Here is a 55,209-nt window from a genome sequence, read left to right on the forward strand (position 1 = left end):
CAGCATCGCGAAGTGCGGCATCACCGAGCGGGCGGTGGGGCCGACCCCGGCGTTGTCCGGGTCGGTCGGCACGTCGCGCCAGCCCAGGACCTCCAGGCCCTCCTCGGCGGCGATCCGCTCGGCCAGCTCGACGGCCTTGGCGCGCTCGTCGTCGGCGGCGGGCAGGAACGCGATGCCGGCCGCGTAGCCGCCCGCGGCGGGCAGCTCGAAGTCGAGCACCTCGCGCAGGAACGCGTCGGGCAGCTGGAGCAGGATGCCCGCGCCGTCGCCGCTGGTGGGCTCTGCGCCCGCGGCGCCGCGGTGTTCGAGGTTGGCCAGCGCGGTGAGCGCGTCGACGACGATGTCGTGCGAACGCCGGCCTCGGGTGTCGGCGACCATCGCCACGCCGCAGGCGTCACGCTCCGCAGCGGGGTCGTAGAGCCCCTGCGGGGACGGGATGGCGGAGAAGATCACTGCGCAGACCTCCTTCGTCGTCCTGCTAGAGAACGAGTCCTCGTGTCCAGTTCCTGGAATCCGGCTGCTGGGCACGGGACGACGATGGCCCGCGTGTTGACGCGACTTTAACAGTCGCGAAACCGAACCACACCATCCTCCGGGTGATCTCGGCCGCTGACGTGTAACGATTCGACCCCCTGGAGCGATTACTAGGGTCGGTGTTGTTACGCGTTGTTAAGCATAACCGACCGACAACCGGGTCGCGCGGTGGTGAGAGCTGCACGACACGGGCTGGTCGGGCCGCGGTCGTCCGGTGTCCGGACGCCCCTGACGATCACTCGGCGCACGCGCCGAGGCCGTCGCCCTTGCCTCTTCCGCACCAATGGATACCCCAGCCCGCGCCGCCGGACCCGCAGCGGTGACCCGGGTCACAGCGTCTCGAATGACGGGGCCCCGGCGCTCTCGGGAGCGCCGGGGCCTCGTGCGGGGGTCGGTGTCAGCGCGCGCCCGCGCCGGCGGGCCGCTTCTCCTCGACGTCGTCGTCGCCGTGCTGCCGGTCCATCAGGGCGTCCACGTCGACCGCGGACGGGTCGTCCAGGACCTCCTTGAGCCGCTCCCGGTCCAGCTGGCCCTGCCAGCGCGCCACGACGAGGGTGCCCACGCCGTTGCCGATGACGTTGGTGATGGCCCGCGCCTCGGACATGAACCGGTCGATGCCCACGATCAGCGCGATGCCGACCGCCGGGATGGCGCTGTTCGCCTCGAACGCGCTCAGCGACGCCGCCAGGGTGACCAGGCCCGCGCCGGTGACGCCCGCCGCGCCCTTGCTGGCCAGCAGCATGAACAGCAGCAGGCCGATCTGGGTGCCGAGGCCGACCTCCGTGCCGGTGGCCTGGGCGATGAAGATCGCGCCCATGGTCAGGTAGATGCACGTGCCGTCGAGGTTGAACGAGTAGCCGGTCGGGATGGTCAGGCCGACCACCGACTTGTCCGCGCCCGCGGCCTCCATCTTGACCAGCATCCGGGGCAGCACCGACTCGCTGGACGACGTGCCGAGCACGATCAGCAGCTCGTCCTTGATGTAGCGGAGGAACTTGAAGATCGAGAACCCGGCGTACAGCGACACCCCGCCGAGCACGACCAGGACGAACAGCAGGCACGTGGCGTAGAACGAGCCCATCAGCCAGGCGAGCTTGCCCAGGATCGTGCCGCCGAACTTGCCGATCGTGTAGGCGATGCCGCCGAACGCGCCGATCGGGGCCGCGTACATGACGATCTTGATGACGCCGAACATGACCTTGGCGACGGTGTCCAGCGACCGCACGACCTTCTCGCCGGCCTTGCCCATGCCCGCCACGGCCACCGCGACCAGGACCGCGACCACCAGGACCTGGATGAGCTGGCCGTCGGTGAACGCGCCGAAGAACGACTTCGGCACCAGGCTGAGGATGAACCCGGTGACGCCGGTCTCGGCGGTCTTGGCGTCCGCGAGGGTCTTCTCCGCCGCGTCGTCGTTGATCGGGATGGCCGGGCCGTGGTGGCCCGGCTGCACGATGTTCACCACGAGCAGACCGATCGCCAGCGCGACCGTGGTCATGGCGGTGAAGTACAGGATGGTGCGCAGCGCCAGGCCGCCCGCCTTGGCGAGGTTGCCCAGGCCCGCGATGCCCACCACGATCGTGCAGAAGATCGTCGGGGCGATGACGACCTTCACCAGCGCGACGAAGAAGTCGGCGAGCCACTTCATGCCCGACGCCTGCGCGGGGAAGGCGTAGCCGACGATGACGCCGAGCACGATCGACACCAGCACCCAGAAGTACAGGTGTTTCCAGATCGGTTTGCGCGTCTCGGTCTTCGCGACCACGACTCCTCCAGGGCTTCATCGCGACGGTGGGGTTGGGTGGTGATCCTGAGCACAGGCCGACTTCCCGTAAAGGAGGTGCGGGGAAACTTCAGGTCCCTCTGACGTAACGCCCCGTTCACCCGCGACCGGGGTTAACCTGCACCTCGTGCACGTCTCCCGGCGCTCGGTGCTGCTCGCCGCCCTCGCCGCGGGCGTCGGCGCGCCCGCCTGCACGGCCGCCGAGCCGCCCGCCCCCGGCGAGCTGGTGCTCGCCACCGGACCGGACGGCGCGGTGTTCCAGGCGGTCGGCGGCGCGCTCGCGGCGGCCCTCGCCGACCGGCTCCCGAACACCCGCGTCACCGCCCGGCCGACCGGCGCCTCGGTGGAGAACGTGCGGCTGCTCCGCGAAGGGCAGGTCCACCTGGGACTGTCCTCCTTGGACCCGGTGGACGGCGCGCCGCTCAGCGCCGACGACCCGGGCGGCATCAGCGCCGTCGGCCGGCTGTACGACAGCTTCATGCAGGTCGTCGTGCCCGCCGCCGCCCCGGTCCAGCGGCTGGCCGACCTCGCGGGCCGCTCGGTGTCCTTCGGGCCGGTCGAGTCGGGCTCCCAGTTCACCGCCACCCGCCTGCTGGACCTGCTCGGGGTGCGGGTGGACGCGCGGAACATGGCCCACGACGAGGCCGCGCGCCGGCTGGTCGCGGGCGAGCTGGACGCGCTGCTCGCGCTGACCGGCATCCCGACCCCCGCGATCAGCGGCATCCTCGACGGCTTCCCGCTGCGCCTGCTCAACCTCGCCGAGGAGGCCGAGCTGCTCGCCGACACCTACCGCGGCCCGTACGTGCCCGCGACGATCCCGGCGACGACCTACGGCGACCTCGGCCCGTGCCGCACGTTCGCCGTCCCCAACCTCCTGCTGGCCCGCAGCTCGCTGTCCCCCGACCTGGTCGAGGTCGTGACGAGGACCGTCTACACCGAGTCCGCGCGCATCGCGGCGGGCCACCCGGAGGCCGGGCGGATCAACGTGCGCACCGGCATCGCCACCGGCCGGGTGCCGCTGCACCGCGGCGCCGAGCGCTGGTTCCGGGCGAACAAGCGCTGACCGCCGAGCGCCGCCGAGCGCCGCCGTCAGCCGGTCAGCCCGTCAGCCGGTCAGCCGGTCGAGCGCCGCCCGCAGGAACGCGTCGCGGCGGCGCGCCAGCACGTCCGCCGTCAGGTCGGTGCGGCCCTGGTCGTGGATCGCGGGCAGCCAGGCCGCCACGTCGCCCGGGGTGCTCAGCGCGGCCTCCGCGTCCCACCGGGCGACCTCCGGCGCCGGTCCGCCCACCGCCGCGCACCACCCGTCGAGCACCAGGTCCGGGGCGTCCCCGCCGAGCAGCATCGCCGCGTCGCAGCGCAGGTTCCCGAGGTCGAGGCCGGGCGCGCCGACACCCGCGTACTCCCAGTCGACGACCCCCGTCACCTCGTCGCCCACCCACAGCACGTTGCCCTGCCACAGGTCGGCGTGGACGAGCACCGTCGGCCCGACCGGCGCGGGCAGCCGGTCCACCAGCGCCACGGCCTCGGCCACCAGCGACGACCCCGCCGCGTCCCGGGCGAACCCGCCGCCCACCCCGTCCAGCGGCCACCGTCGCCGCGGCAGCCCCGGCATGGGGTCCGCGACGACCTCCCGGAGGGCCGCCGCGACGGCGCCCAGCGCCCTGAGCCGGGCCGGGGACGGGGTGGGCGGCATCGCGCTGCCACCGGGCAGCGCCGTCGTGAGCAGCACCGGGAAACCGGCCTCCGCGCCGTCCACGTCGGCCGCGAGCACCCTCGGCGTCGGCAGGGCGTGCCGCTCCGCGAGCCGCAGCGCCGCGACCTCGGTGACGAGCCGCGCGCGACCGCCCGGGTCGTCGCGGCCGACCCGCAGCACGGCCCGCTCAGCCCCGTCGAGGTCGAGCGACCAGGGCGAACCTCCCTCGCGCAGCCCCCGTGCCCCCACCACCCGCGCGGCGTGGCGTTCGACCCAGCGCAGCACGCCTTCACCCGGACCGGTCATGGCGGCACGCTACCGGTGCCGCGCGCCGAGCAGCACCACCGCGTCCAGGCCGTGCGGTTCGGCGGCGCGCAGCGCCAGCGCGCCCCCCGCCGACTCGATCAGCTCCGCGCAGATCGCCAGGCCCAGGCCCGTGCCCGCCGTGTTCTGGTGGCGCGGGGCGCGCCAGAAGCGGCGCAGGGCGTCGGCCCGCTCCTGCTCGGTCAGGCCCTCGCCGTCGTCGGTGACGTGCAGCTCCACCCGCCCGTCGGCGGCGCGGCCCCAGACGCGCACGCGCGTGCCGCCGGACAGCCGGACCGCGTTGCCGACCAGCTCGTCCAGCACGCTGCCGAGCCCGCCGGGCGGTTCCAGCGCGCGCAGGCCCGGCGGCACGTCGACGTCGAGGCCCACCCCGGCCGCCGACGCCAGCGCGCGCCAGCCCGGCACGTGCGTGGCGAGCAGGCCGTCGACCTCGACCGGTTCGGCGGCCGAGGCGCTGTCCAGGCGGGTCGCGGCCAGCAGGGTGTCCAGCACGCGCCCCATCTCCTCGGCCTCGTCCACCGCGATGCGGTGCGCCTCGCGGGCCGCCTCGCCGTGCAGGTGCGGCTCCAGGTTGTCCACCGCGAGGCGCAGGCTGGCCAGCGGGTTGCGCAGCTGGTGGGAGGCGTCCGAGACGAACGCCCGCTGCCGGCGCAGCGCCCGGCCGACCACGCCGACCATGGCGTTGAAGCTCGCCGCGAGCCTGCGCAGCTCCGGCGGCCCGCCCACCTCGTCGGCGCGGGCGTCCAGCTCGCCGCCCGCGACCGCCGCGGTGGCCTCGTCCAGCTTGCGGACCGGCCGCAGCACCCACCGCGACAGCGGCCACGCCACCGCCGCCACCGCGAGCATCGGCACCAGGCCGACGAGGGCCAGCAGGCCCCACTGGCGCAGGACCGCCGCGCGCAGGCCGTCGGTGGGCGAGATCGTCACCACGGCGGCGACCACCTCGCTGTCGCGGCCCACCGGTTCGACGACGACCAGGTCCACGTCCTCCCACGGCCACACCGACCGGTCCGCCTCGCCCCGGTAGCCGCTGAACGCCGCGTCCAGCCCCGCGTCCACGGTCGGGTCGCCCAGGTCGAACGGCTCCCGCGACGCCGCCACCACCGCGCGGTCCGTGCCGATCAGGGCCGCCCGGATGCCGTAGAGCCGGTCGTAGCGGACCAGCTCGTCGCGCAGCGCCGTGAGGCGGCCCGACGCCAGGGCGTTCTCGGCGAGCGAGGCGAACCGGCTCGCGTCGCCCAGGCGGTCCAGGTGGACCTCCTGGCTCTCCCGCTGCACCAGCGCGAACGCGAGCGGCACGCCCAGCGCGGCTACCAGGGCGACCAGCAGCGGCACGATCAGGGCCAACAGGCGGCGGAGCACGGCCGTGCAACCTCCCCGCGGTGACGCGCGTCATCCCCGTCGAGGGCCGCGGTGGCCCTGACGAGGGGGAGTGGGAATGGTACGCAGGAGTGCGCTGCTGCTGGTCGCGGCACTGGGGTTGGCCCTCGCCGTGCCGGGCGCGGCGATCGCGGCGAACGCGTGCGCGCCGGTCGACTGGGGCTCGGGCGCCAAGCACGCCCCGTCCGGCAGCCAGGGCGCCCTGACCGACATCAGGTCCGGGCAGCACGAGTGCTTCGACCGGCTCGTGCTCGACTTCGGCGGGGTGAACGAGGGGTACTCCGCGGAGTACGTGGACGAGGTGGCGCACGAGGGGTCGGGCAAGGTGGTCCCCCTGCGCGGCGGCGGGAAGCTCCGGGTCTCCGTCTCCTCGCCCGCCCACGACGGGGCGGGCGAGGAGACGTACTCGCCGGCGAACCGGTCCGAGCTGGTCGACGTGACCGGCTACGCCACGTTCCGGCAGGCCGCGTGGGCCGGGTCGTTCGAGGGCCGGTCGACGATCGGCCTGGGCACCCGCGCCCTGCTGCCGTTCCGGGTGTTCACCCTGCCGGGGCGGGTCGTCGTGGACGTCGCGCACACCTGGTGAGCTACGGGGTGTGGGCCGCCACGCGGTAGCCCACACCCCGGACCGTCTCGATGCGCAGGGCGTCGCCGAGCTTGCCGCGCAGCGCCGCGATGTGGGTGTCGAGGGTGCGCGACGGCGCCTCCCAGTGCGCCTGCCACACCTGGTCCACGATCAGGTCGCGGCTGACCACCGTGCCCGCGCGGCCGACGAGCAGCGCGAGCAGGTCGAACTCCTTGCGGGTCAGGGGCACCGGCTCGCCGTCGACCCTGGCCTCCCGGCTCGCCGGGTCCAGGGTCAGCGGGCCCAGGGTGACCTCGTGCTCGCGCTCGGCGGCCCGGGCCGACCGGGTGCGGCGCAGCACCGCCTCGACGCGGGCCAGCAGCTCGGCCGTGCCGAACGGTTTCACCACGTAGTCGTCGGCGCCCAGGCGCAGGCCCAGGACCCGTTCGCGCTCCTCGCCGCGGGCGGTGACGGTGATGATCGCCGTGCCCGTGCGGTGGCGCAGCTCGCGCAGCACGTCCAGGCCGTCGCCGTCGGGCAGGCCCAGGTCGAGCAGCACCACGTCCGCCGCCGGCGCGGTCAGCGCCGCCGCCGCCGTGCCCACCCGGTGGACCTCGTAGCCCGCGTGCTTGAGGGCGGTGAGCAGGCCGCGCGCCACCCGGTCGTCGTCCTCGACGACGAGGATGCGCACGCCGCCCTACCGCTCCGGCCCGTCGCCGCCGCCCGCGGGCCCGTTGTCGGCGGGCCCGTCGTCCGGCACCGTCTTCTTCCCCGGCTCCGGCGCGCCGGCCGGCTCGTGCGCCACGTCGTCCTCGGGCCCGTCCCCGGCCGCGCCGGCGGACCCCTCGGCGGGCTTGCCGGCGGCCGTCGCACCGCCCCCGGCCTCGGTGCCCTCGGCGTCCGGGTCGGGCCGCACGACGACCTCCCGGTCGCCCCGCTTCGCGGCCAGCACGAAGTAGACGACCGCGCCGACGAACACCACGACCGACGTGATCACGTTGATGCGCAGGCCGAAGACCTCGGTCGCCGGGTCGGTCCGCATCAGCTCGATCCAGAACCGGCCCGCCGTGTAGCCCGCGACGTAGAGCGCGAACACCCGGCCGTGGCCGAGGCGGAACCTGCGGTCGGCCCACACGATCAGCAGCGCGACGCCGAGGTTCCACAGCAGCTCGTAGAGGAACGTCGGGTGCACGACCTCGATCGGCGTGTGGTCCAGCGCGACGCCGGCCAGGTCGTCCTTGAAGCCGGTGTCCGGGTTGACCCGCTCGTAGATCTCCAGGCCCCACGGCAGCGTGGTGGGACCGCCGTACAGCTCCTGGTTGAAGTAGTTGCCGAGGCGGCCGATGGCCTGCGCGACCACGATGCCGGGCGCCAGCGCGTCCGCCATCGCGGGCAGCGGGATGCCCTTGCGGCGGCACGCGATCCACGCGCCCACGCCGCCCAGCGCGATGGCGCCCCAGATGCCCAGGCCGCCGTTCCAGATGGCCAGCGCGTCCAGCGGGTTGCGGCCCTCGCCGAAGTACTTGTGGTAGTCCGTCGCCACGTGGTAGAGCCGGCCGCCGACCAGGCCGAACGGCACCGCGAACACCGCGATGTCCGTGACCTCGCCCTTCAGCCCGCCGCGGGCCACCCACCGGCGCTCGCCCCACCAGATCGCCACCACGATGCCGGCGATGATGCAGAGGGCGTAGGCGCGGAGCGGGATCGGTCCGAGCTGCCACACGCCCTGGTCGGGGCTCGGGATCGTCGCGAGGTAAGTCGTCACCACGCCGACCACCGTAGTGGGTGGCCGGGGGTGCTCTGCGCCGACAGCTCGATTGTTACCGGGAAGGGTCGTTCGAGCCGGAGCACGCCGTCCTGGCCGCGCGCCGCCTCGACGTGCTCGACGCCGTCCGGCGTCCGGGGACCCACCCCCGAACGGGCTGGTTCACTCGAACGTGCGTGCTACACGGCAGCCGCCGTGCGGCGCACCCCGCCCGCCAGCTCCTCGGTCAGCGCGGCCACCGTGCCGTCCTGTACCGCCGACACGAACGCCGACCCGACGATGACCCCGTCCGCGAACCCGGCCAGCTCCGCCGCCTGCGCGCCGTTGCGCACGCCCAGCCCCACGCCCACCGGCAGGTCGGTGTGCTCGCGCACCCGCCCGACCAGCGCCGGGGCGGCCGAGGACACGACGTCGCGCGCCCCCGTCACGCCCATCACCGAGGTCGCGTACAGGAACCCGCTCGACGCCCGGGCGGTCATCGCGACGCGCTCCTCGGTGGACGACGGCGCGACCAGGAAGATCCGGTCCAGGTCGTGGGCGCGCGCCGCGGCGATCCACTCCTCGCCCTCGTCGGGCACCAGGTCGGGGGTGATGACGCCGAGCCCGCCGGCCGCCGCGAGGTCGCGCGCGAAGCGGTCCACGCCGTAGGCCAGCACCGGGTTCCAGTAGGTCATGACGACCGCCCGGCCACCCGCCGACGCGACCGACTCGACCACGCCGAACAGGTCGCGCACCCGGAAGCCCTCGCGCAGCGCGGTCTCGGCGGCGCGCTGGATGGTGGGCCCGTCCATCACCGGGTCGGAGAACGGCAGGCCGACCTCCACCAGGTCGCACCCGGACGACACCATCGTCCGCAGCACGTCCTTCGAGCCCTCGACGGTCGGGTACCCGGCGGGCAGGTAGCCGATCAGCGCCGCGCGCGACTCGGCCCGGCACGCCTCGAACAGCGGGGACAGCCTGCTCATGCGTCCACTCCCAGCCCGAACCACTTGACGGCGGTGTCCATGTCCTTGTCGCCGCGACCGGACAGGTTCACCAGGATCAGCGACTCCGGTCCCAGCTCGCGGCCGAGCTTGATCGCACCGGCCAGGGCGTGCGCCGACTCGACCGCCGGGATGATGCCCTCCTCGCGGGAGAGCAGGGCGAACGCGTCCATCGCCTCGGCGTCGGTCACCGGCCGGTACTCGGCGCGCCCGATGTCCTTGAGGTGGGCGTGCTCGGGGCCGACGCCGGGGTAGTCCAGGCCCGCCGAGATGGAGTGCGCCTCGGCGATCTGCCCGTCGGCGTCCTGGAGCACGTACGACATGGCGCCGTGCAGCGAGCCGGGCGTGCCCTTGGTGAGCGTGGCGCCGTGCCGCGCGGTCTCGACGCCGTCGCCGCCCGGCTCCAGGCCGACCAGCCGCACGGACGGGTCGTCGATGAAGCCGTGGAAGATGCCGATCGCGTTGGACCCGCCGCCGACGCACGCGGCGACGACGTCGGGCAGGCGACCGGCCTTCTCCAGGATCTGCTGCCGCGCCTCGATGCCGATGACCCGGTGGAAGTCGCGCACGAGCACCGGGAACGGGTGCGGCCCCGCCGCGGTGCCCAGCAGGTAGTGCGTGTCGTCGACGTTGGCGACCCAGTCGCGCAGCGCCTCGTTGATCGCGTCCTTGAGCGTCCGCGAGCCGTTCTTGACCGGGATGACCTGCGCGCCGAGCAGCCGCATCCGGGCCACGTTGAGCGCCTGCCGCTCGGTGTCGACCTCGCCCATGTAGACGACGCAGTCCAGGCCCATGAGCGCGCAGGCGGTGGCCGTGGCCACGCCGTGCTGGCCGGCGCCGGTCTCGGCGATGACCCGCTTCTTGCCCATGCGCTTGGTCAGCAGCGCCTGGCCCAGCACGTTGTTGATCTTGTGCGAGCCGGTGTGGTTGAGGTCCTCGCGCTTGAGGAACACCCGTGCGCCGCCCGCGTGCGCCGCGAACTTCGGCGCCTCGGTGAGCAGCGACGGGCGTCCGGCGAAGTCGCGCAGCAGCCGGGCGAACTCGTCCAGGAACTCCGGGTCGACCCGCGCCTTCTCGTAGAACGCGGCGAGCTCGTCCACCGCCGCGATCAGGGCTTCCGGCATGAACCGGCCGCCCCACGGCCCGAAGTGACCCCGCTCGTCCGGGTCGTGGGGTGTCGGAGCCAACTGGCCGCGCGACATGCGCACTCCTCCTACCGGCTGTGTCTTACCTGCTGGGCCGGGGGCACGCGGGGTGGGACCCCGCCGTCACCAGCTTGTTCACCGCGACCTTGGGGTCGCCGCTCGTCACCAGGCTCTCGCCGACCAGCACCGCGTCGGCGCCCGCGCCCGCGTACGACATCAGGTCGCCCGGCCCGGTGACCCCGGACTCGGCGATCTTGATCGTGTCGAAGGGCAGGCCGGGCGCGATCCGCCCGAAGACGTCCTTGTCCACTTCCAGGGTGTGCAGGTTGCGGGCGTTCACGCCGATGACGCTCGCCCCCGCCTCCAGCGCGCGGTCGGCCTCCTCGGCCGTGTGCACCTCGACCAGGGCGGTCATGCCCAGCGACTCGACCCGGTCCAGCAGCGAGACCAGCGCGTTCTGCTCCAGCGCCGCCACGATCAGCAGCACCAGGTCGGCGCCGTGCAGGCGCGCCTCGTGCACCTGGTACGGGCTGACGATGAAGTCCTTGCGCAGCAGGGGGACGCCCACCGCCGCGCGCACCGCGTCGAAGTCCTCCAGCGAACCGCCGAAGCGGCGCTGCTCGGTCAGCACGCTGATGCACCGCGCGCCGCCCAGCTCGTACTGGACGGCCAGCTCCGCGGGCTCGGGGATCTCGGCCAGCGCCCCCTTCGAGGGGCTGCGCCTCTTGACCTCGGCGATCACCCCCACGCCCGGCCCGCGCAGGATCGACATCACGTCCTGCGGCGGCGCGACCTTGGCCGTCTTGGCCCTCAGCACGTCGAAGGGCAGTGCCGCCTCGCGCACGGCGAGGTCTTCGCGGACGCCTTCGATGATCGACTCGAGAACGGTCATCCGAGCACCTCGCCCGACTCCGTCAGACCTTCCGGTTCCCTCGCAAGCTCCCGCACGTCATGCTCCCCTTCCCGCCACGTGGATGCTAACCCCGTCGCGGACCGACTCCGGCCACCGGGGTCGCCGCGTTCACGCTGCTGATAAGGGTCCTCACGAGCCCACGTGCGCAAACGTGCGGCACCGGCCGGTCCGGCGGGCGTCACTCCCGCTCGGTCGGGTCGTCCCCGCGCTCCAGCGCGTTCCACAGCTCGCGCTCGGGGTCGGCGCTCCGCCGCGCCGCGCCGGGCGTCTGGTAGCCGCCGCCCAACCGGGGCATCGCCGCGCCCCTGACCAGCAGCAGCAGGCCCGCCGCGGCCATCAGCAGCAGGCCCAGGAGGACGACCGCGTACGCCGCCGCCGGCGGGGAGGCCGCGGTCACCATCCGGCTGACCGCGACGGCCGCGAGCAGCACCAGGGCGCCCAGCACCCGGCGCATCCAGCCCGCGAGCGCCACCGCGGCGGCGACGGCGGCCACGCAGAACAGCGCCACCGGCACCAGGGCGGGCTGGACCTCGGCGCCGGTGGCCTCCGGCTTCACCCGGGTGGCGCCCCAGGTCATGGTCGAGGTGGCCCACAGCGCGCCGGCGGCCAGCAGGAGCAGCAGCACGGCGATCCACAGTGGACGCCTCCGGGCCGCCCCCGCCCGCGCCGCCGCCGCGGCTTCGGGGTCGGCTTCGGGCCGGTGCGGGTCGTGGTCAGACACCGGCCGGGTCCACCGCCGGGGCCATCGTCTGCGCGGTGGCGATGGCCGACAGGACAGCGCCCGCCTTGTTCAGGCACTCGTTGTCCTCGGCCACGGGGTCCGAGTCGGCCACGATGCCGCCGCCGGCCTGCACGTACGCCACCCCGTCGCGCACCAGGGCGGTCCGGATGGCGATGGCGGTGTCCGCGTCGCCCGCGAAGTCCAGGTAGCCGACGACGCCGCCGTACAGGCCGCGCCGGGTGGGCTCCAGCTCCTCGATCAGCTCCATCGCGCGCGGCTTGGGCGCGCCGGACAGGGTGCCCGCCGGGAAGCAGGCGGCCACCGCGTCGAACGCGGTCCTCCCCTCGGCCAGCTCGCCGCTCACCGTGGACACGATGTGCATGACGTGCGAGTACCGCTCGACCTTGAAGAAGTCGACCACGGTCACCGAGCCCGGCTTGCACACCCGGCCCAGGTCGTTGCGACCCAGGTCGACGAGCATGAGGTGCTCGGCGCGCTCCTTGTGGTCGGCCAGCAGGTCCTTCTCCAGCAGCGCGTCCTCCTCGGCGTCCACGCCGCGCCACCGGGTGCCCGCGATGGGGTGCGTGGTCGCCTTGCCGTCGCGCACCGTGACCAGGGACTCCGGGCTGCACCCGACGATGTCGAAGTCGTCCAGCCGCAGCAGGTACATGTACGGGCTGGGGTTGGACGTGCGCAGCACGCGGTAGATGTCGAGCGGGTCGGCGTCGGTGCGCATCTCGAACCGCTGCGAGAGCACGACCTGGAACGCCTCGCCCGCGCGGATGGCCTCCTTGGCCTTCTCCACGACCGCGTGGTGCTCCTCGCGCGTGCGCCGCCGGGTGAACTCCGGCTTGGGGCGGGAGAACACGGCGGCCGTCGCCGGGGCTGCGGACTGGAGGTCCCGGGTCATCCGGTCCAGCCGGGCCACCGCGTCGTCGTAGGCCGCGTCCACGCGCTCCGGGGAGTCGTCCCAGTTGATGGCGTTCGCGATGAGCGTGACGGTGCCCTCGTGGTGGTCCAGCGCCGCGAGGTCGGTGGCGAGCAGCATCACCAGTTCGGGGACCCGCAGGTCGTCCTCGGCGAGTTCGGGCAGCCGCTCCAGGCGGCGCACCGCGTCGTAGCCGATGTAGCCGACCATGCCGCCGGTCAGCGGGGGCAGGCCGGGCAGCGGGTCGGTGCGCAGCACCTCGATGGTCTCGCGCAGCGCCACCATGGGGTCGCCGCCCTCGGGCAGGCCCACGGGGTGCGGCCCGATCCAGGACGCCTCGCCGCCGGTGGCGGTCAGCGCGCCCGCGCTGCGCGCGCCGACGAACGACCAGCGCGACCAGGAGCGGCCGTTCTCGGCCGACTCGAACAGGAACGTGCCCGGCCGGTCCGCCGCCAGCTTGCGGTACAGGCCGACCGGGGTCTCGGCGTCCGCCAGGAGCCGCCGCACCACGGGGACCACCCGCCGCTCGGCGGCCAGCTCGCGGAACTCCTCGCGCGTGGGACTGACCTCGCCCAGACCCGCGCCTGCACCGATGAGGCTCACCATGGGCGACATTGTGACCGATGCCGGCGGGAGGTCCCGCGCCCGGTGAAGTCCATCGTCCGCCGAACGATTTGCGGTGGTCGCCCATGATGGGGGGGTGGACCAGAGCCCGAACCGCACCGGACCGAAGCGCCGAGGCCGCCGCGCCGGCGGCGAGGACACCAGGGCCGCGCTGCTCCAGGCCGCGCGCGAGGTGTTCGTCGAGCGCGGTTACGAGGGGGCCACGGTGCGCTCGATCGCGACGCGGGCCGGCGTGGACGCGGCCATGGTCAACCACTGGTTCGGCGGCAAGGAGGGCCTGTTCGCCAAGGCCGTCCTCCAGGTGCCCATCGACCCGAACGCGCTGGTCGAACAGCTGCTCGACGGTCCGCCCGAGGAGATCGGCGAGCGGATCGTGCGCAACTTCGTGACCATCTGGGACGCCACCGGCGGCGGCCAGTTCGCGGCCCTGGTCCGCAGCGTCACCTCGCAGGAGCAGGTCGCCGGCGTGCTCCAGGAGTTCTTCGTGCAGACCCTGCTCAAGCGCGTGGTCTGCCGGCTGGACGTGCCCGACGCCGACCTGCGCGCCACGCTGCTGGCCAGCCAGATCTTCGGCATGGGCATCATCCGGTACGTGGTGCGCTTCGAGCCGTTCGCCTCGGCCGACGTGGACACCGTGGTCCGGGCGATCGCGCCGAACCTCCAGCGCTACCTGACCGGCGACCTCGACCGGCCGGTGCCCTCCGAGGGGACGACCCCCTAGTCGGGCGTCCCCTGGTCGGGCGTCCCCTGGGCAGGTGGTCGTCCGGCGGGCCCCAGCAGCAGGTCGGCGTCGAAGCAGGTCGCGTCGCCGGTGTGGCACGCGCCACCGACCTGGTCCACGACCACCAGCAGCGCGTCGCCGTCGCAGTCCAGCCGCACCTCGTGCACGTACTGGGTGTGCCCGGACGTCTCGCCCTTCACCCACTGCCGCTGCCGGCTGCGCGAGAAGTACGTGGCGCGGCGCGTGGTCAGCGTGCTGTGCAGGGCCTCGTCGTCCATCCAGGCCACCATCAGCACCTCGCCGGTCCCGCGCCGCTGGACGACGGCGCACACCAGCCCGTCGGCGGTGCGCTTGAGGCGGGAGGCGATCGAGGGGTCGAGCGCGCCGGTCACGGGCGTCCTCCGCGGAAGTGGACCAGGGCGGGTCGGGTGTTGAGCAGCACCACGGCGAACACGTGGACGGCGGAGAGCAGGCCGGACAGCACCCTGATCCACACCGGCCCCTGGTTGAGCACGGCCAGCAGGTGGACCAGCGCCACCAGGCCGAAGACGAACGCGGCGGTCAGCCGGGCGGGTCGCCAGCCGGCGAGCAGGCCGGCCACGGCGAGCAGCGACAGCACCGCGAGGATCACCGGGAAGCGCACCCAGTACGGGTCCGACTCCACCTGCCACCGCACGACGCCCATGAGCACGAACAGCACCGCGCCGGCGGCGCCGATGGCGGTGGCGAGCAGCACCTCGGTGGGCGCGTTGCGCGGGCCGGCCATCAGCGGACCTCCACGCCCGCGTCGCGCAGGCCCTTCTTCACGTCGCCGATGCGCAGCGCGCCGAAGTGGAACACGCTGGCCGCGAGCACGGCGTCCGCGCCCTCGGCCACGGCGGGCGGGAAGTGCTCCAGCCGCCCGGCGCCGCCGCTGGCGATGAGCGGCACGTCGACGACCGCGCGGGTGGACCGGATCAGCTCCAGGTCGAACCCGGCCTTGGTGCCGTCCGCGTCCATCGAGTTGAGCAGGATCTCGCCGACGCCCAGCTCCTGGCCCCGCGCGGCCCACTCGACCGCGTCGATGCCGGTGCCCCGGCGACCGCCGTGCGTGGTGACCTCGAAGCCGGACGGCGTGGGCCGCTCCCCCTCGGGCACGCGGCGCGCGTCGACCGACAGCACGATGCACTGCGCGCCGAACCGGCGGGACAGCTCGCCCAGCAGCTCGGGGCGGGCGATGGCGGCGGTGTTGACGCTCACCTTGTCCGCGCCGGAGCGCAGCAGCTTGTCCACGTCCTCGGGCGTGCGCACGCCGCCGCCCACGGTGAGCGGGATGAAGACCTGCTCGGCGGTGCGGCGGACGACGTCGAACGTGGTCTCCCGGTCGCCGGACGACGCGGTCACGTCCAGGAAGGTCAGCTCGTCGGCGCCCTCGGCGTCGTAGGCGCGCGCCAGCTCGACCGGGTCGCCCGCGTCGACGAGGTTGGTGAAGTTGACGCCCTTGACGACCCGCCCCCGGTCGACGTCCAGGCAGGGGATCACGCGCACCGCTACTGACATGGGTAAAAGCCTACGGGGATCACCCGATCGTGGATCGCGCGGGACATCCGGCCCGAAGTGTGGTTAACTAGAGGAGGTCGAAGGTTTTGTGTCCGTGTCTTCCACGCTCGCGAAACGCGTTTGAGCGTGTGATTCCTCAGGGTCCATGCGTTTGGACCGGCCCCGTCGGTGCGTTCGCCCGGCGGCAGCAGTATGAGGAGATTTGAAGATGGCTCAGGGCACCGTGAAGTGGTTCAACTCCGAAAAGGGCTTCGGCTTCATCACCCCGGAGAACGGTGGCGCGGACGTGTTCGTCCACTACTCGGAGATCCAGAGCGGCGGCTACCGCAGCCTGGAGGAGAACCAGCGGGTGAGCTTCGACGTCGGCCAGGGCGCCAAGGGCCCGCAGGCCACCAACGTCCAGGCCATCTGACCTGACGTGACGTCGAGGCCCTGTCCCCCACCAGGGGGGCGGGGCCTTTGCTCTTTCCCGGGGCACCCTACGTTGTGCCCATGGACCTCGGAGACGGCAAGTACCTGCTGCTGACCACGTTCCGCCGCAGCGGCGCGGCGGTGCCCACCCCGGTGTGGGTGGTCGGCGACGGCGACGCGCTCTACGCGTGGTCGGCGGCCGACGCGGGCAAGGTCAAGCGCATCCGCAACAGCGGTGACGTGCGGGTGGGGCCGTGCGACTTCAAGGGCAACCCGACCGGTGAGCAGGTGCCCGCCACGGCGACCCTGCTGGACCGGGCGGGCAGCGACCGGGTCCGGTCGATGATCGCGCGCAAGTACGGCCTGATGGGCAGGCTGACCCTGCTGGGCAGCCGCCTGCGCCGGGGTGCCGGGGGCACGGTCGGCATCGAGATCCACCCGTCAACCGGGAGTTGACGCCTCTTTACCGTCAACCTAGAGTTGACGCATGGTGGTCACCCCGGTGCAGCTCACCGACCTCATCGTCGCCGTCGCGGCCGAGCACGCCGACGCGCTCGGCCGGTTGGCGGTCGCCGTCGAGATGAGCGGTCAGCTCGACGAGCTCGGCGACCACCTCATCGGGCACTTCGTGGACGAGGCGCGCCGCTCCGGCGCGAGCTGGACCGACATCGGCGAGAGCATCGGCGTGACCAAGCAGGCCGCGCAGAAGCGGTTCGTGCCCAAGGAGTCCGCCGACTTCACGCCCGCCGCCCACGACCGCTACACCGACCGGGCGCGGCGGGTCGTCGTGCTGGCCCGCCACCACGCCCGGTTCAGCGAGCGGATCGGCACCGAGCACCTGCTGCTGGGCCTGCTCGACGAGTCGGGCGGCCTGGCCGCGAAGACCGTCGCGAAGCTGGAAGCCGCCGAGGGCACGACGCGGCTGGCCGTGCTCAACGCCCTGGACCCGGCCGTGCACGAGCGCCCCGACCCGCAGCCGTTCAGCACGCGCTGCAAGAAGGCGCTGGAGCTGGCCGTGCGCGCGTCACTGCGCCTGGGTCACCGCTTCGTGGGCACCGAGCACGTGCTGCTCGGCCTGCTCGCCGAGCGCGAGGGCGCCGCGGCCAAGGCCCTGGGCGACACGGGGGTCACCCTGGAGGCCGCGGAGGCCCACGTCGTGCGGGAGATCGGGGACGCGATCAGCCGCGCACGGCGGCAAGCGCCTCGGGGAGCGTGAACGCGCCCGCGTACAGCGCCTTGCCGACGATCGCGCCCTCCACGCCGTCGCGGTCCAGCGCGGCCAGCGCCACCAGGTCCGCCACGCTGGACACGCCGCCGGAGGCGATCACCGGGGCGTCGGTGCGCGCGCAGACCTCGCGCAGCAGGTCCACGTTCGGGCCGGTGAGCGTGCCGTCCTTGCTGACGTCGGTCACCACGTAGCGGGCGCAGCCGTCCCGGTCGAGCCGTTCCAGCACCTCCCACAGGTCGCCGCCGTCGGTCGTCCAGCCCCGGCCGGCGACCCGGTAGCCCTCCGGGGTGATCCGCACGTCCAGGCCAACGGCGATCTTCTCGCCGTGCTCGGCGATGGCCTTCGCGCACCACTCGGGGTCCTCGATCGCGGCGGTGCCCAGGTTGACCCGGGCGCAGCCGGTGGCGAGCGCGGTGGCCAGCGAGGCGTCGTCGCGGATGCCGCCGGACAGCTCGACCCGCACGTCCAGCTCGCCGACCACGCGGGCGATCAGCTCGCGGTTGCTCCCCCGGCCGAACGCGGCGTCGAGGTCGACCAGGTGGACCCACTCCGCGCCGTCGCGCTGCCACGCGTGCGCGGCGTCCAGCGGGCTGCCGTAGGAGGTCTCGGTGCCGGCCTCGCCCTGGACGAGGCGGACGGCCTGGCCGTCGACCACGTCGACGGCGGGGAGGAGCGTGAAGGTCACGCGAACAGCCTAGTTGACGCTCTTGAGCCAGTTCTCCAGCAGGTGCGCGCCCGCGTCGCCGGACTTCTCCGGGTGGAACTGGGTCGCCCACAGCGGCCCGTTCTCGACCGCGGCGACGAACCGGTCGCCGCCGTGCTCGGACCACGTCACCAGCGGGGGCTTGAGCGCGCCGGTGTCGTTCAGCTCCCACTTCCGCACCCCGTAGGAGTGGACGAAGTAGAACCGGGTGCCCGCATCGAGGCCGGCGAACAGCGCCGACCCCTCGGGGGCCTCGACCGTGTTCCAGCCCATGTGCGGCACGACGGGCGCCTCCAGCCGCTCCACCGTGCCGGGCCACTCGCCGCAGCCCTCGCTGTGCACGCCGTGCTCGATGCCCTTCTCGAACAGGACCTGCATGCCGACGCAGATGCCGAGCACGGGCCGCCCGCCGGCCAGGCGCTGCCCGATCAGGCGACCGCCCCTGACCGCGTTCAGGCCCTCCACGCAGGCGGCGAACGCCCCGACGCCGGGCACGACGAGCCCGTCGGCCTCCAGCACGGCACGGTGGTCGGCCGTGACCTCCACCTCGGCGCCCACGCGCTGCAGGGCGCGTTCGGCGGAGCGGAGGTTGCCTGATCCGTAGTCCAGAACGACGACTCGTGCCACGTGACCAGCCTACCCGCGGGGCCGGCGCGCGCCGGTCAGGCCAGGGGCGAGCCGCCCTGGGTGACCGGGACCACCGGCAGCACGGTGTTGATCGGCAGGCCCGCACCGGTCGGCAGGTTCGTCACCCAGGTGTCGGCCCGGCCCTCGTCGACCAGTGCCCGGACCTCGGCCACGTCGGGGGGCAGGGCGGCGGGGCCCGGTCGCGCGTCCAGGCGCCACCAGTGGAGCAGGCCCACCAGGCGGCGCGGCGCGCCGGTGAAGCCGGCCGCCCCGCCGTCCGTCCACACCTCGGCGTTCGGGCTCCACCGCACCAGGAGGGCCGAGGTGCCCGTCGCGCGGACGCGCTCGGCCAGCTCGGCGGCGGCCCGGAACGTGATCTGCCTGCGCGGCAGCAGCACCGTCCCGGACGCCACGGGCACCAGCGCCGCCGGGCCCGCGACCGCGCGGTGCAGGTTGAGCTGGAGCTCGGCGGTCGGCGCGGGTGTCCAGATCAGGGTTCTCGGCACGCTCACAGGCGGAGATCATGCCGCAGCCGTCGGTCGGCCGAACATCCGACGCACGGCCGCGGCGACGCCGGGCACGTCGAGGTCGTGCGCCGAATCGTGGTCCTCGGCCGTGCCGTAGGCGCGCAGCTCCGCGTCCCGGCGCACGCCGAGCGACCGCAGCCGGTGCGGCACGTCACCCAGCGCCTCGGCCGCCGCGTGCGCCGACGTGCCCTCCAGGTACGGCTCGACCAGCAGCACGTCGTTCGCCCGCCCCGCCCGGACGGCGGCGCGCAGCCCCTCGGCGTCGAACGGCCGGACCGTCGTCGCGTACAGCACGGTCACGTCGACGCCGGCGGTGGCCGCGAGCACGGTGTCCAGCACCGGCCCGACCGCCACGACCACGCCCCGCGCGCCGCGCCGCACCTCGGTGAACCCCTCGACCACCGGGTGCGGCGCGGCGTTCTCCCGCAGGGAGAGCCTGAGGTAGACGCGGTCGTCCCCGGCCAGCGCGCGGCGCACGAGCGGGCCCACCTCGTCGCGGTGCCCCGGCACGTGCACGGTCCAGCCGGGCAGGGTGTCGAACAGCGCCACGTCGCCGGGCGCCTGGTGCGTGCGCCCCCACGCCGGGTCGTCGTAGGAGGCGCCGACGCTGACCAGCACCCCGCCCACGTCCTGGTGCCCGAAGTCGAGCTTGACCTGCTCGAAGGGCCGCTCGACCAGGAACGGCGCGTAGCTGTGCACCACGGGCCGCATCCCGGCCAGCGCCAGCCCCCCGCCGACGCCGACCATGGCCTGTTCGCGGATGCCGACGTTGACCACCCGCTCCTGCGGGCGGAACGCGTCGCGCGAGATCTCGGCGAGCACGACGACGACCCGCGGGTCGTGCCGCATGACCTCCTCGACGGTGTCCACGAACACCTGCCGCATCCCGCTCATCGCTCCCCCACCACCTTCGCCACCACGGCCAGCGGACGGCCGGCGTGCTCCCGCGTGAACGCCCCGTGCAGCGCGTCGTGGTCGCGTCCGTCCACTGTGGAGGTGTCCCACCCCTCGACGGCGAACCGCGCGGCCACGCCGCCGGGCCACCCGTGCGTGCCGGACTCGTTGTCCACCACCACGGCGGTGAGCGAGTCGAGCGCGAACCGGCCGGCCAGCGCGATGGCCTCGTGGTTGCTGCCCTCGTCCAGCTCGGCGTCGCCGACCAGCACCACCGTCCGCGCCGCGCGCCCCTGGAACCGCAGGCCGAGCGCGGTGCCGACGGCCAGCGGCAGGCCGTGCCCCAGCGACCCGCTGCCGATCTCCGCGCCGTTGACCAGCACGCGGTCCGGGTGCTGCCCCAGCGGCGAGCCCCACGTCGTCCACCCGTCCAGCAGGGAGGGGTCCAGGAACCCCTTCGCGGCCAGCACGGCGTAGTACGCCATCGGCCCGTGCCCCTTCGACAGCAGGAACCGGTCGCGGTCCGGGTCGTCCACCCGGTCCGGCGACACGTCCAGCACCCGGTCGTAGAGCACCCACAGCACGTCGAGCGTCGACGCCGCCGCCCACTCGTGCTTCTCGTCCCCCGTCATGCGCCCGAACAACGCGGGGAGGTCCGCGTGGCCGAGCCTGTCCGCAACCGTCATGGACCCAGCGAACAACTTCGACTTAAGTAGAGGTCAACCCATAGGATGCGCACGTGAGCAAGTTGCCGGAGATGTTGACCATCGGTCAGGTGGCCGAGCGCAGCGGCGTGCCGCACACCGCGCTGCGGTTCTACGAGGAGCGCGGGCTGATCGCGTCCGAGCGCACGGCGGGCAACCAGCGGCGGTACGCGCGGTCGGTGCTCCGGCGGCTGGCGTTCATCCGCACCGCGCAGCGGGTCGGCCTGTCGCTGGAGGACGTGCACGACGCGCTGGCGGCCCTGCCCGACGGCCGGACGCCCACCAAGTCCGACTGGAGCAGGCTGTCGGCCGGCTGGCAGGGCGAGCTGGACGCCCGCATCGACGCGCTGATCCGGCTGCGCGACAGGTTGACGTCGTGCATCGGCTGCGGGTGCCTGTCGCTGCGCAGCTGCTTCCTGCACAACTTCGAGGACGGCCAGGCCGCGGACGGTCCGGGCGCGCCGAAGCTGAAGCCCGCCAGCGAGGGCGGCACCTGAAACCCGCTTGCCCGGCGTGCTGCACTGGGGCCGTGCAGGAGAAGGAGATGACCCGCCTGTCGAAGCGGATGTCCAAGGTGCTGCGGCACGCCCCGGAGTCGGTCGGGCTGGTGCTCGACGAGGCGGGCTGGGTGGACCTCGACCGGTTCACGGCGGCGCTGGGCGTGCCGCGCGACCGCGTGCTGGAGGTCGTGGCGCGCAACGACAAGAAGCGGTACGAGGTGGTCGACGGGCGCATCCGCGCCAGTCAGGGCCACACGGTGGAGGTCGAGCTCGGCCTGCCCGTCGCGGAGCCGCCCGCGGTGCTCTACCACGGCACGGTCGGCGCGGTGCTGGACGACGTCCTCCGCGAGGGGCTGCTGCCGATGCGGCGGCACGACGTGCACCTGTCGGCGACCGAGGAGACCGCGGTGCGGGTCGGCGCGCGGCGGGGCCGGCCGGTGGTGCTGGTGGTGGACGCGGCGGCGATGCGCGCCGACGGCCACGAGTTCCGGGTGAGCGCGAACGGGGTCTGGCTGACGTCCGCCGTGCCGCCTAGCTACCTGCGTAGACACGTCTCGTGAGCCAGTCGAGGCCCGCCACCACGTCGTCGGCGGCCAGGCCCCGCACCTGTCTCTGGTAGCGGTAGACCTCGGGGGCCAGCGGTGCCATGAGCGCGTCCACGACGGCGCTGGGCGCGCCGTCGACCAGCCCCTCCACGTGCCGCCGCCAGAACTCGTAGGCCCCGGCCCGGAACCTGGCCCCGCCGGTCTCGGCGCCGAGGACCAGGTGGAGGTGCCGCTCCAGCAGCGCCACCATGACGCGGTAGAAGGCGGCCAGCCGCTCGTCCGGCGGCGCGCCCGGCCCCAGGGGCGGCGGGCCGGCGAGGACGCGGTCCTTGATCTCGGACTCGTGCTCGTCCAGCAGCGCCTGCGCGATCGAGGTGACGTCCGGGTAGCGCCGGTAGAGCGTCGCCCGCCCCACGCCCGCCGACCGCGCGATGTCCTCCATGGTGACCCCGACGGCCCCGCCGGCGGCGAGGAACACCTCTTCCGCGGCGGCCAGCACCCGGGCCCGGTTGCGGGCCGCGTCGGCGCGTTCACGGGGGCGGGTGGCCACTGCGGTGGCCCGGCCTGGTGACGACATGTGACCAACCATACGCAGACAGCCAAGGCGATCCACGATGCATCGTTCAACAATCCAACAGTGTGCCGTTGGATTGTTGAACGATCCAACGAGGCTACAGCAGCCAGGCGACGGCCGCGCCCACCGAGACCAGCGCCAGGACCAGCAGCACGATCGACAGGCCCCGGACCGTCTTCCAGGTGCTGTAGACGCCACCGGCCAGGAAACCGGCCAGCGCCAGCAGCCCGATCACCACCAGCGACTGGGACACCTACAGCACGCCCTTGGTGGAGGGCACGCCCCCGACGCGCGGGTCGGGCTCGACCGCCGCCCGCAGCGCCCGCGCGACGGCCTTGAACTCCGCCTCGGTGATGTGGTGCGGGTCCCGGCCGTACTCCACGCGCACGTGCAGCGCGATCCCGGCGTGGAAGGCCAGCGAGTCGAACACGTGCCGGTTGAGCACGAACGGGTAGTTGCCGCCGATCGTGAAGGTGGTGAACTGCTCCGGCTCGCCGACGTGCACGCAGTACGGCCGCCCCGACACGTCGACCGCCGCGTGCGCCAGCGTCTCGTCCATCGGGATCCACGCGTCGCCGAACCGGCGGATGCCCGCCTTGTCGCCCAGCGCCTCGCGCAGCGCCTGCCCGAGCACGATCGCCACGTCCTCCACCGTGTGGTGGGCGTCGATCTCCACGTCACCCGTCGCCCGCACCACGAGGTCGAACGACCCGTGCACGCCGAGCGCCGTCAGCATGTGGTCGTAGAACGGCACCCCCGTGGCGATCTCGACCTTGCCCGTGCCGTCGAGGTCGATCTCGACGTGCACCGACGACTCCCTGGTGGTGCGCTCCACCTTGCCGACCCGGCTCACCGGTCAACCTCCCTGCTCGCCGCGAGGAACGCGTCGTTCTCCTCCGGAGTACCGACCGTCACCCGCAGATGTCCGGTGATGCCGACGTCCCTGATCAGCACCCCGTGTTCCAGATACGACCGCCACGTGGCCCGCGCGTCCTCGAACCAGCCGAAGAGCACGAAGTTCGCGTCGCTCGGCACCACCGCGAAGCCCATCGCGGTCAGCTCCGCCACCACCCGGTCCCGCTCGGCCGCGAGCTTCGCGACCGACCCCAGCGTCTCCGGCGCGTGCCGCAGCGCCGCCCGTGCCGCCGCCTGGGTCAGCACCGACAGGTGGTACGGCAGCCTGACCAGCAGCAGCGCGTCCACGACGGCGGGCGCGGCGGCGAGGTAGCCCAGCCGGCCGCCGGCGAAGGCGAACGCCTTGCTCATGGTCCGGCTCACGACCAGCTTCGCCGGGTACTCGGCCAGCAGCCGCACCGCCGAGGGCCGCGAGGAGAACTCCGCGTACGCCTCGTCCACCACGACCACGCCGCGCGCGGCCTCGACCAGCACCCGCAGGTCGTCGAGCGGGAGGCTCTGGCCGGTGGGGTTGTTCGGGCTGGTCACGAACACCACGTCGGCGGCGGACGCCGCGACGGTCTCGGCGGCCCGCGCCACGTCCAGCGAGAAGTCGGCGCGGCGCGGCGCGGGCGCCCACTCGGTGCGCGTGCCCGCCGCGATGATCGGGTGCATCGAGTACGACGGCTCGAAGCCCAGCGCCGTCCGGCCCGGCCCGCCGAACGCCTGGAGGAGCTGCTGGAGGATCTCGTTCGACCCATTGGCGGCCCACAGGTTCGCGGCGGTCAGCGGCACGCCGGTCGAGGACGACAGGTAGGCGGCGAGGTCGTCGCGCAGCGCCACCGCGTCCCGGTCCGGGTAGCGGTGCAGCTCGGCGGCGGCCGCCGCGACCTCCTTGGTCACGTCGTCCACCAGGCCCGGCGTGGGCGGGTACGGGTTCTCGTTGGTGTTCAGCCGCACCGGCACGTCGAGCTGCGGCGCACCGTAGGGCGTGCGACCGCGCAGGTCCTCGCGCAGCGGGAGGTCGGCCAGCTCCACCCGCTCGCCGATCGGCTTCACCGGCGGAACCTGGCGGTGACCGCCTGGCCGTGCGCGGGCAGGTCCTCGGCCTCGGCCAGCGCGACCACGTGGTGCGCGACGGAGCGCAGCGCGTCCTCGCCGTAGTCGATCACGTGGATGCCGCGCAGGAACGTCTGCACGGACAGCCCCGACGAGTGCCGCGCGCAGCCGCCGGTGGGCAGCACGTGGTTGGAGCCCGCGCAGTAGTCGCCGAGCGACACCGGCGAGTGCGGGCCGACGAAGATCGCCCCGGCGGCGCGGACCCGCGCGGCGACCGCGCGCGCGTCGGCCGTCTGCACCTCCAGGTGCTCGGCCGCGTACACGTCGACGACGCGCAGCCCGTCGTCCAGGGTCGACACCAGCACGACGCCGGACTGCGGCCCGGTCAGCGCGGTGCGCACCCGCTCGTGGTGCTTGGTCTCGTCGACCAGGCGCCCCAGCTCGCGGTCCACCGCGTCGGCCAGCGCCTCGGACGTGGTGACCAGCACGCTCGCGGCGAGCGGGTCGTGCTCGGCCTGGCTAATCAGGTCGGCGGCCACGTGCACCGGGTCGGCCGTGTCGTCGGCGAGCACCGCGATCTCGGTCGGCCCGGCCTCGGAGTCGATGCCGATCAGGCCGCGCAGCAGCCGCTTGGCCGCGGTCAGGTAGACGTTGCCGGGACCGGTGACCAGGTCGACCGGTTCCAGCTCGGAGCCGTCGGTGTCCGTGCCGCCGTGCGCGAGCAGGGCCACGGCGAGCGCGCCGCCCACCGCCCACACCTCGGTCACGCCCAGCAGCGCGGCGGCGGCCAGCACCGCCGGGTGCGGCAGGCCGCCGAACGCCGCCTGCGGCGGGGAGCAGACCACCAGCGACTCGACCCCGGCGAGCTGCGCCGGGACCACGTTCATGACCACGCTCGACGGGTAGACGGCCAGGCCGCCCGGCGCGTACAGGCCGACGCGCCGCACGGGGACCCACCGCTCGGTGACCGTCCCGCCGGGCACGACCTGGGTGGTCGTGTCCGTCCGGCGCTGGTCGGCGTGCACCGCGCGGGCGCGGGCGACCGACTCCTCCAACGCGGCGCGCACGGCCGGGTCCAGCTCGGCCAGGGCGCGCCCCAGCTCGGCGACGGGCACGCGGACGGCGGCCGGTCGGACCCCGTCGAACCGCTCGGTGTGCTTCAGCACGGCGTCGACGCCGCGGGTGCGCACGTCCTCCACGAGCGGTCGGACCTGATGCAGCACCGCGTCCACGTCGACCTCGGCGCGCGGCAGCGCGGCGCGCAGTTCGGCGGGTGACGGGACTCGACCTCGCAGGTCGATGCGGTTGAGCATGCCCCCAAGGGTAAGCGGTCGACAATTCCGTCAACTGTCAGCCCGGGGCCGCGCGGCGAACCCGACAAACGGGGGCTACCTCGATCAGTGAGCGAGGCGCGACGCTGCGTGTGCACATCTCCGTCGCAAACCCTGCTGATGATGGAGGCTTGATGTTCACCAAGCGACGCGGCCTCGTGGCCGCCGCGCTTGTCGCGAGCGCGACCCTGGTGCTGCCCCTGCACACCGGGTCGGCGCAGCCGTCGACGGCGCAGTCCCCCGAGCGGACCCTCTTCGAGGTCACCGCCACCACGCCGGAGGCGCGGACGAAGGTCGCCCGCACCGGGGTCGACGTCCTCGGCCAGACCGGCGACACGCTCACCGTGATCGCGGAGCCCCGCCAGCAGTGGGCGCTGCGCGCGACCGGCCTGCGGCTGAAGTCCCTCGGCGACGCGGACGCGGAGCTGGCGGCCCTCGGCGAGGCCGACTTCACCGACCGCGTGCCCGGCGAGGTCGGCGCGCAGGACTTCCCGTCCGGCTACACCGGCTACCACAACTACGCCGAGATGGTCGCCGAGCTGAACCAGGCGGTCCGCGACCACCCGACGCTGCTCACCCTGCGCAGCATCGGCAAGTCGTACGAGGGCCGCGACATCTGGGCGGTCAAGATCAGCGACAACCCGGGGTCCGACGAGGCGGAGCCCGAGTCGCTGTTCACCTGCAACCAGCACGCCCGCGAGCACCTGACCGTGGAGATGTGCCTGCGCATCGTCCAGCGGTACACGGACAACTACGCGTCGAACACGACCATCAAGAACACGGTCGACAGCCGGGAGATCTGGGTCATCCCCAGCGTCAACCCGGACGGCGCGGAGTACGACATCGCCACCGGCTCGTTCCGCGCGTGGCGCAAGAACCGGCAGCCGAACTCCACGGCGGTCGGCACCGACCCCAACCGCAACTGGGGCCACCAGTGGGGCTGCTGCGGCGGTTCCAGCGGCAGCGGCTCGTCCGACACCTACCGCGGCACGGCGGCGTTCTCCGCGCCGGAGGTCGCCCGGGTCCGGGACTTCACCAACAGCCGCGTGGTCGGCGGTGTGCAGCAGATCAAGTCGCACATCGACTTCCACACCTACTCGGAACTGGTGCTGTGGCCGTACGGCTACACCTACAACGACACCGCGGCCGGCCTGGACGCCACGCAGGCCAACGTGTTCCAGACGATGGGCCGGCGGCTGGCCGCGCTGAACGGCTACACGCCGCAGCAGGCCAGCGACCTCTACATCACCGACGGCAGCGTCGACGACTGGATGTGGGCCGCGCACAAGATCTGGAGCTACACGTTCGAGATGTACCCGAAGTCCGCCAGCGGGACGAGCGGGTTCTACCCGCGCGACACCGTCATCGCGACCCAGACGGCGCGGAACGACACGGCGGTCCAGCTCCTGCTGGACTACACCGACTGCGTCCCCCGCATCACCGGCCGCACCTGCTGACCGACCGCACCGGGACGTGCCCGTCGGGGGTCCCCCGGCGGGCACGTCCGCGTCGGCGGGCGGTGCCCCCGCGTCAGCGTCGGCGGGCGGTGCCCCGCGTCAGCGTCGGCGGGCGGTGACCTCGCCGACCAGCTCCACGGCCCGGTCCACCTCGTCCAGCCCGACGAAGTAGTGCGGCGAGGCCCGGACCACCTCGGTGAGCCCGCGCCGGGTCATGTCGAGCAGCGTCGAGGACGCCGAGCTGACGGTGACCGTCACCCCGCGCTCCGCGAGCCGGCCCTTCACCTCGCCGGCGGTCAGGCCGTCCGCGGTGAAGGTGACGATGCCGGACCGGCGCTCGCCGATGTCGCGGACGGTCACGCCGGGCAGCGCGGACAGGCCCGCGCGCAACCGCCCGGCGCGTTCGGCGACCTCGCGCTCGATCACGTCCAGGCCCCTGGCCAGCGCGTACCGCACGGCGGCGAGCAGGCCGAGGCGGTCGGCGACGCTCGTCTCCCAGATCTCGTGCACGCGGGCGTCCTCGCGCAGCCGGATCTCGTCCGGGCCGGTCCACTCGGCGCTGTGCAGGTCCACCAGGCGGGGCCGGAGCACCTCGGCCGCCGCGCGCCGCACCACCAGCACGCCGGTGCCGCGCGGGCCGCGCAGCCACTTGCGGCCGGTGCCCGTGATCAGGTCGACGCCCAGCTCGTCGGCGCGCACCGGCATCTGGCCGATCGACTGGCACGCGTCCAGCAGCACCAGCGCGCCCACCTCGTGGGCGGCGGCGGCGACCTCGCGGGCCGGGTTGACCAGGCCGCTGTTGGTGGGCACGTGGGTCAGCGAGACGAGCTTGACGCGCTCGTCCAGCATCCCGGCCAGCGCGTCGAGGTCGAGCTGCCCGTGCCGGTCGGACGGCACGGCCTCGGCGACCGCGCCCACCTCGCGCGCCCGGTGCAGGATCGGGATGGCGGTGCCCGCGTACTCGGCCTCGCCGAACAGCACCCGGTCGCCCTCGGCGAGCGGCACGGCGTCGAACGCGGTCAGCCACGACCGGGTCGCGCTGTCGGTGAACGCGACCTCGTCCGGCCGCGCGCCGAGCAGCTCGGCGACCAGCCCGTACCCGGCCGCCAGGTCGGCCTCGCGCTCCTGCGCGGCGAGGTACCCGCCGACCTCGGCCTCCCGGCGCAGGTGCCCGACGACCTCGTCGAGGACCTCCCGCGGCGGGAGCGAGGACCCGGCCGAGTCGAGGAACACCGTCACCGGGCAGTCCACCTCTCCAGGTTCCACCACGGGCCCCAGGACAGCGCGCCGTGCACGCCCGGGTCCACCACGGCCTGGTAGCCGTTCCAGTTCTCCCGCACGACGTACGCGTGCTGCACGGACGCCAGCACCACCATGCCCGGCGAGGCCAGGTAGGCGCGCTGGAACTGCTTGTAGGCCGCCGCCCGCTGCGCCGGGTCCAGCAGCGCCCGGCCGGTGTCGAGGGCGGCGTCGACCTGCGGGTTCGAGTAGCCCCACGGGTTGCCGGTGTGCAGCGCCCGGTAGGTGGCCAGGTCCGGGTCGAACGGCGTGCCGCCGCCGTGCAGCAGGGCGTCCACGCCGACCCGGCCGGCGATCGCCTCCCGGCCCAGGCCCGCGAGCTGCACGTCCACCCCGACCGCCTTGGCGTCGGCGGCGAACGCGGTGGCCAGGTCGGCGCGCACCGCGTCGCCGAGCGGGTACATCAGCGTGAACCGGGCCGGCACGCCGTCGCGCGCGCGCACCCCGTCCTCGCCGCGCACCCAGCCCGCCTGGTCGAGCAGCAGGTTCGCCAGCGCCTCGTCGTGGGCGAACCGCGCGCCGGGGTCGAGGAACTCGGGCAGCGCGTCCGGGATCGGCGTGCTCGCCGGGCTGCCCTTGCCGCCCAGCAGGCCGTCCACCAGGCCCTCGCGGTCGACGGCGTGGTTGAGCGCCACCCGGATCGCGCTGTCGCCGGTCACCGGGCCGGTGGGCAGGGTGACGGCGCGCAGGTCGGCGCTGCGGTGCGTGATGACGCGCAGCCCGTCGCCGTCGGACTCGTCCGCGAGGCGCGGCGGCAGCTCGGTCCCGTCGAACTCGCCCGCCCGCATCCGCTGGGCGCGCGTGTTGTCGTCCGGCACGAACACGACGGTGAGCCTGCGGATCTTCGGCTCGCCGGCGAAGTGGGAGGCGTTGGCCTCCAGCACCATCCGGTCGCCCTTCTTCCACTCCACCAGCTTGTACGGGCCGGTGCCGACGGGCTTCACCTCGGCCAGCGGACCGCCGAGCGCCTCGCTGGGCAGGATGCCGAGCGTGAGCAGGTGCGGGAACGCGGCCCACGGCTTGTCCAGGGTGAACCGGACGGTGTGCGCGTCGAGCCGCTCCACGCCGGTCAGGCCGGTGAACTCGGTCCGCTCGGTCGAGCCGGACGCGGGGTCCAGCAGCGCCGTGTACGTGGCGAGCACGTCCTCGGGGCCGAACGCCGTGCCGTCGGCGAACGTCACGTCCCGGCGCAGCTCGACGGTCCAGCTCAGGCCGTCCGCGGCGGGTTCGGGCGGCTCGGCGGCGAGCTGGGGCCGCACGCTGCCGTCCGCGCGGTGCCCGACCAGGCCGTCGTAGATCTTGGAGACGCCGCCGCGGCCGTAGCCGAGCAGCGGGTTCAGCGTGGTCGGCTCCACCGGGTCGGCCAGCACGATCGAGCTGCCGTCCGGGGTGCCCTCGGCGCTCGGTGTCGGGCCGCCCGTGCACCCCGCGGCGACGAGGGCGACGGCGGCGACGACGAGCGGGGGGAGGAGGGAGCGCACGGGTCCCGACACTACCTAGAGTGGGCTCATGCGTGTCGCCCTGTGCCAGATCAACTCCTCCACCGACCCGGCGGCCAACCTCGACCTGGTGCGGGAGGGGACGGCGCGGGCGGCGGCGGGCGGCGCCCGGGTGGTCGTGTTCCCGGAGGCGACGATGTGCCGGTTCGGCGTGCCCCTCGGGCCGGTCGCCGAGCCGCTGGACGGGCCGTGGGCGTCGGCGGTGGCCGGGGTCGCCCGTGAGCACGACGTGGTCGTCGTGGCGGGCATGTTCACGCCGTCACCCGACGGTCGGGTGACGAACACCCTGCTGGTGACGGGTGCGGGGCATCACCTGGGCTACGACAAGATCCACCTGTTCGACGCGTTCGGGTTCACCGAGTCGCGCACCGTGGCGCCGGGGTCCTCGGTGGTGACCGTCGAGGTGGACGGCCTCGTGCTGGGCCTGGCCACCTGCTACGACGTGCGGTTCCCGGAGCTGTTCCGGGCGCTGGCCGACCGGGGCGCGCAGGCCGTGCTGGTCTGCGCGTCGTGGGGCGCGGGGCCGGGCAAGCGCGAGCAGTGGGAGCTGCTGGTCCGGGCGCGGGCGCTGGACTGCACGTCGTGGGTGCTGGCGTGCGGGCAGGGCGACCCGGCGACCGACCACGGCGGCGCGCCCACCGGCATCGGCTTCAGCACGGCGGTCTCGCCGCTGGGCGAGGTGGTGGCGCAACTGGCGGGCGAGCCGGGGTCCCTGCTCGTCGACGTGGGCGCGGAGGCCGTCGAGGCGGCGCGGCGCACGGTGCCGGTCCTCGCGAACCGTCGGCTGTGAATTTCCTTCGGGGGAACGTCCGTCCCCCGGCCGCGTGACGGCCGCTTAGGTTTCCACGTCGCTCGGGAAGCCCTTCCTGGTCAGGGAGACCCAGGGCGAAGGGGAGCACGGGCATGATCAACCAGGCCGAAGTGGACCGACTGTACGACTGCGAGGTCGTCGACGAGCACGGCGAGCGCATCGGCTCCGTGAAGCAGATCTGGCTCGACGACCGCGACGGGCGACCGATGTGGGCCTCGGTGCACACCGGTCTGTTCGGGCTCAGGGAGTCGTTCGTCCCGATCCAGGACGCGACCATGGGCAACGGCACCATCACCGTGCACGTGGACAAGCAGCAGGTGAAGGACGCGCCGCGGATCGACGTGTCCGACCAGCACATGTCCGATTCCCAGCAGGACGAGCTGTACGAGTACTACGGGATGATCCCGGCCAACCGCAGCGGCGACCACGACCGCCTGCCCGGGCGCGGGAAGGCCGGCGGCACGGCGGGCGGCATGGCCGCGAGCGGCACGGCGGGCGGCACGGCCGCGTCGGGCGGCATGGCGGACCGGACGCCCGGCGAGGTCGACGAGCACGGCATGACCGGCCGGCAGGGCCGCCACGGGACCCGCGGCGACGACGCCGTGACCCGGTACGAGGAGGACATCCACGTCGGCAAGCGCGACGTGGAGGCCGGCCGGGTGCGGTTGGTCAAGCACACCGTGACCGAGCAGCGGGACATGACCGTGCCGGTCACGCACGAGGAGGTCAGGGTCGTCCGCGAGCCGGCCGACGGCGCCGCTGGCGGGCGGGCGTTCGCCGAGGAGGAGGCGTCGGTCACCCTCCGCCGCGAGGAGCCGGTGGTGGAGAAGACCGCGAAGCCGGTCGAGCGGGTGCGGCTCGACAAGGAGACCGTCACCGAGCAGGAGCGCGTCAGCGGCCAGGTCCGCAAGGAGCGCGTCGACGTGCAGCGCGACGACTCGGGCCGCACCGAGGTGCGCGACACCGACCGCCGCGACACCTGACCGCCGCGACGCCGACCGGGCGCGCACCCCGGCCCGCGCCCGCGTCCCCGTGCCCCGGGACGCGGGCGCTTCCGGCGCGGGGCACGGGCCCGGGGTCCGGCGCAGGTCCCGGGGTCCGGCGCAGGTCCCGGGGTCCGGCGCAGGTCCCGGGGTCCGGCGCAGGTCCCGGGGTCCGGCGCAGGTCGAGCCCGCGCGGTGGGGCCCGCGGTCAGCGCAGGTCGAGCCCGAGGTCCAGCGCGGGCGCCGAGTGGGTCAGGCCGCCCACCGCCAGGTAGTCCACGCCGGTCTCCGCGTACGCCCGCGCCACGTCCAGCGTGAGCCCGCCGGACGCCTCCAGCGCCACCCCGCCGGCCCGCCGGACCGCCTCCGCGCAGTCCGCGACGGTGAAGTTGTCCAGCAGCACGAGCGCCGCCCCCTCGCCGACCGCCTCGTCCAGCTGCTCCAGCGAGTCCACCTCGACCTCGCACGGCAGGTCCGGGGCGTGCGCGCGCACCGCGGCCAGCGCGGCCCGCACCGACCCCGCCGCCCGGACGTGGTTGTCCTTGATCAGCACGGCGTCGCCGAGGCCCAGCCGGTGGTTCACGCCGCCGCCCGCGCGCACCGCGTACTTCTCCAGCAGGCGCAGGCCCGGCAGGGTCTTGCGGGAGTCCCGCACGGCCGCCCGGGTGCCCGCGACCGCCTCCACCCACGCGGCGGTCAGCGTGGCGACGCCCGACAGGTGGCACACCAGGTTCAGCGCGGTGCGCTCGGCGGTCAGCAGGCCGCGCACGGGACCGCGCACGACCAGCGCCGGCTCGCCCGGCACCGCCTTCGTGCCGTCCTCGCGCCGCTCCAGCACCTCCACGTCCGTCACCTGGCGGAACACCTCCAGGGCGGCGGGCACGCCCGCGAGCACGCCGGCCGCGCGCGGCGTCAGCTCGGCCACCGCGACGGCGTCCGCGGGCACGGTGGCCGCGGTCGTCGCGTCCGGCCCGTAGCGCAGGTCCTCCTCCAGCGCCGTCGCGATCACGCGGCGCAGGTCCTCCACGTCGATGGTCACGTCGGTGGTCACGCCACTCCCCTCGCCACGACCGGGTCGGCCAGCACGGGCTGCCCGGACGGGTTGAGCCGGACGACCTGGCTGCGCTGCCCGCGCACGTCGTCGCGTTCGGTGAAATCGGTGCGCACGTGGCAGCCGCGCGACTCCTCGCGCTCGGCCGCCGCCGCGATCAGCGCCCGCGCCGCCACGGTGAGCGCCGCGTCCTCGACCAGTTCCCGGGTGTCGAGCACGCGGTCCACAGTGGACAGGTCGAGCACGGAGCCGACGACCGCGAGGCCCTCGGCGTCGCGCCCGATGGCCGCGTAGCGGGACATCACGCGCTGGAGCGAGTCGCGGTCCGCGACCGGGGCGGTCGGCAGCGCCGCCGTGCCGGTGCAGCGCGCCAGCACGCCCACCGCCAGGTCCGCCGCGACCGCCTCGGCCGCGCGCGTGCCGACGACCAGTCCTTCCAGCAAGCTGTTGGACGCCAACCGGTTCGCGCCGTGCAGGCCGGTCCGGGCCACCTCGCCCGCCGCGTACAGACCGGTCACGCCGGTTCGCCCGTCCACATCGGACACCACGCCGCCGCACGCGAAGTGCGCGGCGGGCGCGACCGGGATCGGCTCGGTCGACGGGTCCACGCCCGCGGTCAGGCACGCCGAGTGCACGGTCGGGAACCGCCGCGCGAAGTCCGGGACGCCGGTCGCGTCGAGGAAGACGTGGTCGTCCACGCCGCCGGGCGCGCCCGCGACGTGCCGGGTGATGGCCGCGGCCACGACGTCGCGCGGCGCCAGGTCCTCCAGCGGGTGCACGCCGCGCATGACGCGCGCGCCGGTCGCGTCGACCAGCACCGCGCCCTCGCCGCGCACCGCCTCGGTGACCAGCGGGCACCGGCCGCGCGCACCCCGCCCGGTGTAGAGCACGGTCGGGTGGAACTGCACGAACTCGACGTCGGCCGCGACCGCGCCGGCCCGCAGCGCGAGCGCCAGGCCGTCGCCGGTGGCCACCTCGGGGTTGGACGTCGCCTGGTAGAGCTGCCCGAGGCCGCCGCTGGCCAGCAGCACGGCGGGCGCGGTCAGCACGCCCGGCACGCCGTTGCCGTCGAGCACCAGCAGCCCGCACACCTGGCCGAGCGGCGTGCGCACGGCGTCCACCGCGATGTGGTTCTCCAGCACGGGGACGCACCCGTCGGACGCGGCGAGCAGCGCGCGCTCCACCTCGGCCCCGGTCGCGTCGCCGCCCGCGTGCACGACGCGGAACGCGCTGTGCCCGCCCTCCCGCGTGCGGGCCAGCGCGCCGGTCGGCCCGGGGTCGAACACCGCGCCGCGCTCGCGCAGCCGGGTCACCGCCGCCGGACCGCCCGAGATGATCGCCCGCACGGCGTCCTCGTCGCACAGGCCCGCGCCCGCGACGAGCGTGTCCCGCACGTGCGCGTCGACGGAGTCGCCCTCGTCGTGCTCGTCGGGCAGCACGACCGCGACGCCGCCCTGGGCCCAGCGGGTGTTGCCGTCACCGCCGGACGCCTTGGTCACGACCAGGACGCGCAGCCCCAGTTCGCGCGCGCGCAGCGCCGCCGTCAGACCGGCCACCCCCGTGCCGACGACCACCAGGTCGGCGCGGGCCTCCCAGAGCGCGGTGCTCACTCGCCGCCGCCGGGCTGCCCGATCTCGATCATGCGCTGCACCGCACCCCGGGCGCGCCCGGCCGTCTCCGGGTCCACGTGCACCTCGTCCTTGCCCTCGCGCAGGCCGCGCAGCAGGGCCGCCGGGGTGATCATCTTCATGTACCGGCACGACGCCCGGTCGTTCACCGCGCGGAAGTCGATCTCCGGCGCGGCGCGGCGGAGCTGGTGCAGCATGCCGATCTCGGTGGCCACGAGCACGGAGGTGGCGCTGGTGCTGCGGGCGGCGGTGATCATGTCGCCGGTCGAGAGGATCTTCACCTTCTCCGCCGGGACGGTGCCCTCGCCCGCGAGGTAGAGCGCCGAGGTCGCGCAGCCGCACTCGGGGTGGATGAACAGGTCGGCGTCCGGGTTGTCGGCCGCCCGCTGGGCCAGCTCGGGGCCGTTGATGCCCGCGTGCACGTGGCACTCGCCGGCCCAGATGTGCAGGTTCTCGCGGCCGGTCTCGCGCTTGACGTGCGCGCCGAGGAACTGGTCCGGCAGGAACAGCACCTCGCGGTCGGCCGGGATGGAGGCCACCACGTCGACGGCGTTCGACGACGTGCAGCAGATGTCGGTCTCCGCCTTCACCTCGGCGGTGGTGTTGACGTAGGAGACGACGACCGCGCCGGGGTGCTCGGCCTTCCACGCCCGCAGCTCGTCGCCGGTGATCGAGTCGGCCAGGGAGCAGCCCGCGCGCTCGTCCGGGATCAGGACCGTCTTGTGCGGGGCCAGGATCTTGGCGGTCTCGGCCATGAAGTGCACGCCGCAGAAGACGATGGTGGACGCGTCGCTCGCGGCCGCGATGCGGCTGAGCGCCAGCGAGTCACCGGTGTGGTGCGCGATGTCCTGGATCTCGGGCAGCTGGTAGTTGTGCGCGAGGATGACCGCGTCCCGCTCGCGCGCCAGCCGCAGCACCTCGTCGCGCCAGTCGGCGTCGGGCTCGATGCCGTCGTACGCGCCGTCCGAGGTTCGCTCCACGTAGGCGGTAGCGACCATGCTTCCTCCTTGGGACAAGGTTTTCGCCTATCGGTCGAAAACGCTGCCGATAGTATCAGCCGGTGGGTCTCGCGGGACATGAGGTGTTGGCCGCAGTGCTCCAGGTGAGAGCCGGATCACTCCAGGTGATGTTGTGGCGACGCGCGCGGGAACCGCACGCTCACCGCTGGTCACTGCCCGGGGGCGGTTTGGGCGATTTCGAGGACGTGGAGTCGTCGATCCGGCGCCAGTTGGCGGAGAAGGTCGACGTGCGACAGTTGTCACACGTGGAGCAGCTGGCCGTCTTCAGCAACCCCGGGCGGGTGCCCGGACCCCGCGTCGTGGCCACCGCGTTCCTCGGCCTGGTGCCCTCCGACATCGACCCGGTGGTGCCGTCGGACACCGAGTGGCACCCGGTGGACTCGTTGCCCCCCACCGCGTTCGACCACGAGTCCATCTGCCGCCGGGCGCGCAGCAGGCTCGCGTCCAAGCTGTCCTACACCAACCTCGGGTTCGCGCTGGCGCCGCCGGAGTTCACGATCTCCGCGCTGCGGTCGCTGTACTCGGCGGCCCTGGGCTACAAGGTGTCGGCGACCAACCTCCAGCGCGTGCTGTCCCGCCGGGGCCTGCTCGAACCCACCGGTGCCACCGCGCCGCCCGGCCCGTCCGGCGGCCGACCTGCGGCGCTGTTCCGCTTCGTGTCGGGCGAAATGCGGGTCACGGACCCGTTCGCCGTGCTGCGGCCACCGTCCACCCGTAGCTTGGGTTCGTGACCACGACGCTCCCCCTGTTCCCGCTGGGCACCGTGCTGCTGCCCGGGGCGTCCCTCCCCCTGCACGTGTTCGAGCCGAGGTACCGCCAGCTGACGGTGGACCTCGTGACGGGCGCGGTACCGGAGCGGACGTTCGGCGTTGTGTCGATCAAGCAGGGCTGGGAGGTCGGGGCGGAGAACATCGAGGCGCTCCAGGTGGTCGGCTGCACGGCCGTGCTCCAGGACGCGAAGCGCCTGCCGGACGGCCGCTTCGACCTGGCCACGCTCGGCGGTCGGCGGTTCCGCCTGCTGGAGGTGGACGAGGACAGCGCGCCGTACCTGGTCGGTTCGGTCGAGTGGCTGCCCGACACCGCCACGCCGCCGGAGCTGGAAGCCGTGATGCCCGTGCTGGCGGCCAGCGCGAGAGCCGCCCACGGCCGCTACCGGGAAGCCGCCTACCAGGGCAACGGCCACCGGCCGCCGGCGGAGGACACGACCCCGGACGAGCTGGCCTACGCCCTGGCCGCCGACTGCCTGCTCACCATGGAGGACCGGCAGCACCTGCTGGAGGAGACCTCCCCGGCCCGCAGGCTGCGCCTGATCCGCAAGGTCATGCACCGCGAGGCCGGAATCCTGACCGCCCTGAGCGCCGTCCCCGCCCCGCTGTCCGAACTGGGCCACCTCCCCCACCGCAACTGACCACCCCGGGTCGGTAGCCCCCGGTCCCGGTAGGCTCCGATCCCGGTCGGCCCCGATCCCGGTCGGCCCCGGTCCGGCAGTCCTCGGCACCGGTGGCCCTCGCCCCAGTCGATCCCGGCCCGATAGCCCCCGGCTCCGATAGCCCCCGGCTCCGGTCGACCCTGGTCTGGTCGGCCCCCGGCCCGGTCAACCCTGGTCCCAGTCCTCGATTTCGGTTCGCTCCGGCGGCCTTCCCCCCTCTCCCGCCCTGGCTGCGCAACCCAGTCCAGCCTCAGCTCCAGCCCCGCACCCTTCGCCCGGCCCCGGCCTTGCGGCTCTGCGTCCCTTTCCCAACCCCGGCTCCAGCCCTGCGGTTCTGCGGCTCTTGTCCAGCCCCGTGCCCGGTCTCGGCCCCGCGCCCGGTCTCGGCCCCGCGCCCGGTCTCGGCCCCGCGCCCGGTCTCGGCCCCTGCCCCCGTCTCTACCTCGGTTCCGAGTCCGGCCTCGCGCGACCGCCACCCAGCCCTGGCCCCTGGCCCCGGACTCCGGGCCTGCGACCGCCGCCCATCCCCATCTCCCCTTCGGCCTTGAACGCCTGGTCACAGGCCCGCGCTGGCCCGCCTCTTCTCCGCCACCCCGGCCCTCTCCTCCGCCTCCGCCGCGGGAAGGCCGGGGTTTTGCGCGTTCGCAGGCGCAGGGCGGTCGTGAAAGTTGTTCTCGTGTTGATTCGTCCTATTGCCCTCTAGTGGGATTGTTCAACAATCCTCTAGCGTGTGTCCCACGGCACACCCCTCTGGCAGCGAGGTGATCCCGACATGAGCACCACCGACACCACCCCCACCGCCACCGGGCCGTTCGCGTGGTTCCACACGCTCGGCCGCAACGGCAAACGGGCGTTCATAGGCGCGTTCGGCGGCTACGGGCTCGACGCCTACGACTTCCAGGTCCTCCCCCTGGGCCTGTTCGCCATCACCGCCTACTTCGGCATCAGCCAGGGCCAAGCGGGCCTGCTGAACACCGTCACCCTGGTCGTCTCGGCCATCGGCGGCGCCGTCGCGGGCATCCTCGCCGACCGCATCGGCCGCGTCCGCACCCTGATGATCACCGTCATCACCTACGCCGTCTTCACGGTCGCCTGCGGTTTCGCCACCAGCTACGAGATGCTGATGGTCTTCCGCGCCCTCCAGGGCCTCGGCTTCGGCGGCGAGTGGGCGGCGGGCGCGATCCTCGTCGCCGAGTACTGCAAACCGCAGTACCGGGGCCGCACGGTGGCGTTCATCCAGAGCTCGTGGGCCGTCGGCTGGGCGCTCAGCGTGGTCGTCTACACCGCCGTCTTCACCTTCGTGCCGCAGGACACGGCCTGGCGCGTGCTGTTCTGGACCGGCGCGATCCCCGCCGTGCTCGTCTTCTACATCCGCCGCAACATCCAGGACGCCCCGCGCGCCGACGCGGCCCTCGGCACCAGCACCCGCAAGGGCAGCTTCCGGGAGATCTTCCGCAACCCCCTCGGCCGCACGACGTTCTTCGCCGCGCTCCTCGCCACCGGCGTCCAGGGCGGCTACTACACGCTCGCGAGCTGGGTGCCGACGTTCCTCAAGACCGAACGCGGCCTCAGCGTCGTCGGCACCGGCGGCTACCTGACCCTGCTCATCGGCGGCGCGTTCGCGGGCTACCTCACCGGCGGCTACCTGACCGACCGGCTCGGCCGCAAGCGCACCTTCACCCTCTTCGCGGTCCTGAGCGCGCTGCTGGTGGTGGCGTTCACCCAGATCCCGGCGGGCGGGAACGGCATCCTGCTGCTCGTCACGTTCCCGCTCGGCTTCAGCACGTCGGCGATTTTCAGCGGGTTCGGCTCGTACCTGGCCGAGCTGTACCCGACCGACCTGCGCGGCACGGGCCAGGGCTTCACCTACAACTTCGGCCGGGGCATGGGCGCGCTGTTCCCGACCGCGGTGGGCTTCCTGTCGACCACGATGGGCGTCGGCGGCGCGATGGTGTTCGGCGCCATCGGCTACGGCATCGCGGTGCTCGCCCTGCTGGGCCTGCCGGAGACGAAGGGCGTGGAACTGCGATGACCCCGAACACGACGAACCCGGCCACGACGACCCCCGCGGCCCTGTCCCCGGCGGAGGTCCGGCGCACGCACACCGGCCCCACCGCCGGCCTCGCCGACGGCTACGCCCAGGCCAACCTGATCGCGGTGCCCGCGGACTGGGCGTACGACGTCCTGCTGTTCACCCAGCGCAACCCCAAGCCGTGCCCGGTCCTCGACGTCACCGACGCCGGGAGCACCACGACCGCGCTGGCGGACAACGCCGACCTGATGCGCGACCTGCCCCGCTACCGCGTGTGGGAGAACGGCCTGCTGCGCGGCGAGTTCACCGACGCCACGCCGTTCTGGCGCGACGACCTGGTGGCGTTCCTCATCGGGTGCAGCTTCACCTTCGAGTCGCAGCTGCGGACCGCCGGCGTCCCGCTCCGCCACGTCGAGCAGGGCCGCAACGTGCCGATGTACGTCACCGACCTCGCGTGCCGCCCCGCCGGGCGGCTGCACGGGCCGGTGGTCGTCTCGATGCGCTACGTCCCGGCCGACCTGGTGGGCACGGCGCGGGAGGTGACCGCCCGGATGCCCGCCGTCCACGGCGCGCCGCTGCACGTGGGCGACCCGGCCGCACTGGGCATCGCCGACCTGGGCGCGCCGGACTTCGGCGAGCCCACCGAACCGCACGACGGCGACGTGCCCGTGTTCTGGGCGTGCGGCGTCACCCCGCAGGCCGCGGTCATGGCGTCGAAGCCGCCGTTCGCGATCACCCACGCGCCGGGGCACATGTTCGTCACCGACGTGCGCGACACCGCGTACGCGCTCTGAGGAACCGGCTAGCCCAGCCGCCGACCGAGGTCGTCCAACCCGTTCCACGCGGCCAGGCAGCCGTAGGCCAGCGCCGCGCCCAGGGGCCACGCGAGCAGTCCCCACCACGTCTCCAGGACGGGGGCCAGCGCGATCACGTCACCGACCTCGGGCGCGGCGCCGAGCGCGTAGTCGCCGGCCGCCGTGCCGAGCCCGGTGCGCTGCGCCAGGAACCCGGCGACCGTCGACCCCAGCACCGCGCCCAGCATCACCACGGGGCCGCGCCGCTCGCGCAGCATCCACACCGCGATGCCGGTCAGCAGCCCCACGACCAACCCCATCAGCACGAACAGCATCAGCCCGTCGAGCCGGTGGTAGCTCTCGCCGGTCACCGGGACCAGCGAGGCGTCCTCCTGCACGACGACGTTCTGCCCCGGCGCGAGCCACGCCCACAGCCACCCGGCGGGCAGCCCGACCAGGGCGACGGCCGACAGGACGGAGAACGCGGGCAGCAGGTCGCGCTTCACCACGACCCGCGGCCGGCGCACCACGTAGTAGTGCTCGAACGTCGGCACGGGTGGCACCCGGACCGGGGCGACCCGCTCGTCCACCGGTTGCTCCGCCACCCGACGACCTCCCTGCACCCCGCGGCCACCGCACCCGTGACCGATGCAGGGCAGGTTACCGCGCGGAGGTGATCTCCCCGTGACGGCTGCACGTGGCGGTCCAGCCGGCCGGGGTCACCTGCACCACCATCCGGCGGGCGCACGCGGCGCAGAAGCGCGGCGGGTCGATCACGCCCAACCGCGCCGCGCACGGCGAGTGGTCCGCGACGGCCAGCTCGCCGCCGCAGTAGCCGCAGTACGTCACGGCAACCGCCGCCCCGGTACCCGTCGTCACAGCGTCTTGCTCAATTCCTTGATCGGCATCGACAGCTCGGTCAGCATGTCCAGGTCCTGCTGCGCCGGGCGGCCGAGGTTGGTCAGGTAGTTGCCCACGATGATGGCGTTGACGCCGCCGAGCATCCCCTGCTTCGCGCCCAGGTCGCCGAAGGTCAGCTCACGGCCGCCCGCGAAGCGCAGGATCGTGCGGGGCAGGGCGAGCCGGAACGCGCCGACCGCGCGCAGCGCGTCGGGCCCCTCGACCACCGGGTAGTTCTCGTACGGGGTGCCCGGGTTGGGGATGAGGAAGTTCAGCGGCACCTCGTCGGGCTCCAGCGCGGCCAGCTGCACGGCGAACTCGGCGCGCTGCGCCAGCGTCTCGCCCATGCCGATGATGCCGCCGCAGCACACCTCCATGCCCGCCTCGCGGATCATGGTGAGCGTGTCCCACCGCTCCTCCCACGAGTGGGTGGTGACCACGTTGGGGAAGTGGGAGCGCGCCGTCTCCAGGTTGTGGTTGTAGCGGTGGACGCCCATCGCCACCAGCTCGTCCACCTGCTCCTGGGTGAGCATGCCGAGCGAGCACGCGATCTGGATGTCGTTGCCGTCCTCGCGGATGGCCTTGATGCCGTCGCGGACCTGCGACAGCAGGCGCTTGTCCGGGCCGCGCACGGCGGCCACGATGCAGAACTCGGTCGCGCCGGTCTCGGCGGTCTGCCGCGCGGCCTTGACCAGGCCCGGGATGTCGAGCCACGCCGAGCGCACCGGGGACGGGAACTGGCCGGACTGGGAGCAGAAGTGGCAGTCCTCCGGGCAGCCGCCGGTCTTGAGCGACACGATGCCCTCGACCTCGACCTCCGGCCCGCACCAGCGCATCCGCACGGCGTGCGCCAGTTCCAGCAGGTCGGGGATGCGCTCGTCGGGCAGCTGGAGGACTTCGAGCACCTGCTCCTCGGACAGCCCGACGCCCTGCTCCAGCACCTGCTCGCGCGCGACGCCGAGGACATCGACCTGTTCAGGGGCTGCGGTCACGACTTCTCCTCCATCGTCGACGGTGGTCCGGCGGTCAGTCTGCCGCACGGACCACCCGGCAGACAGCGACGTACGTCACTGGTCGGGTCGGCACGGGTGCGGGGCGGCGAACTCGTCCGGGTCGAACGTGCCGCCGAACCACGGCGACAGGCCGGCCCGGGCCACGTCGGTGAACTCGGCCCGGCCGAGCGCCGCGGCGCCGTCGGGCAGCGCGCCGAGCAGCGGCGCGCCGGCCGCCTCGGGCAGGTCGACGAGGTTGGTGAGGGAGGCGAGGTCGGGTTCGGCGGGCCAGCGGCCCACCACGACGCCCACCGACTCCAGGCCGCGCCGCAGCAGGGCCTCGGCGGTCAGCGCGGTCGTGTTCAGCGTGCCCAGGCCCGCCTGGGCGACGATGAGCACCGGGGCGTTGAGGGCCCACGCGGCGTCGGCGATCGTGGAGCCGGCCTCGTCGAAGCGCACCAGCAGCCCGCCCGCGCCCTCGACGAGCACCAGGTCGTGCGTGGCGTCCAGCTCCGCGGCGGCGGCGGCCACCTCGCCGGGGTGCACGGTCGGCAGCCCGGAGCGGCGCGCGGCCGTGGCCGGGGCCAGCGGTTCGGGGTAGCGGCGCAGCTCACGGGTGGTGACGGGGCCGGCGAGCCGGACCACCTCCGCCAGGTCACCCGGTTCGCCGTCGGCGATGCCCGTCTGCGCGGGCTTGAGCACGGCGACCCGCCGGCCGTCGGCGGAGGCCAGGGCCGCCAGGGCGGCGACGACCACGGTCTTGCCGACCTCGGTGCCCGTGCCGGTGATCACGAGGACGCTCACGGGCCCTCACCTTAGGCGTACGCGGAGCGTGGCGGTCGTCCGCGTTCTACAGTCACCGCCATGGGTGAGATCGTCCTCTACGGTGCGAACTGGTGCGGTGACTGCCGCCGGGCGAAGGCGTGGCTGCGGGAGCACGAAGTGCCGTTCACGGAGGTCGACGTCGAGCACGACGACGCGGCCCGCGACCGCGCCGTCGAGCTCGCCGGCGGCCGGAAGAACATCCCGGTCGTCGTGCTCCCGGGCGGTCGCGTCCTGGTCGAGCCGACGAACACCGAGCTGGCCGCCGCGGTCGGGACCTGACGTGGGCAAGCCCGGCCGGCGCAAGCGGCGTCAGCGGAGCGGTCAGCGCGAGCGGGACGAGACGGCGTACACCGCCGCGCGGCAGGCCGTGCGGGCGCAGCGGAACTGGTTCAACCGGCAGGGCGGCGGCACGCAGGTCCTCGTGGTCTTCGGCGGGGTCGGCCTCGTCGTCGGGCTGCACTTCCTGCTGTGGGGCGAGCTCATCCCCGCGGTGGGCGTGCTGGTGGGCCGGGTCCCGGTGCTGTCGACCGTCGCCGGCTGGCTGTACGGCGGCGGCGCGGTGATGGCGTGGGGCGTCTACGTCGTCAACCGCGCGACGGCGGGCCCCGAGGTGCGGAAGAGGCTGCTCACCACGGCGTGGGCGTGGACGCCGGTCGCCCTGGCGTGCTTCCCCAGCGAGTTCGCCGACTCCACCGCGCTGCCCGCCGACTACTGGGCGGGCGTGTACGCGAGCGCGTACGGCCTGCTCATCGTCCCCCTGGCCGTCGTGGTGCTGGCCCTGCTCGCGGCGTTGCTGATCAAGCTGTTCCCCCGCCTGGAGGGCGTGGGGGACGGCTGGGTCGGCTGGCTGTGCATCGGCTACTCGTCCCTGCTGCTGGTCTGGGCGTCAACGCTGCTGCGCATGTGACGCCCCGGCCGCGGCCACCACGGCGGCCGAGATGGCGGCCACGTCGTCGTCCGTGCTGATGAACGGCGGCATGGTGTAGATCAGGTCCCGGAACGGCCGCAGCCACACCCCGCGCTCGACGGCGGCGGCGGTGGCGGCGGCCACGTCGACCTGGTGGTCGAGCTGCACCACGCCGATCGCGCCCAGCACCCGCACGTCGCCGGGCGCGCCGGCGAGCCCGGCGCGCAGCCCGTCCGAGACGCGCGCCACGGCCCCCCGCCAGTCCTGCGACAGCAGCAGCTCCGTCGAGGCCAGCGCCACGGCGGAGGCCAGCGGGTTGCCCATGAACGTCGGGCCGTGGGCGAGCACGGGCACCTCGCCGCGCGAGATGCCGTCGGCCACCGCCGCCGTGCACAGGGTCGCCGCCATCGACAGGTAGCCGCCGGTCAGGGCCTTGCCCACGCACATGATGTCGGGGCTCACCCCGGCGTGGTCGGCGGCGAACAGCTCCCCGGTGCGGCCGAAGCCGGTGGCGACCTCGTCGAAGACCAGCAGCACGTCGTGCGCCAGGGTCAGCTCGCGCAGCACGTGCAGGTAGCGCGGGTCGTGGAACCTCATGCCGCCCGCGCCCTGCACGACCGGTTCCACGACGACGGCGGCCAGCTCGTCGGCGTGCTCCTCCACCAGGTCGGCGAGGACCCGCACGTAGTCGGTCTCCAGCTCGCGCGGCGGCGCGGGGGCGAACACCTGCTCGGGCAGCACGCCCCGCCACAGCGAGTGCATCCCGCCCTCCGGGTCGCACACCGACATCGGCTGGAACGTGTCGCCGTGGTACCCGCCGCGCCAGGTCAGCAGCCGCCGCTTCGCCGGCCTGCCCCGGGAGCGCTGGTACTGGAGGGCCATCTTGACCGCGACCTCGACCGACACCGACCCCGAGTCGCACAGGAACACGTGCTCCAGCGGCGCGGGCGTGATCTCCACGAGCTTCGCGCACAGCGCCACGGCGGGCTCGTGGGTGAGGCCGCCGAACATGACGTGGCTCATCCGGCCGAGCTGGTCGCGCACCGCCGCGTCGAGCACGGGGTGCCGGTAGCCGTGGATGGCGGCCCACCAGGACGACATGCCGTCGATCAGCTCGCGCCCGTCGTCCAGCCGCAGCCGGACCCCTGAAGCCGAGGAGACCACCAGCGGCTCCAGGGTGCCCGGCATGGGGCCGTACGGGTGCCAGACGTGCGCCCGGTCCAGCTTCAGCAGATCATCGCGGTCCACGGGGCGTGAGGTTAACCGGCAGCCGGACGAGGCCCCGGATCAACGTCCCCGGCCGCCACGGCAGCGCGTCCAGGTCGGCGGCGGGCGTCACGTCGAACCGGTCGACCAGCGTGCCGATCGCGATCTGCCCCTCCAGCCGGGCCAGCGGCGCGCCCAGGCAGAAGTGGATGCCGTGGCCGAACGCCAGGTGCCCGCCGCCGGGGCGGGTGATGTCGAACCGGTCGGCGTCCGGGAACCTCCCGCTGTCGCGGTTGGCGGACAGCAGCGACACCAGGACGAGGCTGTCGCCCGGGATGACCACGTCGCCCAGCTCGACGTCGTCGGTGGTGTAGCGCAGCGTCGCCTGGTTGACCGGGCTCTCGAAGCGCAGCACCTCCTCGACCGCGCCGGCCAGCAGCGACGGGTCGGCGCGCAGCGCGGCGAGCTGGTCTGGGTGGCGCAGCAGGTGGTGCACGCCGTTGGCGATCAGGTTGACCGTCGTCTCGTGCCCGGCGACCAGCAGCAGGAACGCCATCGAGATCAGTTCGAGGTGGTCGAGCCGGTCGCCGTCCTCGTCCGCGTGGATCAGCGCGGAGAAGAAGTCGTCACCCGGGTTGGCCCTCTTGTGCTCGACGAGCTGGTACAGGTAGGCGCCCATCGCCTTGCCCGCCGCCTCGATGTCGCCCGGCTCGACGCCGCCGCTGACCAGCACGTTCGACCACTCGCGGAACTCGTCGCGCCGGTCGAGCGGCACGTCGAGCATCTCGCAGATGACCGTGATGGGCAGCGGGAACGCCAGGGCGTCGACCAGGTCGACCGGTTCGCCCGCGGGCACCGCGTCGAGCAGCTCGTCGGTGATCTCCTGCACCCGCTCGCGCAGCTGCTCGACCCGGCGCGCGGTGAACGCCTTGGTGACGAGCTTGCGCAGCCGCGTGTGGTCCGGCGGGTCCATGTTCAGCATGTGCCGGCTGAGGGCCTCCTCGAAGGCGACCACGTCGCCGCCCTCGACGACGCGGGACTTCTCCACCACCTCGGGGAAGCCCTCGTAGTCCTTGCTGAAGCGCGGGTCGGCGAGCGCGACCCGCGCCTCGTCGTAGCGGGTCACCAGCCACGCCCGCGACCCGCGCGGGGTCACGATCTCGGTCGCGGCCCCCTCTTCGCGGAGCCTGGCGTGGAAGGCGTGCGGGTCTGCGTAGTACTCCTCGCCCAGGACTTCGAGTCCGGCGATCTTCTCCCCCACGGGGAACCCTCCTCATTTGAGTTAACCCTGTTCACTCAAACGAAGCGAGCGGCTCTCGTGTCCCCGCATCCCGCGGGTATCACCCGATCAGCCCAAGCACCCCGGTCCGAGGAGGGCCTTCAGATCGCCCATCAGGGACGGCGTGGGAGCGACCCGGAGCGCGTCGTCCAGCTTCAGCAGCGTGTTGCGGCTGCTGTTGATGATCAGGTTCAGGTGCACCTCGGTCGACCCCGGGTGGGCGCGCAGCACCTCCTTGAGGGAGGTCACCAGCTTCGGGTCGCACCGCGACGCGGACAGCTTCAGCTTCAGCGCCTGCGAGCCCATCTCGGCCAGGTCCGGCACGACCAGGTCGTTGGCGATCAGCGACGTGCGGTCGTCCCGCTTCGCCACCCGCGCCTTGACCAGCACGATCGCGTCCTCGGCCACGGACATGCCGTGCACGACGTAGCTCTTGGGGAAGAACAGCACCTCGATGCCGCCGGCGAGGTCTTCGAGCATCGCCGACGCCCACGGCTCGCCGTTCTTGTTCACCCGGCGCGTCACCGAGGCGAGGATGCCGCCCAGCGTGACCTGCTGCCCGTCCGGCACGTCGCCTTCCAGGATGCGCGCGATCGAGGTGTCCGAGTACGACGAGAGGATCTGCTCCACGCCGTTGAGCGGGTGGCCCGACACGTACAGGCCCAGCATCTCCCGCTCCAGGGTGAGCTGGTGCTTGGACTCCCAGTGCTCCACGGGGATCTTCACGTCGAACACCGACGCGCCGTCGTCCCCGCCGCCGTCGCCGAACAGGTCGAACTGGCCGCGCGCCTCCTCCTTCTTGGTCAGCATGATCGCGTCGACCGCCTCGACGTGGACCATGTGCAGGCCCTTGCGCGGGTGGCCGAGCGAGTCGAACGCGCCCGCCTTGATCAGCGACTCGACGACCTTCTTGTTGCACGCCTGCGCGTCGACCTTGCGCAGGAAGTCGGAGAAGTCGGTGAACTTCCCCTTCTCCTTGCGGGTGGCGATGATCGCGTCGACCACGTTCGCGCCGACGTTGCGGATCGCGCCCAGGCCGAACCGGATGTCGTCCCCGACCGCGACGAACTCGCGCTCGGACTCGTTGACGTCCGGCGGGAGCACGGTGATGCCCATCCGGCGGCACTCGGCCAGGTAGATGGCCGACTTGTCCTTGTTGTCCGAGTTCGTGGTGAGCAGGGCGGCCATGAACTCGGCCGGGTAGTTCGCCTTCAGGTAGGCGGTCCAGTAGGAGACCAGGCCGTACGCGGCGGAGTGCGCCTTGTTGAACGCGTAGTCCGCGAACGGGACGAGGATGTCCCACAGGGTCTTGATCGCGTCGGCCGGGTAGCCGTTGTCGAGCATGCCCTTCTCGAAGCCGGCGAACTCCTTGTCCAGGATCTCCTTCTTCTTCTTGCCCATGGCGCGGCGCAGCAGGTCCGCCTGGCCGAGCGAGTAGCCCGCCAGCTTCTGCGCGATCGCCATGACCTGCTCCTGGTACACGATCAGGCCGTACGTCGTGCCCAGGATGTCCTCCAGGGCGTCGGCCAGCGCCGGGTGGATCGGCGTGATCTCCTGGAGCTTGTTCTTGCGCAGCGCGTAGTTCGTGTGCGAGTTCGCGCCCATCGGCCCCGGGCGGTACAGCGCGCCCACGGCCGAGATGTCCTCGAAGTTGTCGGGGCGCATCAGCCGCAGCAGGTCCCGCATGGGCCCGCCGTCCAGCTGGAACACGCCCAGCGTCTCGCCCTTCGACAGCAGCGAGTAGGTCTTCTTGTCGTCCAGGCCCAGGTGGTCGAGGTCGACCGGCGGCTTGCCGTTCAGCTCGATGTTCTTGAGCGTGTCGTCGATCGTGGTCAGGTTGCTCAGGCCCAGGAAGTCCATCTTCAGCAGGCCGAGCGTCTCGCACGTCGGGTAGTCGAACTGGGTGATGATCGACCCGTCCTGCGGGCGCATCCAGACCGGGATGTGGTCCGTCAGCGGCTCCGCGGACATGATCACCGCGCAGGCGTGCACGCCCGCGTTGCGGATCAGGCCCTCCAGGCCGCGGCCGGTGTCGATGATCTCCTTGACCTGCGGGTCCGTCTCGTAGAGCGCCCGGACCTCGGCGGCCTCGGAGTACCGCTTGTGCTGCGGGTCGAACACGCCCGACAGCGGGATGTCCTTGCCCATCACGGCGGGCGGCATGGCCTTGGAGATGCGGTCGGCCACCGCGTAGCCCGGCTGCCCGTACAGCACGCGGGCGGAGTCCTTGATCGCCGCCTTCGCCTTGATCGTGCCGAACGTGATCACCTGGGCGACCTTGTCGGCCCCCCACTTGTCGGTCACGTACCGGATCACGTCGCCGCGCCGGCGCTCGTCGAAGTCGATGTCGATGTCGGGCGGGCTGACGCGGTCCGGGTTGAGGAACCGCTCGAAGATCAGGCCGTGCGCCAGCGGGTCCAGGTCGGTGATGCCCATCGCGTACGCGATGAGCGCGCCCGCGGCGGAACCGCGGCCCGGGCCGACGCGGATGCCGTTGGCCTTGGCCCAGTTGATGAAGTCGGCCACCACCAGGAAGTACGACGGGAAGCCCATCTGGAGGATGACGCCGATCTCGAACTCGACCTGCTTCTCGTGGACCTCGTCCACGCCCTCCGGGAACCGGCGGCGCATCCCGGCCCAGACCTCCTCGCGGAAGTACTCGGCCTCGGTCTTGCCCTCCGGGACCGGGTAGCGCGGCATGAGGTTCTGGAAGGCGAACATGCCGGTCGTGTCGACCTTCTCCGCCACCAGCAGGGTGTTGCGGCACCCCTCCTGCCAGGCGTCGGACGAGTCGATGGCGCGCATCTCCTCCGGCGACTTCAGGTAGTAGCCCGTGCCGTCGAACTTGAACCGGCTCGGGTCCTGGAGCGTCTTGCCGGTCTGCACGCACAGCAGCGCCTCGTGCGCCTCGCGGTCCTCGGCGTAGGTGTAGTGCGAGTCGTTCGTCACGACGAACGGGATGGCGAGCTTCTTCGCGATCTCCACCAGGCCGCCGCGCACCCGGCTCTCGATCTCGATGCCGTGGTCCATCAGCTCGACGAAGAAGTTGTCCGCGCCGTAGATGTCGCGCCACTTGGCGGCGGCCTCCAGCGCCTCGCGCTCGTGGCCCAGCCGCAGGCGGGTCTGCACCTCGCCGGACGGGCAGCCGGTGGTCGCCATCAGCCCGGCCGAGTGCTCGGCGATCAGCTCGGCGTCCATCCGGGCCCACTTGCCCAGCTGGCCCTCGGTGGAGGCGCGGCTGGAGAGCTTCATCAGGTTGTGCAGGCCCTCGTTGGTGCGGGCCCAGATGGTCTGGTGGGTGTACGCGCCGCTGGCGGAGACGTCGTCCGACTTCTGCCCCGGGTCGCCCCACAGCACGCGCTTCTTGTTGAAGCGGGACTCGGGGGCGAGGTACGCCTCGATGCCGATCACCGGCTTGACCCCGGCCGCCTTCGCCTGCCGGTAGAAGTCGTAGGCGCCGTACATGTTGCCGTGGTCGGTGATGGCGGCGGCGGGCATGCCCATCCGCTCGCACTCGGCGAACATGTCCTTCAGCTTCGCCGCGCCGTCGAGCATCGAGTACTCGGTGTGCACGTGGAGGTGCACAAACGAGTCAGCCACGCCCAAACCCCCTTGTATACCACGTACAACGAGCCATCAGCGGAGACGAGAGCGCCGCCCGCAGCACACTAGTCCGGACGTGGAAGGGACCACCACCCGACGGGCCGATGCCGCGCGGATCCCCGTGAACGGGTAGCGTTTCGGGTGTGGTGACGCCGGACCCAGTCGACGCACGTCTGCTCGCGCTGCTCGCTGAGTCGGGCCGGGCGGCGGTCCACGAGCTGGCGGCCAAGCTGGGCATGGACCCCCGCGAGGCGGCCACCCGGTTGATCACCCTCTCGGGCAGCGGGCTGCCGCTGCTGGTCGGCGTCGAGTGCGACCCGAACGGCATCCGCAAGGCCCTCGCCAACAGCGTGGCCTGGGGCAACTACTCGGGTCCCCCGGCCGGCCAGGTGCGCGGCACGCCCAGCGGCCCGTACCCGGGAGCGGCGGGCACCCCGTCCGGCCCCTACCCGCCGTACGCGCCGCCGCAGGGCCCGCCCAGCCAGCCCTTCCCCGCCCAGCCGCAGCCGCAGCCCCACCAGTCGGGCCCCGTGCCCGCCCCGGAGCCGATGAGCGTGTGGGGCGTGCCCGGCACGTCGGGCTGGGCGCGCGGCGACCAGCAGCCGGCCCCGCGGGCGCGCACCGGCAAGATCGGCAGCACGCTGGAGACCGAGGGCCTGGAGGGCGCCCGGTTCACGATCCAGCTGGTGGAGGTCGTCGACCCGGCGGACTTCCTGTTCACCGCCGCCGGCTACAAGCTGGCCGCCGGCGAGCGGGCCGTGGTCGTGCACACGGAGCTGGCGAACACGGGCAAGGTGCCGTTCACCGCGCTGCCCGACATGTACCTGGTGCTGATGACGACCACCGGCGAGACGGTGGGCAAGGCCCCCGTCTCCCTGTCGTCCCGGCCGCCGCACAAGATCGGCGTGCAGCCGGGCGAGACGGCGGGCGGGCACACCGTCTACGTGCTGCCGGAGGACACGGCGATCTTCTCGGTCCGCTGGAGCTCCCGCCCGGAGACCGACCTCAACACCCTGGTCTGGACGATCGACGACTGACCCGGTCGGGCGGGTCGGGACGCCGGGCGCCGCGGGCGACGGGTCCGCTCCCTCACCCGTCCCGGCGGAGGAGCCGGTCGAGGAACGAGCGCTTCGCCGACCCCGCCGGCGACCCGTCCCCCCGGTCGGGACCCGCGACGGGCGGCGTGGTCGGCGGCGCGGCGGGCGGCAGCGGTTCGGGTTCCGGCAGCTCTCCCCCGATCACGGCGGGGGCCACGCTCCAGCCGCCCTCGGCGGCCGGCAGCCGGGTACCCCGCGGCGGTGTGAGATCCAGGTCGTCGTCGCCCGTGGACACCACACGTACCTCCCCTCACGAGCGTGTCGTCGGGACCACGCTACGCGAGGTCGGCTCGCGGTCAGTAGCCCTCGGCGCGCAGCAGCTCCAGCGCGTCGCGGAGGTCGGCCGGGTACTCGCTGGTGAACTCGACCCACTGGCCGTCGGCCGGGTGGTGGAAGCCGAGCCTGCGGGCGTGCAGCCACTGCCGGGTGACGCCGAGGCGCTTGGCCAGGACCGGGTCGGCGCCGTAGGTCAGGTCGCCCACGCACGGGTGGCGCAGCGCGGAGAAGTGCACCCGGATCTGGTGGGTGCGGCCGGTCTCCAGGTGCACGTCCAGCAGGGACGCGGCGCGGAACGCCTCGACCACCTCGTAGTGGGTGATGCTCGGCTTGCCGTTGGCCATCACGGCGAACTTGTAGTCGTGCTTGGGGTGCCGGTCGATGGGGGCGTCGATGGTGCCCTTGATCGGGTCCGGGTGGCCCTGCACGAGCGCGTGGTAGAGCTTGTCGACCGTGCGCTCCTTGAAGGCGTGCTTGAGCGCGGAGTAGGCGTGCTCGCTCTTGGCGACGACCATGACGCCGGTGGTGCCGACGTCGAGCCGGTGCACGACGCCCTGCCGCTCGGCCGCGCCGGAGGTGGCGATGCGGATGCCCGCGGCGGCCAGGCCGCCCACCACGGTCGGGCCGGTCCACCCCGGGCTGGGGTGCACGGCCACGCCCACCGGCTTGTCGACCACGATCACGTCGTCGTCCTCGTGCAGCACGAGCAGGCCCTCCACGGGCACCGCCTGCACCTGGACCGGCCGCTCGGGCTCGGGGAGGGTGACCTCCAGCACGGCGCCGGCGACGAGCCGGTCGGACTTGCCGGCGGCCTGACCGTCCAGCACGACGTCACCGGCCTCGGTGAGCGCGGCGACGGCGGTGCGCGACAGGCCGAGCAGCTTGGCCAGGCCCGCGTCGACGCGCATGCCGTCCAGGCCGTCGGGCACGGGCAGGGTGCGGTAGCCGCTCATTCGCCCGCCTCCTTCTCCGCCTGGGCGGGCTTCTTCTTCTCCACGCGCGTCCCGTCGTAGTCGCGCTGGAGCAGGGCCATCAGGACGATGACACCGCCGCCCACGCAGATGGCCGAGTCGGCCAGGTTGAACACCGGGAAGACCCGGCCCCAGGGGTCCAGCACCGAGATGTAGTCCACGACGCCGCCGCGCAGCGGGCCGGGCGCCCGGAAGACCCGGTCGACCAGGTTGCCGGTGGCGCCGCCGAGCACGAGCCCGAGGCCGATGGCCCAGCCGACCGACCGCAGCCGGCGGGCGATCCACAGGATGAACCCGACGACGCCGAACGCGATCAGCGCGAGGATCACCGTCCAGCCCTCGGCCATGCCGAACGCGGCACCGGTGTTGCGGATCAGCGGCAGGTACAGCAGGCCGCCGAACAGCTCGACCGGCTCCCGCCCCTCCAGCTCCTCGACCGCGATCACCTTGACGACGACGTCGAGCGCCAACACGATCGGCGCGATGACCGCCAGCAGCGCGACGCGTCGCTTCGGCAGCGGCGGCTCGGGCTGGTCGGCGTCGTCGGCCGGCTCGGCGCTGGGATCGGTGCTCACCCGGCCATTGTCCAACACGCTGCTCAGCGCAGGAACGGCGGGAGCGCGCGCTGGTCGTCGCACGGCGCCCAGCGGCCGTCGCGCTGCTCGTAGGCCCACCGCGAACCCTCGGTGACGAGACGGCGCAGCGCGGCCACGAACCGGTCGACGTGCTCCTCCGAGCTGCCCAGGCCGAGGGACGCGCGCAGGGCCCGCCCGCCCCCGGTGAGCCGGTGCACGGCGACGTGGGCGCAGAACGCGCCGTCGCGCACGCCGATGCCGTGCTCGGCGGACAGCGCCGCGGCCAGGTAGCCGGCGTCCTGGCCGCCGACGGTGAAGCTCACCACGCCGACCCGGTCCTGCCCGCCGCCGAACAGGGCCAGCTCGTGCACGCCGGGCACGGTCGCCAACCCCTCGCGCAGGCGGGCCAGCAGGACGCGCTCGTGCTCGGCGACCCGCTCCCAGTGCCGCCCGAGGACGTCGCAGGCCACGGCGAGGGCGTGCACGCCGACCACGTTGGGCGTGCCGGCCTCGTGCCGCTCGGGCACCGCCGACCAGGCCACGCCCAGCCGGTCGCCGTGGTCGGTGACGCGGGCCGTGGCACCCCCGCCGACCAGGTACGGCTCGGCGGCCTGGAGCCAGTCGGAGCGGCCGACCAGCGCGCCGGAGCCGAACGGCGCGTACAGCTTGTGCCCGGACAGCACGGTGTAGTCCACGTCGAGGGCGCGCACGTCGACCGGGCGGTGCGGGGCGAGCTGGGCGGCGTCCAGGGCGACGCGCGCCCCGTGCCGGCGGGCGACCCGGGCCAGCTCGGCGACCGGCCACAGCTCGCCGGTCACGTTGGACGCGCCGGTCACCACGACCAGGCGCGGTCCGACGGGGGCCTCGCGCAGCGCGCGGTCCAGCTCCAGCACGGCCGCGGCGGGCGAGGACGGGGTGCGCAGGCGGCGCACGTTCGGGCCGCGCCACGGCAGCAGGGCGGCGTGGTGCTCGGTGTCGAACAGCAGCACGGCGGTGTGCTTCGGCACGCTGCGGGCCAGCAGGTTCAGCGCGTCGGTGGCGTTGCGGGTGAACACGACGGCGTCGGTGGACCGGGCGCCGAGGAAGCGGCGGACCGACGCGCGGGCCTGCTCGTAGACGCGGGTGGAGACCTGCGAGGCGAAGCCGGCGCCCCGGTGCACGCTCGCGTACCAGGGCAGCAGCTCGTCGACGGCGTCGCGGACCTGCTCCAGGCACGGCGCGCTGGCCGCGTGGTCGAGGTTGGCGTACTCGACGCGCTCACCGGTGACCAGCGGCACGCGCAGCGCGGAGCCGACGACGCGGGGCAGGGCGGCGGTGGTAGTGGCAGCGGTCGTGCTGGCAGTGGTCGTGGTGGCAGTGGTGACGGCGGTGGTGGGCCTGGGGACTGCGACGGTCATGACACCCTCCGGGGAGTCCGGGACTCCACCCGTGGGAAGGGAGTCCGCGCTTGCCGGACGCCCTGCGCGCCGGCCAGGTCCTCATCGGGGGCACCCCACCGCGGTAGGAGGGTTGCCGGCCAGCTAGCCCGAGCTTGTCGCTGGCACTCATGACCTTCACCCCGAAGGTAACCGGAACACCGCGCCGCCGTCGAGACGCGCCCACATCGTGGGAGGTCGCGGCTACGGCAGCCCCGCGTCGCCCTTCCAGCGCGCGAACCGGCCGGCCCGGTCGACCGCCCTGATCCGCTGCTCCGTGGCGGTGCGCGCGACCTCCGTGCACACGACCAGCAGCTGGTCGTGCTCCTGGAGCCGGGTGGTCGGCTGGGGCGTGAAGCTGTTCTCCGCCCGCACCACGAGGCTCACCGACGAGCCCGGCGGCAGCCGCAGCTCGGACAGGTAGACGCCGTGCAGCTTGGAGCCGCGCTGGATGCGCACCTGGAGCAGCTCCGCGCCCAGCTCGTCCAGCGCCGAGGAGTCGACCTGCACCTCGTGCGCCTCGCCGGACTTGACCAGGCCGAGCCACTTCGCGAGCCACGGCAGGGTGGTGCCCTGCACCAGGGTCAGCACCACGACCAGCACGAACACCGCGTCGACCAGCCGCTGGGCGCCGTCGACGCCCTGGATCAGCGGGATCAGCGCGAACACGATGGGCACCGCGCCGCGCAGCCCGGACCACGAGATGAACACCTGTTCGCGCCACGGCACCCGGAACGGCAGCGCCGCGCACAGCACCGACAGGGGTCTGGCCAGCAGCACCAGCACCGCGCCCGCGACCAGGGCGGGCACCAGGGCGTCGAGCACCCGACCGGGCGAGGCGTACAGGCCGAGCAGCACGAACAGGCCGATCTGGGCGATCCAGCCGAGGCCCTCGGCGAACGACAGGGTGTCCGCGCGGTGCGGCAGGCGGGCGTTGCCGAGGACCAGCGCGGCGATGTAGACGGCGAGGAAGCCGGAGGCGTGCGCGAGGTCGCCGGCGGTGTAGGCGAGCAGGCACACGGCGACCGTGGCCAGCGGGTACAGGCCGGTGGAGGGCAGGGCGGCGCGGCGCAGCCCCACCCCGCCGAGCCAGCCGAGCGCGATGCCGATCAGGGCGCCCGCGACCAGCTCGTACACCATCAGGGCGGGCGCGGTCCACGTCACCGGGTCGGGCGAGGCGAGCAGCACGACGGCGATGTAGACCGGCGCGTCGTTGATGCCGGACTCCAGCTCCAGCGCGCCGATGAGCCGCTTGCCCACGCCCACCCCGCGCAGCACGCTGAACACGGCCGCCGCGTCGGTGGACGACAGCACCGCGCCCCACAGCAGGGCCGTGCGCCAGTCCATGTCCAGCAGGAAGTGCAGCGCGAAGCCGGTGACCGCGATGCTGACGCCGACGGACACTGTGGACAGTGCGATGCCCAGCCCCATCGCCGGTTTCACCGCGCTCCACCGCGTGGTCAGGCCGCCCTCGGTGAGGATGAGCACGAGCGCGGCCGTGCCGAGGGAACGGGTCAGGTCGGCGTCCTCGAACTGGATGCCGAGC

General features: G+C 73.6%; 60 protein-coding genes and 1 riboswitch (2 of these 61 running past the window's edge). Of the genes, 18 read left to right on the forward strand and 42 right to left on the reverse strand.

Features of this window, described 5'->3' with window-relative positions; translation table 11 throughout:
• Both gltB and dctA read right to left on the reverse strand, forming a co-directional pair.
• Window positions 1-453: the beginning of a glutamate synthase large subunit gene (gene gltB, locus ACRAKJ_RS34180; protein WP_438919090.1), read on the reverse strand. Its footprint begins 4,086 nt before the window's first position; the window shows 453 of its 4,539 coding nt (coding positions 1-453); it begins with the start codon at window positions 451-453; the stop codon falls past the left edge of the window.
• Between the two features lie 478 nt (window positions 454-931).
• Entirely contained in the window at window positions 932-2,299 is a 1,368-nt protein-coding gene (gene dctA, locus ACRAKJ_RS34185) for a C4-dicarboxylate transporter DctA (RefSeq protein ID WP_438919089.1), read from the reverse strand.
• A gap of 145 nt (window positions 2,300-2,444) precedes the next feature.
• Here dctA and ACRAKJ_RS34190 point away from each other — a divergent pair, with 145 nt between their 5' ends.
• The gene (locus tag ACRAKJ_RS34190; RefSeq protein WP_438919088.1) at window positions 2,445-3,380 is read left to right on the forward strand and encodes a TAXI family TRAP transporter solute-binding subunit; all 936 of its coding nucleotides are present in this window, start codon (window positions 2,445-2,447) and stop codon (window positions 3,378-3,380) included.
• Between the two features lie 42 nt (window positions 3,381-3,422).
• Here the strand turns inward: ACRAKJ_RS34190 and ACRAKJ_RS34195 are convergent, their stop codons facing one another.
• Together ACRAKJ_RS34195 and ACRAKJ_RS34200 are read right to left on the reverse strand one after the other, a co-directional pair.
• Window positions 3,423-4,316 (reverse strand): phosphotransferase, encoded by an 894-nt coding sequence (locus tag ACRAKJ_RS34195; RefSeq protein WP_438919087.1) that lies wholly within the window; start codon window positions 4,314-4,316, stop codon window positions 3,423-3,425.
• A gap of 9 nt (window positions 4,317-4,325) precedes the next feature.
• Complete coding sequence (locus tag ACRAKJ_RS34200) at window positions 4,326-5,696, reverse strand: ATP-binding protein (protein WP_438919086.1); 1,371 nt, start codon at window positions 5,694-5,696, stop codon at window positions 4,326-4,328.
• Between the two features lie 76 nt (window positions 5,697-5,772).
• Here ACRAKJ_RS34200 and ACRAKJ_RS34205 point away from each other — a divergent pair, with 76 nt between their 5' ends.
• Window positions 5,773-6,300, forward strand: a complete 528-nt coding sequence (locus ACRAKJ_RS34205) for an AMIN-like domain-containing (lipo)protein (RefSeq protein WP_447008791.1) — start codon at window positions 5,773-5,775, stop codon at window positions 6,298-6,300.
• A 1-nt stretch (window position 6,301) separates the two neighbouring features.
• Here the strand turns inward: ACRAKJ_RS34205 and ACRAKJ_RS34210 are convergent, their stop codons facing one another.
• The 8 genes from ACRAKJ_RS34210 to ACRAKJ_RS34245 all read right to left on the reverse strand — a co-directional run bounded on the left by ACRAKJ_RS34210 (window position 6,302) and on the right by ACRAKJ_RS34245 (window position 13,340).
• On the reverse strand, window positions 6,302-6,970 hold the full coding sequence (locus ACRAKJ_RS34210; RefSeq protein WP_438919544.1) for a winged helix-turn-helix domain-containing protein: 669 nt from the start codon (window positions 6,968-6,970) through the stop codon (window positions 6,302-6,304).
• Window positions 6,971-6,976: 6 nt separating this feature from the next.
• A complete protein-coding gene (lgt, locus tag ACRAKJ_RS34215; RefSeq protein ID WP_438919556.1) occupies window positions 6,977-8,044 on the reverse strand; it encodes a prolipoprotein diacylglyceryl transferase in 1,068 nt (355 codons plus the stop codon).
• Window positions 8,041-8,190, reverse strand: coding sequence for a hypothetical protein (locus ACRAKJ_RS34220; RefSeq protein ID WP_438919543.1), 150 nt, complete (start codon window positions 8,188-8,190; stop codon window positions 8,041-8,043). The genes lgt and ACRAKJ_RS34220 overlap by 4 nt, the downstream gene beginning before the upstream one ends.
• A 33-nt stretch (window positions 8,191-8,223) precedes the next feature.
• On the reverse strand, window positions 8,224-9,009 hold the full coding sequence (trpA, locus tag ACRAKJ_RS34225) for a tryptophan synthase subunit alpha (protein WP_438919542.1): 786 nt from the start codon (window positions 9,007-9,009) through the stop codon (window positions 8,224-8,226).
• Window positions 9,006-10,229 (reverse strand): tryptophan synthase subunit beta, encoded by a 1,224-nt coding sequence (trpB, locus tag ACRAKJ_RS34230; protein WP_438919541.1) that lies wholly within the window; start codon window positions 10,227-10,229, stop codon window positions 9,006-9,008. The genes trpA and trpB overlap by 4 nt, the downstream gene beginning before the upstream one ends.
• Before the next feature lie 25 nt (window positions 10,230-10,254).
• Window positions 10,255-11,064: an indole-3-glycerol phosphate synthase TrpC gene (gene trpC, locus ACRAKJ_RS34235; RefSeq protein ID WP_438919540.1), complete on the reverse strand. Its 810-nt coding sequence runs from the start codon at window positions 11,062-11,064 to the stop codon at window positions 10,255-10,257.
• A gap of 199 nt (window positions 11,065-11,263) precedes the next feature.
• Entirely contained in the window at window positions 11,264-11,806 is a 543-nt protein-coding gene (locus ACRAKJ_RS34240) for a Trp biosynthesis-associated membrane protein (RefSeq protein WP_438919539.1), read from the reverse strand.
• Window positions 11,799-13,340 carry an anthranilate synthase component I gene (locus tag ACRAKJ_RS34245; RefSeq protein ID WP_438919538.1) on the reverse strand — a complete coding sequence of 514 codons (1,542 nt, stop codon included), beginning with the start codon at window positions 13,338-13,340 and terminating at the stop codon, window positions 11,799-11,801. The genes ACRAKJ_RS34240 and ACRAKJ_RS34245 overlap by 8 nt, the downstream gene beginning before the upstream one ends.
• A gap of 94 nt (window positions 13,341-13,434) precedes the next feature.
• Here ACRAKJ_RS34245 and ACRAKJ_RS34250 point away from each other — a divergent pair, with 94 nt between their 5' ends.
• A complete protein-coding gene (locus ACRAKJ_RS34250; protein ID WP_438919537.1) occupies window positions 13,435-14,079 on the forward strand; it encodes a TetR/AcrR family transcriptional regulator in 645 nt (214 codons plus the stop codon).
• On the opposite strand, the gene hisI is transcribed toward ACRAKJ_RS34250, so the two are convergent.
• Genes hisI through hisF form a run of 3 tightly spaced genes read right to left on the reverse strand, consistent with a single transcriptional unit; the run spans window position 14,076 to window position 15,618 of the window.
• On the reverse strand, window positions 14,076-14,471 hold the full coding sequence (gene hisI, locus ACRAKJ_RS34255) for a phosphoribosyl-AMP cyclohydrolase (protein WP_438919536.1): 396 nt from the start codon (window positions 14,469-14,471) through the stop codon (window positions 14,076-14,078). The two genes, ACRAKJ_RS34250 and hisI, sit on opposite strands and share 4 nt — an antisense overlap.
• Complete coding sequence (locus ACRAKJ_RS34260) at window positions 14,468-14,845, reverse strand: hypothetical protein (protein ID WP_438919535.1); 378 nt, start codon at window positions 14,843-14,845, stop codon at window positions 14,468-14,470. Before ACRAKJ_RS34260 ends, hisI begins: the two co-directional genes overlap by 4 nt.
• Entirely contained in the window at window positions 14,845-15,618 is a 774-nt protein-coding gene (hisF, locus tag ACRAKJ_RS34265) for an imidazole glycerol phosphate synthase subunit HisF (RefSeq protein ID WP_438919534.1), read from the reverse strand. The genes ACRAKJ_RS34260 and hisF overlap by 1 nt, the downstream gene beginning before the upstream one ends.
• A gap of 208 nt (window positions 15,619-15,826) precedes the next feature.
• On the opposite strand from hisF, the gene cspE reads away from it, so the two are divergent.
• From cspE to ACRAKJ_RS34280, 3 genes are all read left to right on the forward strand, one after another.
• Entirely contained in the window at window positions 15,827-16,030 is a 204-nt protein-coding gene (cspE, locus tag ACRAKJ_RS34270; protein WP_306749780.1) for a transcription antiterminator/RNA stability regulator CspE, read from the forward strand.
• 80 nt (window positions 16,031-16,110) lie between these two features.
• Entirely contained in the window at window positions 16,111-16,485 is a 375-nt protein-coding gene (locus ACRAKJ_RS34275) for a PPOX class F420-dependent oxidoreductase (protein ID WP_438919533.1), read from the forward strand.
• Between the two features lie 31 nt (window positions 16,486-16,516).
• Window positions 16,517-17,245: a Clp protease N-terminal domain-containing protein gene (locus ACRAKJ_RS34280; protein WP_438919532.1), complete on the forward strand. Its 729-nt coding sequence runs from the start codon at window positions 16,517-16,519 to the stop codon at window positions 17,243-17,245.
• Here ACRAKJ_RS34280 and priA read toward each other — a convergent pair.
• From priA to ACRAKJ_RS34305, 5 genes are read right to left on the reverse strand one after another with little or no spacing between them, the layout of a single operon-like run.
• A complete protein-coding gene (priA, locus tag ACRAKJ_RS34285) occupies window positions 17,208-17,942 on the reverse strand; it encodes a bifunctional 1-(5-phosphoribosyl)-5-((5-phosphoribosylamino)methylideneamino)imidazole-4-carboxamide isomerase/phosphoribosylanthranilate isomerase PriA (RefSeq protein ID WP_438919531.1) in 735 nt (244 codons plus the stop codon). The two genes, ACRAKJ_RS34280 and priA, sit on opposite strands and share 38 nt — an antisense overlap.
• 9 nt (window positions 17,943-17,951) lie before the next feature.
• Entirely contained in the window at window positions 17,952-18,587 is a 636-nt protein-coding gene (hisH, locus tag ACRAKJ_RS34290; RefSeq protein ID WP_438919530.1) for an imidazole glycerol phosphate synthase subunit HisH, read from the reverse strand.
• 35 nt (window positions 18,588-18,622) lie between these two features.
• Window positions 18,623-19,099 (reverse strand): hypothetical protein, encoded by a 477-nt coding sequence (locus ACRAKJ_RS34295; protein WP_438919529.1) that lies wholly within the window; start codon window positions 19,097-19,099, stop codon window positions 18,623-18,625.
• A 9-nt stretch (window positions 19,100-19,108) separates the two neighbouring features.
• A complete protein-coding gene (locus ACRAKJ_RS34300; RefSeq protein WP_438919528.1) occupies window positions 19,109-20,008 on the reverse strand; it encodes a transketolase family protein in 900 nt (299 codons plus the stop codon).
• Window positions 20,005-20,694: a transketolase gene (locus tag ACRAKJ_RS34305; RefSeq protein WP_438919527.1), complete on the reverse strand. Its 690-nt coding sequence runs from the start codon at window positions 20,692-20,694 to the stop codon at window positions 20,005-20,007. Before ACRAKJ_RS34305 ends, ACRAKJ_RS34300 begins: the two co-directional genes overlap by 4 nt.
• A gap of 53 nt (window positions 20,695-20,747) precedes the next feature.
• On the opposite strand from ACRAKJ_RS34305, the gene soxR reads away from it, so the two are divergent.
• Window positions 20,748-21,209 carry a redox-sensitive transcriptional activator SoxR gene (gene soxR / locus ACRAKJ_RS34310; protein ID WP_438919526.1) on the forward strand — a complete coding sequence of 154 codons (462 nt, stop codon included), beginning with the start codon at window positions 20,748-20,750 and terminating at the stop codon, window positions 21,207-21,209.
• Window positions 21,210-21,256: 47 nt separating this feature from the next.
• Window positions 21,257-21,772 carry an RNA 2'-phosphotransferase gene (locus ACRAKJ_RS34315; protein WP_438919525.1) on the forward strand — a complete coding sequence of 172 codons (516 nt, stop codon included), beginning with the start codon at window positions 21,257-21,259 and terminating at the stop codon, window positions 21,770-21,772.
• On the opposite strand, the gene ACRAKJ_RS34320 is transcribed toward ACRAKJ_RS34315, so the two are convergent.
• The 5 genes from ACRAKJ_RS34320 to hisD form a co-directional block, all read right to left on the reverse strand.
• A complete protein-coding gene (locus tag ACRAKJ_RS34320; RefSeq protein ID WP_438919524.1) occupies window positions 21,744-22,334 on the reverse strand; it encodes a TetR family transcriptional regulator in 591 nt (196 codons plus the stop codon). The two genes, ACRAKJ_RS34315 and ACRAKJ_RS34320, sit on opposite strands and share 29 nt — an antisense overlap.
• A gap of 94 nt (window positions 22,335-22,428) precedes the next feature.
• Window positions 22,429-22,584, reverse strand: coding sequence for a hypothetical protein (locus ACRAKJ_RS34325; protein ID WP_438919523.1), 156 nt, complete (start codon window positions 22,582-22,584; stop codon window positions 22,429-22,431).
• Complete coding sequence (gene hisB / locus ACRAKJ_RS34330) at window positions 22,585-23,184, reverse strand: imidazoleglycerol-phosphate dehydratase HisB (RefSeq protein WP_438919522.1); 600 nt, start codon at window positions 23,182-23,184, stop codon at window positions 22,585-22,587.
• The gene (locus ACRAKJ_RS34335; protein ID WP_438919521.1) at window positions 23,181-24,284 is read right to left on the reverse strand and encodes a histidinol-phosphate transaminase; all 1,104 of its coding nucleotides are present in this window, start codon (window positions 24,282-24,284) and stop codon (window positions 23,181-23,183) included. The genes hisB and ACRAKJ_RS34335 overlap by 4 nt, the downstream gene beginning before the upstream one ends.
• Entirely contained in the window at window positions 24,281-25,597 is a 1,317-nt protein-coding gene (gene hisD, locus ACRAKJ_RS34340) for a histidinol dehydrogenase (protein WP_438919520.1), read from the reverse strand. Before hisD ends, ACRAKJ_RS34335 begins: the two co-directional genes overlap by 4 nt.
• Window positions 25,598-25,749: 152 nt before the next feature.
• Here hisD and ACRAKJ_RS34345 point away from each other — a divergent pair, with 152 nt between their 5' ends.
• Window positions 25,750-27,072: a M14 family zinc carboxypeptidase gene (locus ACRAKJ_RS34345; protein WP_438919519.1), complete on the forward strand. Its 1,323-nt coding sequence runs from the start codon at window positions 25,750-25,752 to the stop codon at window positions 27,070-27,072.
• Between the two features lie 99 nt (window positions 27,073-27,171).
• Here the strand turns inward: ACRAKJ_RS34345 and ACRAKJ_RS34350 are convergent, their stop codons facing one another.
• Together ACRAKJ_RS34350 and ACRAKJ_RS34355 are read right to left on the reverse strand one after the other, a co-directional pair.
• On the reverse strand, window positions 27,172-28,341 hold the full coding sequence (locus ACRAKJ_RS34350) for an aminotransferase class V-fold PLP-dependent enzyme (protein ID WP_438919518.1): 1,170 nt from the start codon (window positions 28,339-28,341) through the stop codon (window positions 27,172-27,174).
• Complete coding sequence (locus ACRAKJ_RS34355; protein WP_438919517.1) at window positions 28,308-29,852, reverse strand: ABC transporter substrate-binding protein; 1,545 nt, start codon at window positions 29,850-29,852, stop codon at window positions 28,308-28,310. The genes ACRAKJ_RS34350 and ACRAKJ_RS34355 overlap by 34 nt, the downstream gene beginning before the upstream one ends.
• 28 nt (window positions 29,853-29,880) lie before the next feature.
• On the opposite strand from ACRAKJ_RS34355, the gene ACRAKJ_RS34360 reads away from it, so the two are divergent.
• A complete protein-coding gene (locus tag ACRAKJ_RS34360) occupies window positions 29,881-30,660 on the forward strand; it encodes a carbon-nitrogen hydrolase family protein (RefSeq protein WP_438919516.1) in 780 nt (259 codons plus the stop codon).
• A gap of 113 nt (window positions 30,661-30,773) precedes the next feature.
• Window positions 30,774-31,664, forward strand: a complete 891-nt coding sequence (locus tag ACRAKJ_RS34365) for a DUF2382 domain-containing protein (protein ID WP_438919515.1) — start codon at window positions 30,774-30,776, stop codon at window positions 31,662-31,664.
• 208 nt (window positions 31,665-31,872) lie between these two features.
• On the opposite strand, the gene nadC is transcribed toward ACRAKJ_RS34365, so the two are convergent.
• The 3 genes from nadC to nadA are packed head-to-tail and all read right to left on the reverse strand — an operon-like array spanning window position 31,873 to window position 35,341.
• Window positions 31,873-32,703: a carboxylating nicotinate-nucleotide diphosphorylase gene (nadC, locus tag ACRAKJ_RS34370; RefSeq protein WP_438919555.1), complete on the reverse strand. Its 831-nt coding sequence runs from the start codon at window positions 32,701-32,703 to the stop codon at window positions 31,873-31,875.
• An 8-nt stretch (window positions 32,704-32,711) separates the two neighbouring features.
• The gene (locus ACRAKJ_RS34375) at window positions 32,712-34,325 is read right to left on the reverse strand and encodes an L-aspartate oxidase (RefSeq protein WP_438919514.1); all 1,614 of its coding nucleotides are present in this window, start codon (window positions 34,323-34,325) and stop codon (window positions 32,712-32,714) included.
• Window positions 34,322-35,341 carry a quinolinate synthase NadA gene (gene nadA / locus ACRAKJ_RS34380; protein WP_438919513.1) on the reverse strand — a complete coding sequence of 340 codons (1,020 nt, stop codon included), beginning with the start codon at window positions 35,339-35,341 and terminating at the stop codon, window positions 34,322-34,324. The genes ACRAKJ_RS34375 and nadA overlap by 4 nt, the downstream gene beginning before the upstream one ends.
• Before the next feature lie 62 nt (window positions 35,342-35,403).
• Here nadA and ACRAKJ_RS34385 point away from each other — a divergent pair, with 62 nt between their 5' ends.
• From ACRAKJ_RS34385 to ACRAKJ_RS34400, 4 genes are all read left to right on the forward strand, one after another.
• Window positions 35,404-36,093, forward strand: a complete 690-nt coding sequence (locus ACRAKJ_RS34385) for an NUDIX domain-containing protein (protein WP_438919512.1) — start codon at window positions 35,404-35,406, stop codon at window positions 36,091-36,093.
• A complete protein-coding gene (locus tag ACRAKJ_RS34390) occupies window positions 36,090-36,770 on the forward strand; it encodes an LON peptidase substrate-binding domain-containing protein (RefSeq protein ID WP_438919511.1) in 681 nt (226 codons plus the stop codon). Before ACRAKJ_RS34385 ends, ACRAKJ_RS34390 begins: the two co-directional genes overlap by 4 nt.
• Window positions 36,771-37,563: 793 nt before the next feature.
• The gene (locus tag ACRAKJ_RS34395) at window positions 37,564-38,823 is read left to right on the forward strand and encodes an MFS transporter (RefSeq protein WP_438919510.1); all 1,260 of its coding nucleotides are present in this window, start codon (window positions 37,564-37,566) and stop codon (window positions 38,821-38,823) included.
• Complete coding sequence (locus ACRAKJ_RS34400; RefSeq protein WP_438919509.1) at window positions 38,820-39,617, forward strand: putative hydro-lyase; 798 nt, start codon at window positions 38,820-38,822, stop codon at window positions 39,615-39,617. The genes ACRAKJ_RS34395 and ACRAKJ_RS34400 overlap by 4 nt, the downstream gene beginning before the upstream one ends.
• Before the next feature lie 8 nt (window positions 39,618-39,625).
• On the opposite strand, the gene ACRAKJ_RS34405 is transcribed toward ACRAKJ_RS34400, so the two are convergent.
• From ACRAKJ_RS34405 to bioD, 4 genes are all read right to left on the reverse strand, one after another.
• Window positions 39,626-40,222 (reverse strand): DUF2567 domain-containing protein, encoded by a 597-nt coding sequence (locus tag ACRAKJ_RS34405; protein WP_438919508.1) that lies wholly within the window; start codon window positions 40,220-40,222, stop codon window positions 39,626-39,628.
• A 55-nt stretch (window positions 40,223-40,277) separates the two neighbouring features.
• On the reverse strand, window positions 40,278-40,496 hold the full coding sequence (bsaP, locus tag ACRAKJ_RS34410) for a biotin synthase auxiliary protein BsaP (RefSeq protein ID WP_438919507.1): 219 nt from the start codon (window positions 40,494-40,496) through the stop codon (window positions 40,278-40,280).
• Window positions 40,493-41,509 carry a biotin synthase BioB gene (gene bioB, locus ACRAKJ_RS34415; protein WP_438919506.1) on the reverse strand — a complete coding sequence of 339 codons (1,017 nt, stop codon included), beginning with the start codon at window positions 41,507-41,509 and terminating at the stop codon, window positions 40,493-40,495. Before bioB ends, bsaP begins: the two co-directional genes overlap by 4 nt.
• A 75-nt stretch (window positions 41,510-41,584) precedes the next feature.
• Complete coding sequence (gene bioD, locus ACRAKJ_RS34420) at window positions 41,585-42,313, reverse strand: dethiobiotin synthase (RefSeq protein ID WP_438919505.1); 729 nt, start codon at window positions 42,311-42,313, stop codon at window positions 41,585-41,587.
• A gap of 60 nt (window positions 42,314-42,373) precedes the next feature.
• Here bioD and ACRAKJ_RS34425 point away from each other — a divergent pair, with 60 nt between their 5' ends.
• Together ACRAKJ_RS34425 and ACRAKJ_RS34430 are read left to right on the forward strand one after the other, a co-directional pair.
• Complete coding sequence (locus tag ACRAKJ_RS34425; protein WP_438919504.1) at window positions 42,374-42,613, forward strand: glutaredoxin domain-containing protein; 240 nt, start codon at window positions 42,374-42,376, stop codon at window positions 42,611-42,613.
• Window position 42,614: 1 nt separating this feature from the next.
• Complete coding sequence (locus ACRAKJ_RS34430; RefSeq protein WP_438919503.1) at window positions 42,615-43,241, forward strand: hypothetical protein; 627 nt, start codon at window positions 42,615-42,617, stop codon at window positions 43,239-43,241.
• On the opposite strand, the gene ACRAKJ_RS34435 is transcribed toward ACRAKJ_RS34430, so the two are convergent.
• From ACRAKJ_RS34435 to dnaE, 3 genes are all read right to left on the reverse strand, one after another.
• Entirely contained in the window at window positions 43,221-44,489 is a 1,269-nt protein-coding gene (locus tag ACRAKJ_RS34435) for an adenosylmethionine--8-amino-7-oxononanoate transaminase (RefSeq protein WP_438919502.1), read from the reverse strand. The two genes, ACRAKJ_RS34430 and ACRAKJ_RS34435, sit on opposite strands and share 21 nt — an antisense overlap.
• Window positions 44,476-45,708: a cytochrome P450 gene (locus ACRAKJ_RS34440; RefSeq protein WP_438919501.1), complete on the reverse strand. Its 1,233-nt coding sequence runs from the start codon at window positions 45,706-45,708 to the stop codon at window positions 44,476-44,478. The genes ACRAKJ_RS34435 and ACRAKJ_RS34440 overlap by 14 nt, the downstream gene beginning before the upstream one ends.
• Before the next feature lie 87 nt (window positions 45,709-45,795).
• Window positions 45,796-49,326, reverse strand: coding sequence for a DNA polymerase III subunit alpha (gene dnaE / locus ACRAKJ_RS34445; RefSeq protein WP_438919500.1), 3,531 nt, complete (start codon window positions 49,324-49,326; stop codon window positions 45,796-45,798).
• 146 nt (window positions 49,327-49,472) lie between these two features.
• On the opposite strand from dnaE, the gene ACRAKJ_RS34450 reads away from it, so the two are divergent.
• Complete coding sequence (locus ACRAKJ_RS34450; protein WP_438919499.1) at window positions 49,473-50,366, forward strand: AsnC family protein; 894 nt, start codon at window positions 49,473-49,475, stop codon at window positions 50,364-50,366.
• 52 nt (window positions 50,367-50,418) lie between these two features.
• Here the strand turns inward: ACRAKJ_RS34450 and ACRAKJ_RS34455 are convergent, their stop codons facing one another.
• From ACRAKJ_RS34455 to ACRAKJ_RS34475, 5 genes are all read right to left on the reverse strand, one after another.
• Window positions 50,419-50,661, reverse strand: coding sequence for a hypothetical protein (locus ACRAKJ_RS34455; RefSeq protein WP_438919498.1), 243 nt, complete (start codon window positions 50,659-50,661; stop codon window positions 50,419-50,421).
• Window positions 50,662-50,722: 61 nt separating this feature from the next.
• Window positions 50,723-51,655 (reverse strand): RluA family pseudouridine synthase, encoded by a 933-nt coding sequence (locus tag ACRAKJ_RS34460; RefSeq protein WP_438919497.1) that lies wholly within the window; start codon window positions 51,653-51,655, stop codon window positions 50,723-50,725.
• The gene (gene lspA, locus ACRAKJ_RS34465; RefSeq protein ID WP_438919496.1) at window positions 51,652-52,248 is read right to left on the reverse strand and encodes a signal peptidase II; all 597 of its coding nucleotides are present in this window, start codon (window positions 52,246-52,248) and stop codon (window positions 51,652-51,654) included. Before lspA ends, ACRAKJ_RS34460 begins: the two co-directional genes overlap by 4 nt.
• Window positions 52,249-52,271: 23 nt before the next feature.
• Window positions 52,272-53,645: an aminotransferase class V-fold PLP-dependent enzyme gene (locus ACRAKJ_RS34470; protein ID WP_438919495.1), complete on the reverse strand. Its 1,374-nt coding sequence runs from the start codon at window positions 53,643-53,645 to the stop codon at window positions 52,272-52,274.
• Window positions 53,646-53,686: 41 nt separating this feature from the next.
• Window positions 53,687-53,800: riboswitch (SAM riboswitch) on the reverse strand.
• Between the two features lie 67 nt (window positions 53,801-53,867).
• Window positions 53,868-55,209, reverse strand: the 3' portion of a protein-coding gene (locus ACRAKJ_RS34475; protein WP_438919554.1) for a potassium/proton antiporter. 131 nt of this gene lie beyond the right edge of the window; the window shows 1,342 of its 1,473 coding nt (coding positions 132-1,473); the start codon falls outside the window, past its right edge — the gene reads right to left on this strand; its stop codon occupies window positions 53,868-53,870.

Source organism: Saccharothrix sp. DSM 118769, assembly GCF_052936295.1.

Excerpts from the sequence above, each read along its gene's own strand:
- ACRAKJ_RS34395 (WP_438919510.1), top strand. The coding sequence starts at position 37,564 with ATGAGCACCACCGACACCACCCCCACCGCCACCGGGCCGTTCGCGTGG.
- ACRAKJ_RS34275 (WP_438919533.1), top strand. The coding sequence starts at position 16,111 with ATGGACCTCGGAGACGGCAAGTACCTGCTGCTGACCACGTTCCGCCGC.
- ACRAKJ_RS34345 (WP_438919519.1), top strand. The coding sequence starts at position 25,750 with ATGTTCACCAAGCGACGCGGCCTCGTGGCCGCCGCGCTTGTCGCGAGC.
- ACRAKJ_RS34205 (WP_447008791.1), top strand. The coding sequence starts at position 5,773 with ATGGTACGCAGGAGTGCGCTGCTGCTGGTCGCGGCACTGGGGTTGGCC.
- ACRAKJ_RS34400 (WP_438919509.1), top strand. The coding sequence starts at position 38,820 with ATGACCCCGAACACGACGAACCCGGCCACGACGACCCCCGCGGCCCTG.
- ACRAKJ_RS34470 (WP_438919495.1), bottom strand. The coding sequence starts at position 53,645 with ATGACCGTCGCAGTCCCCAGGCCCACCACCGCCGTCACCACTGCCACC.
- ACRAKJ_RS34425 (WP_438919504.1), top strand. The coding sequence starts at position 42,374 with ATGGGTGAGATCGTCCTCTACGGTGCGAACTGGTGCGGTGACTGCCGC.
- ACRAKJ_RS34320 (WP_438919524.1), bottom strand. The coding sequence starts at position 22,334 with ATGTCGTCACCAGGCCGGGCCACCGCAGTGGCCACCCGCCCCCGTGAA.
- ACRAKJ_RS34460 (WP_438919497.1), bottom strand. The coding sequence starts at position 51,655 with ATGAGCGGCTACCGCACCCTGCCCGTGCCCGACGGCCTGGACGGCATG.
- ACRAKJ_RS34365 (WP_438919515.1), top strand. The coding sequence starts at position 30,774 with ATGATCAACCAGGCCGAAGTGGACCGACTGTACGACTGCGAGGTCGTC.
- cspE (WP_306749780.1), top strand. The coding sequence starts at position 15,827 with ATGGCTCAGGGCACCGTGAAGTGGTTCAACTCCGAAAAGGGCTTCGGC.
- ACRAKJ_RS34245 (WP_438919538.1), bottom strand. The coding sequence starts at position 13,340 with ATGGTGAGCCTCATCGGTGCAGGCGCGGGTCTGGGCGAGGTCAGTCCC.
- hisF (WP_438919534.1), bottom strand. The coding sequence starts at position 15,618 with ATGTCAGTAGCGGTGCGCGTGATCCCCTGCCTGGACGTCGACCGGGGG.
- hisD (WP_438919520.1), bottom strand. The coding sequence starts at position 25,597 with ATGCTCAACCGCATCGACCTGCGAGGTCGAGTCCCGTCACCCGCCGAA.
- ACRAKJ_RS34360 (WP_438919516.1), top strand. The coding sequence starts at position 29,881 with ATGCGTGTCGCCCTGTGCCAGATCAACTCCTCCACCGACCCGGCGGCC.
- trpA (WP_438919542.1), bottom strand. The coding sequence starts at position 9,009 with ATGAGCAGGCTGTCCCCGCTGTTCGAGGCGTGCCGGGCCGAGTCGCGC.
- ACRAKJ_RS34280 (WP_438919532.1), top strand. The coding sequence starts at position 16,517 with ATGGTGGTCACCCCGGTGCAGCTCACCGACCTCATCGTCGCCGTCGCG.
- ACRAKJ_RS34305 (WP_438919527.1), bottom strand. The coding sequence starts at position 20,694 with ATGACGGTTGCGGACAGGCTCGGCCACGCGGACCTCCCCGCGTTGTTC.
- trpC (WP_438919540.1), bottom strand. The coding sequence starts at position 11,064 with ATGACCGTTCTCGAGTCGATCATCGAAGGCGTCCGCGAAGACCTCGCC.
- ACRAKJ_RS34195 (WP_438919087.1), bottom strand. The coding sequence starts at position 4,316 with ATGACCGGTCCGGGTGAAGGCGTGCTGCGCTGGGTCGAACGCCACGCC.
- nadA (WP_438919513.1), bottom strand. The coding sequence starts at position 35,341 with ATGGTCGCTACCGCCTACGTGGAGCGAACCTCGGACGGCGCGTACGAC.
- ACRAKJ_RS34315 (WP_438919525.1), top strand. The coding sequence starts at position 21,257 with ATGACCCGCCTGTCGAAGCGGATGTCCAAGGTGCTGCGGCACGCCCCG.
- ACRAKJ_RS34260 (WP_438919535.1), bottom strand. The coding sequence starts at position 14,845 with ATGGCCGGCCCGCGCAACGCGCCCACCGAGGTGCTGCTCGCCACCGCC.
- ACRAKJ_RS34300 (WP_438919528.1), bottom strand. The coding sequence starts at position 20,008 with ATGAGCGGGATGCGGCAGGTGTTCGTGGACACCGTCGAGGAGGTCATG.
- trpB (WP_438919541.1), bottom strand. The coding sequence starts at position 10,229 with ATGTCGCGCGGCCAGTTGGCTCCGACACCCCACGACCCGGACGAGCGG.